This window comes from Limosilactobacillus difficilis, from assembly GCF_947387495.1.
Taxonomy (GTDB): Bacteria; Bacillota; Bacilli; order Lactobacillales; family Lactobacillaceae; genus Limosilactobacillus; species Limosilactobacillus difficilis.
The window spans coordinates 1-47,647 of the sequence record NZ_CANDNU010000010.1 but is presented as its reverse complement, the minus strand read 5'-3'; the positions used below and the strand labels follow the sequence as shown (position 1 = coordinate 47,647).

At 51.0% G+C, this 47,647-nt stretch carries 46 protein-coding genes, 2 tRNA genes, 1 other RNA gene, 2 pseudogenes and 1 other annotated feature; of the genes and pseudogenes, 43 read left to right on the top strand and 8 right to left on the bottom strand.

Annotated elements, in window-relative coordinates; all coding sequences use genetic code 11:
- Nucleotides 1–85 precede the first annotated feature (85 nt).
- The 4 genes from QOR82_RS03425 (at nucleotide 86) to QOR82_RS03410 (ending at nucleotide 2,864) form a co-directional block, all read left to right on the top strand.
- Nucleotides 86–158: transfer RNA gene (locus tag QOR82_RS03425), tRNA-Asn, on the top strand.
- A 50-nt stretch (nucleotides 159–208) separates the two neighbouring features.
- A tRNA-Thr gene (locus tag QOR82_RS03420) sits at nucleotides 209–281 on the top strand.
- A gap of 177 nt (nucleotides 282–458) precedes the next feature.
- Complete coding sequence (gene yjeM / locus QOR82_RS03415) at nucleotides 459–1,967, top strand: glutamate/gamma-aminobutyrate family transporter YjeM (protein ID WP_283583366.1); 1,509 nt, start codon at nucleotides 459–461, stop codon at nucleotides 1,965–1,967.
- A gap of 39 nt (nucleotides 1,968–2,006) precedes the next feature.
- The gene (locus QOR82_RS03410) at nucleotides 2,007–2,864 is read left to right on the top strand and encodes a PPK2 family polyphosphate kinase (protein WP_283583365.1); all 858 of its coding nucleotides are present in this window, start codon (nucleotides 2,007–2,009) and stop codon (nucleotides 2,862–2,864) included.
- Between the two features lie 110 nt (nucleotides 2,865–2,974).
- Here the strand turns inward: QOR82_RS03410 and QOR82_RS03405 are convergent, their stop codons facing one another.
- Entirely contained in the window at nucleotides 2,975–4,390 is a 1,416-nt protein-coding gene (locus QOR82_RS03405) for a DUF2252 domain-containing protein (protein ID WP_283583364.1), read from the bottom strand.
- A gap of 120 nt (nucleotides 4,391–4,510) precedes the next feature.
- Here QOR82_RS03405 and QOR82_RS03400 point away from each other — a divergent pair.
- From QOR82_RS03400 to QOR82_RS03385, 4 genes and pseudogenes are all read left to right on the top strand, one after another.
- A pseudogene (locus tag QOR82_RS03400) lies at nucleotides 4,511–4,729 on the top strand (lipoyl domain-containing protein); the annotation flags it as partial.
- Between the two features lie 222 nt (nucleotides 4,730–4,951).
- Nucleotides 4,952–6,349, top strand: coding sequence for a dihydrolipoyl dehydrogenase (gene lpdA, locus QOR82_RS03395; RefSeq protein WP_283583369.1), 1,398 nt, complete (start codon nucleotides 4,952–4,954; stop codon nucleotides 6,347–6,349).
- 9 nt (nucleotides 6,350–6,358) lie between these two features.
- The gene (locus QOR82_RS03390; protein WP_283583363.1) at nucleotides 6,359–7,378 is read left to right on the top strand and encodes a lipoate--protein ligase; all 1,020 of its coding nucleotides are present in this window, start codon (nucleotides 6,359–6,361) and stop codon (nucleotides 7,376–7,378) included.
- 65 nt (nucleotides 7,379–7,443) lie between these two features.
- Complete coding sequence (locus QOR82_RS03385; RefSeq protein ID WP_283583362.1) at nucleotides 7,444–8,811, top strand: flavocytochrome c; 1,368 nt, start codon at nucleotides 7,444–7,446, stop codon at nucleotides 8,809–8,811.
- A 158-nt stretch (nucleotides 8,812–8,969) separates the two neighbouring features.
- On the opposite strand, the gene epsC is transcribed toward QOR82_RS03385, so the two are convergent.
- From epsC to QOR82_RS03370, 3 genes and pseudogenes are all read right to left on the bottom strand, one after another.
- A complete protein-coding gene (gene epsC / locus QOR82_RS03380) occupies nucleotides 8,970–9,473 on the bottom strand; it encodes a serine O-acetyltransferase EpsC (RefSeq protein WP_283583361.1) in 504 nt (167 codons plus the stop codon).
- A 28-nt stretch (nucleotides 9,474–9,501) separates the two neighbouring features.
- Nucleotides 9,502–10,643 (bottom strand): annotated as a pseudogene (locus QOR82_RS03375) (trans-sulfuration enzyme family protein).
- Nucleotides 10,644–10,677: 34 nt separating this feature from the next.
- Complete coding sequence (locus QOR82_RS03370) at nucleotides 10,678–11,598, bottom strand: PLP-dependent cysteine synthase family protein (RefSeq protein ID WP_283583360.1); 921 nt, start codon at nucleotides 11,596–11,598, stop codon at nucleotides 10,678–10,680.
- Between the two features lie 365 nt (nucleotides 11,599–11,963).
- Between QOR82_RS03370 and cysS the strand changes: the two genes are divergently transcribed.
- The 16 genes from cysS to rplL all read left to right on the top strand — a co-directional run bounded on the left by cysS (nucleotide 11,964) and on the right by rplL (nucleotide 26,772).
- Nucleotides 11,964–13,379 (top strand): cysteine--tRNA ligase, encoded by a 1,416-nt coding sequence (cysS, locus tag QOR82_RS03365; protein ID WP_283583359.1) that lies wholly within the window; start codon nucleotides 11,964–11,966, stop codon nucleotides 13,377–13,379.
- A gap of 1 nt (nucleotide 13,380) precedes the next feature.
- Nucleotides 13,381–13,794, top strand: coding sequence for a Mini-ribonuclease 3 (locus tag QOR82_RS03360; protein WP_283583358.1), 414 nt, complete (start codon nucleotides 13,381–13,383; stop codon nucleotides 13,792–13,794).
- The gene (gene rlmB, locus QOR82_RS03355; protein ID WP_283583357.1) at nucleotides 13,784–14,554 is read left to right on the top strand and encodes a 23S rRNA (guanosine(2251)-2'-O)-methyltransferase RlmB; all 771 of its coding nucleotides are present in this window, start codon (nucleotides 13,784–13,786) and stop codon (nucleotides 14,552–14,554) included. The genes QOR82_RS03360 and rlmB overlap by 11 nt, the downstream gene beginning before the upstream one ends.
- 239 nt (nucleotides 14,555–14,793) lie before the next feature.
- Complete coding sequence (locus QOR82_RS03350) at nucleotides 14,794–15,375, top strand: sigma-70 family RNA polymerase sigma factor (protein ID WP_283583356.1); 582 nt, start codon at nucleotides 14,794–14,796, stop codon at nucleotides 15,373–15,375.
- Between the two features lie 75 nt (nucleotides 15,376–15,450).
- The gene (gene rpmG / locus QOR82_RS03345; protein WP_283583355.1) at nucleotides 15,451–15,600 is read left to right on the top strand and encodes a 50S ribosomal protein L33; all 150 of its coding nucleotides are present in this window, start codon (nucleotides 15,451–15,453) and stop codon (nucleotides 15,598–15,600) included.
- 14 nt (nucleotides 15,601–15,614) lie between these two features.
- Entirely contained in the window at nucleotides 15,615–15,785 is a 171-nt protein-coding gene (gene secE, locus QOR82_RS03340) for a preprotein translocase subunit SecE (RefSeq protein ID WP_283583354.1), read from the top strand.
- A 107-nt stretch (nucleotides 15,786–15,892) separates the two neighbouring features.
- Nucleotides 15,893–16,441 (top strand): transcription termination/antitermination protein NusG, encoded by a 549-nt coding sequence (nusG, locus tag QOR82_RS03335; RefSeq protein WP_283583353.1) that lies wholly within the window; start codon nucleotides 15,893–15,895, stop codon nucleotides 16,439–16,441.
- 149 nt (nucleotides 16,442–16,590) lie between these two features.
- Nucleotides 16,591–17,016 carry a 50S ribosomal protein L11 gene (gene rplK / locus QOR82_RS03330; RefSeq protein ID WP_283583352.1) on the top strand — a complete coding sequence of 142 codons (426 nt, stop codon included), beginning with the start codon at nucleotides 16,591–16,593 and terminating at the stop codon, nucleotides 17,014–17,016.
- Nucleotides 17,017–17,108: 92 nt separating this feature from the next.
- Nucleotides 17,109–17,798 carry a 50S ribosomal protein L1 gene (rplA, locus tag QOR82_RS03325; RefSeq protein ID WP_283583351.1) on the top strand — a complete coding sequence of 230 codons (690 nt, stop codon included), beginning with the start codon at nucleotides 17,109–17,111 and terminating at the stop codon, nucleotides 17,796–17,798.
- A gap of 187 nt (nucleotides 17,799–17,985) precedes the next feature.
- Nucleotides 17,986–18,840 (top strand): MurR/RpiR family transcriptional regulator, encoded by an 855-nt coding sequence (locus QOR82_RS03320; protein WP_283583350.1) that lies wholly within the window; start codon nucleotides 17,986–17,988, stop codon nucleotides 18,838–18,840.
- Nucleotides 18,841–19,080: 240 nt separating this feature from the next.
- On the top strand, nucleotides 19,081–20,037 hold the full coding sequence (locus tag QOR82_RS03315) for an aspartate carbamoyltransferase catalytic subunit (RefSeq protein ID WP_283583349.1): 957 nt from the start codon (nucleotides 19,081–19,083) through the stop codon (nucleotides 20,035–20,037).
- Complete coding sequence (locus QOR82_RS03310; protein WP_283583348.1) at nucleotides 20,037–21,335, top strand: dihydroorotase; 1,299 nt, start codon at nucleotides 20,037–20,039, stop codon at nucleotides 21,333–21,335. The genes QOR82_RS03315 and QOR82_RS03310 overlap by 1 nt, the downstream gene beginning before the upstream one ends.
- Nucleotides 21,336–21,340: 5 nt before the next feature.
- Complete coding sequence (locus tag QOR82_RS03305; protein WP_283583347.1) at nucleotides 21,341–22,429, top strand: carbamoyl phosphate synthase small subunit; 1,089 nt, start codon at nucleotides 21,341–21,343, stop codon at nucleotides 22,427–22,429.
- Nucleotides 22,422–25,628 (top strand): carbamoyl-phosphate synthase large subunit, encoded by a 3,207-nt coding sequence (gene carB / locus QOR82_RS03300; RefSeq protein ID WP_283583346.1) that lies wholly within the window; start codon nucleotides 22,422–22,424, stop codon nucleotides 25,626–25,628. Before QOR82_RS03305 ends, carB begins: the two co-directional genes overlap by 8 nt.
- A gap of 66 nt (nucleotides 25,629–25,694) precedes the next feature.
- Nucleotides 25,695–25,808 (top strand) — a sequence feature (ribosomal protein L10 leader region).
- 31 nt (nucleotides 25,809–25,839) lie between these two features.
- A complete protein-coding gene (rplJ, locus tag QOR82_RS03295; RefSeq protein ID WP_283583345.1) occupies nucleotides 25,840–26,343 on the top strand; it encodes a 50S ribosomal protein L10 in 504 nt (167 codons plus the stop codon).
- 60 nt (nucleotides 26,344–26,403) lie between these two features.
- Complete coding sequence (rplL, locus tag QOR82_RS03290) at nucleotides 26,404–26,772, top strand: 50S ribosomal protein L7/L12 (RefSeq protein ID WP_283583344.1); 369 nt, start codon at nucleotides 26,404–26,406, stop codon at nucleotides 26,770–26,772.
- 54 nt (nucleotides 26,773–26,826) lie between these two features.
- Here the strand turns inward: rplL and QOR82_RS03285 are convergent, their stop codons facing one another.
- The 4 genes from QOR82_RS03285 to nrdH form a co-directional block, all read right to left on the bottom strand.
- Nucleotides 26,827–27,351 (bottom strand): GNAT family N-acetyltransferase, encoded by a 525-nt coding sequence (locus tag QOR82_RS03285; protein ID WP_283583343.1) that lies wholly within the window; start codon nucleotides 27,349–27,351, stop codon nucleotides 26,827–26,829.
- A gap of 66 nt (nucleotides 27,352–27,417) precedes the next feature.
- Nucleotides 27,418–28,407, bottom strand: a complete 990-nt coding sequence (gene nrdF, locus QOR82_RS03280) for a class 1b ribonucleoside-diphosphate reductase subunit beta (RefSeq protein ID WP_283583342.1) — start codon at nucleotides 28,405–28,407, stop codon at nucleotides 27,418–27,420.
- Between the two features lie 65 nt (nucleotides 28,408–28,472).
- Nucleotides 28,473–30,650 (bottom strand): class 1b ribonucleoside-diphosphate reductase subunit alpha, encoded by a 2,178-nt coding sequence (nrdE, locus tag QOR82_RS03275; RefSeq protein WP_283583341.1) that lies wholly within the window; start codon nucleotides 30,648–30,650, stop codon nucleotides 28,473–28,475.
- Between the two features lie 101 nt (nucleotides 30,651–30,751).
- The gene (gene nrdH / locus QOR82_RS03270) at nucleotides 30,752–30,973 is read right to left on the bottom strand and encodes a glutaredoxin-like protein NrdH (protein ID WP_283583340.1); all 222 of its coding nucleotides are present in this window, start codon (nucleotides 30,971–30,973) and stop codon (nucleotides 30,752–30,754) included.
- A gap of 266 nt (nucleotides 30,974–31,239) precedes the next feature.
- Here nrdH and tadA point away from each other — a divergent pair, with 266 nt between their 5' ends.
- The 19 genes from tadA to tsaD all read left to right on the top strand — a co-directional run bounded on the left by tadA (nucleotide 31,240) and on the right by tsaD (nucleotide 47,506).
- Nucleotides 31,240–31,770: a tRNA adenosine(34) deaminase TadA gene (tadA, locus tag QOR82_RS03265; protein WP_283583339.1), complete on the top strand. Its 531-nt coding sequence runs from the start codon at nucleotides 31,240–31,242 to the stop codon at nucleotides 31,768–31,770.
- Between the two features lie 16 nt (nucleotides 31,771–31,786).
- Nucleotides 31,787–31,873, top strand: an RNA gene (gene ffs / locus QOR82_RS03260) — signal recognition particle sRNA small type.
- 155 nt (nucleotides 31,874–32,028) lie between these two features.
- A complete protein-coding gene (gene dnaX / locus QOR82_RS03255; RefSeq protein ID WP_283583338.1) occupies nucleotides 32,029–33,855 on the top strand; it encodes a DNA polymerase III subunit gamma/tau in 1,827 nt (608 codons plus the stop codon).
- Nucleotides 33,856–33,874: 19 nt separating this feature from the next.
- Nucleotides 33,875–34,183: a YbaB/EbfC family nucleoid-associated protein gene (locus tag QOR82_RS03250; RefSeq protein ID WP_283583337.1), complete on the top strand. Its 309-nt coding sequence runs from the start codon at nucleotides 33,875–33,877 to the stop codon at nucleotides 34,181–34,183.
- Between the two features lie 2 nt (nucleotides 34,184–34,185).
- On the top strand, nucleotides 34,186–34,794 hold the full coding sequence (gene recR / locus QOR82_RS03245; RefSeq protein ID WP_283583336.1) for a recombination mediator RecR: 609 nt from the start codon (nucleotides 34,186–34,188) through the stop codon (nucleotides 34,792–34,794).
- 11 nt (nucleotides 34,795–34,805) lie between these two features.
- Nucleotides 34,806–35,057: a YaaL family protein gene (locus tag QOR82_RS03240; protein ID WP_408612909.1), complete on the top strand. Its 252-nt coding sequence runs from the start codon at nucleotides 34,806–34,808 to the stop codon at nucleotides 35,055–35,057.
- Between the two features lie 10 nt (nucleotides 35,058–35,067).
- Nucleotides 35,068–35,709, top strand: coding sequence for a dTMP kinase (tmk, locus tag QOR82_RS03235; protein WP_283583334.1), 642 nt, complete (start codon nucleotides 35,068–35,070; stop codon nucleotides 35,707–35,709).
- 20 nt (nucleotides 35,710–35,729) lie between these two features.
- Complete coding sequence (locus tag QOR82_RS03230) at nucleotides 35,730–36,050, top strand: cyclic-di-AMP receptor (RefSeq protein ID WP_283583333.1); 321 nt, start codon at nucleotides 35,730–35,732, stop codon at nucleotides 36,048–36,050.
- Between the two features lie 14 nt (nucleotides 36,051–36,064).
- Nucleotides 36,065–37,090, top strand: a complete 1,026-nt coding sequence (holB, locus tag QOR82_RS03225) for a DNA polymerase III subunit delta' (protein WP_283583332.1) — start codon at nucleotides 36,065–36,067, stop codon at nucleotides 37,088–37,090.
- Nucleotides 37,083–37,466, top strand: coding sequence for a DNA replication initiation control protein YabA (locus QOR82_RS03220; protein WP_283583331.1), 384 nt, complete (start codon nucleotides 37,083–37,085; stop codon nucleotides 37,464–37,466). The genes holB and QOR82_RS03220 overlap by 8 nt, the downstream gene beginning before the upstream one ends.
- A gap of 5 nt (nucleotides 37,467–37,471) precedes the next feature.
- A complete protein-coding gene (rsmI, locus tag QOR82_RS03215; protein ID WP_408612910.1) occupies nucleotides 37,472–38,359 on the top strand; it encodes a 16S rRNA (cytidine(1402)-2'-O)-methyltransferase in 888 nt (295 codons plus the stop codon).
- A gap of 3 nt (nucleotides 38,360–38,362) precedes the next feature.
- Nucleotides 38,363–39,130 carry an acyl-[acyl-carrier-protein] thioesterase gene (locus QOR82_RS03210; RefSeq protein WP_283583330.1) on the top strand — a complete coding sequence of 256 codons (768 nt, stop codon included), beginning with the start codon at nucleotides 38,363–38,365 and terminating at the stop codon, nucleotides 39,128–39,130.
- A 160-nt stretch (nucleotides 39,131–39,290) separates the two neighbouring features.
- Nucleotides 39,291–40,790 carry an exopolyphosphatase gene (locus QOR82_RS03205; protein ID WP_408612908.1) on the top strand — a complete coding sequence of 500 codons (1,500 nt, stop codon included), beginning with the start codon at nucleotides 39,291–39,293 and terminating at the stop codon, nucleotides 40,788–40,790.
- A gap of 2 nt (nucleotides 40,791–40,792) precedes the next feature.
- A complete protein-coding gene (locus QOR82_RS03200; protein WP_283583329.1) occupies nucleotides 40,793–43,054 on the top strand; it encodes an RNA degradosome polyphosphate kinase in 2,262 nt (753 codons plus the stop codon).
- On the top strand, nucleotides 43,047–44,009 hold the full coding sequence (locus QOR82_RS03195) for a Ppx/GppA family phosphatase (protein ID WP_283583328.1): 963 nt from the start codon (nucleotides 43,047–43,049) through the stop codon (nucleotides 44,007–44,009). Before QOR82_RS03200 ends, QOR82_RS03195 begins: the two co-directional genes overlap by 8 nt.
- Before the next feature lie 56 nt (nucleotides 44,010–44,065).
- Nucleotides 44,066–45,061 carry a UDP-glucose 4-epimerase GalE gene (gene galE / locus QOR82_RS03190; RefSeq protein WP_283583327.1) on the top strand — a complete coding sequence of 332 codons (996 nt, stop codon included), beginning with the start codon at nucleotides 44,066–44,068 and terminating at the stop codon, nucleotides 45,059–45,061.
- A 153-nt stretch (nucleotides 45,062–45,214) separates the two neighbouring features.
- Nucleotides 45,215–45,943 carry a tRNA (adenosine(37)-N6)-threonylcarbamoyltransferase complex dimerization subunit type 1 TsaB gene (gene tsaB / locus QOR82_RS03185; protein ID WP_283583326.1) on the top strand — a complete coding sequence of 243 codons (729 nt, stop codon included), beginning with the start codon at nucleotides 45,215–45,217 and terminating at the stop codon, nucleotides 45,941–45,943.
- A gap of 19 nt (nucleotides 45,944–45,962) precedes the next feature.
- Entirely contained in the window at nucleotides 45,963–46,487 is a 525-nt protein-coding gene (gene rimI, locus QOR82_RS03180; protein ID WP_283583325.1) for a ribosomal protein S18-alanine N-acetyltransferase, read from the top strand.
- Nucleotides 46,484–47,506: a tRNA (adenosine(37)-N6)-threonylcarbamoyltransferase complex transferase subunit TsaD gene (gene tsaD, locus QOR82_RS03175; RefSeq protein WP_283583324.1), complete on the top strand. Its 1,023-nt coding sequence runs from the start codon at nucleotides 46,484–46,486 to the stop codon at nucleotides 47,504–47,506. The genes rimI and tsaD overlap by 4 nt, the downstream gene beginning before the upstream one ends.
- The last annotated feature ends 141 nt before the right edge of the window (nucleotides 47,507–47,647 follow it).

Below are 47,647 nucleotides of genomic sequence, written 5' to 3'. Positions count from 1 at the left end.
CGAACACAGCAGTTAAGCTTCAGCGCGCCAAAAGTAGTTGGGGGATCGCTCCCTGCGAGGATAGGGCACTGCCGCGCTTTATTATTCCGGCATAGCTCAGTCGGTAGAGCACCTGACTGTTAATCAGGTTGTCGTCAGTTCGAGTCTGACTGCCGGAGTTATTAAGGGGCAGGTATTGGCGTTCGCTAGTATCTGTCCTGTTCTTTTTGCCGACATAGCTCAGTTGGTAGAGCAGCGCCTTCGTAAGGCGAAGGTCGGAGGTTCGAATCCTCTTGTCGGCACTATCAATTAGCTTTGCGAAACCACTAAGGGAAGTTCATGAATTTCTTTTAGTGGTTTTTCTTATGCAGGCATAAATTATATTTATAAGATTTAATGGAAACATTCGGTTCAATCTGCTTAAAGAGTGTATAATATTCAGTATATCAACTATATTTATACAGAAAGAAGCGCTTACATTGAACGACGAATCAAAGCCCAAAGTGGACACGAAGATTGGTTTAGGCAGTCTTGTGCTGATGATCTTCTCAGCCATCTTTGGCTTTAGTAACTCTTTAAATGCCTATTATCAGATGGGCTACGCAAGTATTATTTGGTATGCCTTGACGGCAATCTTGTTCTTCCTGCCCTCAGCAATGATGTTTGCTGAATACGGATCAACTTTTAAAGCGGCCAAGGGAGGGATTTTTTCCTGGCTCCGCGGTTCCGTGGGTGAAAAGACAGCCTTTATTGGCACCTTCATTTGGCTCGCTGCCTGGGTTGTCTGGCTTGTTTCATCAACTCAATTCTTCTTTGTCTCTGTCTCGACAATGATCTTTGGATCGGATAAGACCCAGGGGCTACATATCTTGGGACTAAGTGCTAATCAATCATTAGGATTGCTTGAAATTTTATTTTTATTAATTGTAACGATGATTGCGACGCATGGTGTTGGTAAAATTGCTCGGGTAGCTTCAGTTGGTGGAATAATTGTCTTTGGCATTTGTGCTCTCTTTATCCTTTTCAGTATTATTTTGTTGATTATGGATCACGGTCAATTGGCTCAGCCGTTGACCGGTGCCAGCCTAATTCATTCACCAAATAAAGCCTTTGTATCACCGATTGCGGTGGTATCCTTCATTGTCTATGCTTTATTTGCTTATGGTGGTTTGGAAACGATGGCTGGGATTACGGACTCCCTGAAACAGCCAGAAAAGACCTTTCCGCGGGGGATTATCATCTCAATGGCTATCATGACAATCTTATATGTTCTGTTGATTTTCCTTTGTGGTTTTGCTGCAAACTGGTACGACGTTCTGGGCGGTAAGAATGTTAACATTGCCAACTGTGAATATGTTCTGATTAATAACCTTGGGGTTAAGATGGGGGAACACTTTGGTGCTTCCCACGCAACTTCAATTATGATCGGTCAATGGTTTGCTCGTTTCAGCGGGATGACCGATGTCTTTTCAGGTTTAGGGGCCGCCTTTGTCATGGTCTATTCACCGATCAAATCTTTTGTTGAAGGTTGTGATCCACGGCTGTTGCCAAAGCGGATGACTAAGCTCAACAAGGCAGGGATGCCATCATTTGCGATGTGGATCCAATGCATTATCGTTTGCGTTATCGTTATCTTCATTTCCTTTGGTGGGGACGCGGCTAACCGGTTCTACACGATTTTGATGGATATGATGAACGTTTCGTCGTCGGCACCATATCTCTTCTTGATTGGGGCTTTCCCATTCTTCAAGATGAAACAAAATTTGGACCGGCCCTTTGTCTTTTATCACAGCCAACGGATATCTTGGATTGCTTCAATTGTTGTCTGGCTTGTGATTGCAATCGGAATTCTCTTCACTTGCATTCAACCATGTCTGACTGGCGATTACATGACCGCTTTTTGGACTGCTTTTGGGCCAGTCTTCTTTGGCATCGTTGCCTGGATTTTCTACACGATTGCCGAACACAACCACGTTTTGGATGATTAAGAATTGCGAAGGGAAATATAAATAAATACCAAACAATACATGATCGCCGGCAAGGATTTGGATTTGCGTCAAACGGCAACGGCCCCGGATCAAGACCTCGGTGATGATAATCAACTTAAAAAACAATTGCGGGCGAACATCAAGCCCTTGAAGAATCTCCAAAAGAAACTCTTTGCTAACCATAGCTACGGCGTTCTGCTGGTCTTTCAGGGAATGGATGCGGCCGGCAAAGACAGCTTAGTAGCTCATGTCTTTGCGGGCATTAACCCGGCTGGCTTTCAGGTAGCCAGCTTTAAGCACCCGTCACATCGTGAACTTGCCCATGACTACCTCTGGCGGGTCAATCTCAATTTGCCACGGCGGGGCGTCATCGGTATCTTCAACCGGTCTTATTATGAAGATCTGCTGGTGCCGCAGGTGCATCCAGAGATCCTGCCCGGCGAGAATTTGCCGAACGTGAACCAACTCAGCGACGTCAATGATGAGTTCTTTAAGGAACGCTTCCATGACGTGGTCCATTATGAACACTACCTCAACCACTGTGGTTACCTCGTCCTCAAGTTCTTCCTTCATATGTCAAAGGATGAACAGAAAAAGCGCTTCTTAGCCCGAATTGAGCGACCGGAAAAGAACTGGAAGTTTTCTCCGGATGATATTAAAGAACGGCAGTACTGGGACCAGTATCAGCAGGCATACGAAAAAATGATTCGCCACACGGCTAGCAAAGCCGATCCTTGGTACATCATTCCCGGAGATGACAAATGGTACGAGCGGCTAGTCGTTTCTAACATCCTTATTGAGAAGCTCAATGCTCTGAATTTGTCTTATCCGAAGATGAACGCTGAGCAGACGGCGCGTTTGAACGAAGCGATGAAGCGCTTGGATAAAGAAAAATAAAAACACCAACAGGATTGGAAAGGTCTCACGGTTGTTAGACAGAGTTCTAACGATTGTGAGACCTTTTTTGTTTTTTACCCCAATTCTGTTGATGTCATCTTTTATTCAGTTTAGTTGATTTCGAGTTGCTTAGTGTCTGGATTTAAGGCGTCCTTGAAGCGCTGGAAGTCGCGATTGACCTGTTTGGCGTAGTTAAATGCCCATTCAGTTAAAGCTTGGTCTAGCTTTTTTTGCCCCTTGAGGTAGCCATAAATGATCGGCGCCGTGGGACTTTGGAAGTGGGCTTTGGCTAGGAGCAGGCTGCAGGTTTCAGTGTAGAGTTGGAAACCGTCAAGGTCCAGTTTGGCGGTATTGATTGACTCCTTCATGTCCCGGAACTGCCGCAAGTAGTAGGAGCGGTTGCCAAAACGGGTGCTGCCTAGGAAGGGGTCGGATGCTGACTGCAAAACTTTTTGGGCGGTGACGATTCGTTCGCCCGCATTACGACTGCGGCGGACAGCTTCGACGATTGGCAGGGACAACAAGTTGTAACGCAGCGGCAACGATTCCTTGATTTGAAGGACCAGGTGGGAGCCGTCAACGCCGGTCAGTAGGATCAAGTAGCAACGGGTGCCGAAACTGCCGACACCAACGCTGTAACGGATAATATCAGAAATGGTGAAGTTGGCCAGTAAGACCCTGACATCGGACCGGACCTGGGAGCGGTAACTGTAGTAGCCATTGACAATTTCCTGATAGAGACGGGGACTGACGTGGCGTGCGCGCGGCGGGTTATCATTGAAGACTCGTTGGCCCTGACTGTTAAGATGTGTCATCTTTTTGGTAATCGTTTCGGAGTTGGAACTGGAACTCTTGACCAAAATTTTATTAAGGATCTTATTAAAACTGGTGCCACTGACATTGCCGTCGGCTGACTCTTTCAGTTCTTGGATCATGTCGTGTATTTCAAAGGAGGCGTAGAAGTTGCTGGCCAGACTCTGGTGATAATCGTATTTAACGCTGCGCCGGTAAACTTTGACGACTTTTTTTAAGATGTGGCGGAGATCATTGTCGCTAAAGCCATTGACCCGTCCGGCCAGGATGATACTGACCATTAAACGTTTGAGGTCGCTTTCCCAATTCCCGATTCGCGCTTCGTCAAAATCATTCAGGTCAAACAGTAATTTTCGTTCCGGTGAGGCATAGAAGCCGTAGTTATTAACGTGGGCATCACCGCAAATGATGGTGCTGATTCCGCTCTGGTTCTGCTGACGCAGGTCGGCCTCCATCAGTTCGGCGGTCCCACGGAAAAAGGTAAAGTCGTTGACCCCCATTCGCTGGTGACGCATTGGCAGCAATTCAGGAATCATGTTGGCTTCGGTCGACTTGATCATCTCGATGGCGTCACGGTGAACTGGGATGTAGGTTCCCAATAATTCCGGTTGCACCTTTTGGCGCTGCATTTTTCCCAGCTTCTTGAGTTCATGCTTGGAATGATGGACGTTGATCCGATCCAAGTTGAAGAAATCTAGTGGTAGTCTGTTCATATGAAAATACCTTTCTTAATTAATCAGCTTAATTGTATGGGAAGTGGCTAGAAAGTTCAAATGGCGGTGGTATCCGAGCGTTATAATGAGAATTAACAGTTATATGGTAAAGGGGCTAGTATGATGGATGATGAAAAACAGATGCGCCTGCCGTCAGTGAACGGCAATGATCCTGTTACCCTGGGGCAATGGCATTTTGCCGAGGGCGATCACGTTAAGAAGGGACAGGACCTGGTTCAGGTTGAAGCGGGTAAAGCCGTTGAAGAACTGTCTGCGCCCGTGACGGGCATTATCAACCAGATTAAGTTGACGAGTGGGCAAACGGCTCGTCCAGGACAGGTTTTAGCTGTATTCAAGCAAACAGCAAGTGACCAGGATGATGAAAACGATCATGCCTCAGCAGGTGGTGACGCTTCGTCAACGGGCCAGACTACCTTTGGGACAGATGAATCAATCGATGACTTGCTCGGTGCCGACGAACCAGTTAGCGCTGCGGCTGAACAGACAACGTCGGCAAGTGATTTGTCAAAACGAGAAGAGGCGGCGCCAAAGCCAGACTCGATTGTAGATGGGCAGCACCTGGATACGGTGGTGATCGGTGCTGGACCTGGCGGCTATGTGGCAGCAATCCGTGCAGCAGAACTGGGTCAGGATGTGACGGTAGTGGAGAACCGTTTTCTCGGGGGAGTCTGCTTAAATGTGGGCTGCATTCCCTCGAAGGCCTTGATCCAGGCTGGTCATAACTTGCAAACAGTCTTTCATTCTCGTGCGATGGGCATTCATGCGGATGATGTCACTTTAGATATGGGACAAGTGCATCAATTCAAGAATCAGACCGTCAAGCGGATGACAGACGGGGTCGCAAGCCTCTTTAAAAAACACCACATCCACGTTCTGTGGGGCAGGGCGACCATCACGGCCCCTGGCCAGATTAGGGTTAGCCACGAGGGCGAGCAAACAGATTATTCCTACCGCAATTTGATCATCGCGACGGGAAGCCGCCCCGTGACAATCAAGAATCTGCCGATCGGCGGCCGAGTTCTGGACTCAACAGGGGCGCTGGATCTGGAAGAGGTTCCCAAGAGTATGTTGATCGTTGGCGGTGGCCATATCGGTTGTGAATTAGCTAGTGCCTATGCTAATTTTGGTTCCCAGGTGACAATTATGGTAGCCCGGAGTCGAATTATGGCAAATTGGGAAGCGGACATGGCGGCAATGGCCATGGATGATTTTGCGGCTAAAAACGTACAAATCTTAACTAAGACGCGGGTCACGCAGCTATCAGCCAAAGACGACAGCATTGAGGTGGGCTACGAAAAGGATGGTCAGCTCCATTCAACCCGGGTCGACTACGTGGTGGTGGCCAAGGGACGACGACCGAACACCGATCAGCTTGGCCTAGAGCAAGCAGGTGTTGTGCTGGATTCGCGGGGACTGATCGAGGTGAACGCCCAGTGTCGGACGAACGTTCCCCACATCTACGCGATCGGGGATGTCGTGAGTGGACCGGCCCTTGCGCACAAGGCGAGTTACCAAGGAAAAATCGTGGCGGCCGCGATTGCCGGACGTGATGTTTCAACAAGCAAGCGGGCGATGCCGGCAGTTTGTTATGTCAACACACCGCTAGCAACAACTGGCTTGACAGCTGAGCAGGCGCGTCAGGCAGGGCGCACGGACGTTCACAGTGTGAAATTTCCGTTACTGGCTAATGGCCGGGCCGTGACAATGAATTCGACCCAGGGCTTTGTCCGTCTGGTTTACCAGGGACGAGCAAAGTGGCTGATCGGCGCCCAGATTGCCGGAGTAGCCGCGGAAGACCTGATTGGTGAGCTGTCCCTGGCAATTGATAGTGGGCGGACGGTGGCTGACCTTGCCAACACGATTGCCCCCCACCCGAGTCTCGGGGAGGCGGTGCTGGACTGCGCTGATTTGGCCCTGGGTTTGCCGATCAATATATAGGAGTCGTAAATGGATTACTATGTGATGCAAAGCGACGACATTCGGGATAACTTAGCAACGGAACAGCACCTGATGAATTCATCTCGGATCCACTTGCCGATGATGCTGTTTTATATCGAGCGGCCTTGTCTGATTGTCGGTCGCAACCAAAACACCTTTGAAGAAATCAATCAGCAATATTGCCAACGCCATGACATCACGGTGACACGGCGTTTGTCGGGTGGCGGCGCGATGTATCAGGATCGGGGCAACTTGTGTTTTAGCATCATTCAACCAGCGGATCGGGCCCGCTTTGGCCAGTTCAAATATTTGCTGACACCCGTCCTCGCCGCCCTTCACGAAATGGGCGCAAAAGAAGCTGTCGTCACGGGGCGCAACGATATGGAGATAGCGGGACGCAAATTTTCCGGCAACGCTATGTACACCCGCAACGGTCGTACTTTTGTCCATGGCACTTTGATGTATAACGTCGACATGACAGCGGTCGGGTCCGCCTTGCGGGTACCTCGCGACAAGATCGAATCGAAGGGGATTCACTCAGTCCGTTCGCGGGTTACCAACCTTGCTCCTTACTTAGCACCCCCGTTTCAGCATTTAACGACCGAACAGTTTCGCGATGAGCTGATCAAGCGGATTTTTGGGGTGACGGACTTAAACGAGATTACGGCGCGGGCTTACCAACTGACCACCAGTGATCGGCTTGCTATCGCTAAGCTCCGGCAACGCTACTATGATAACTGGGATTGGGTTTATGGACAGTCGCCAGCTTTCACGATTCATAAGCGCCGTCACTTTACTGGTGGGACGATTGACGCCCGTTTTTTGGTCGAAGACGCCAAGATTCGTTCCGTTAAAATTTATGGGGATTTTTTCGGGACGGCTGACGTCGCCGGAGTGGAAGAGGCACTCAAGGGCCAGGCCTATCAGCCAGCGGCAATCAAACAGGTTCTGAAAGCACTGGACCTGGGCAGCTATTTTATTGGGATTCCCGCTGCGGCGGTTATCGAATTACTGGCGCAGCAGCATTGATCTTAATGATATAATGACGCTAGCAATCAACAGGAATGTGCGGATAACCGCAGAAAGGAAGGGCAATGACAGAGCTTGCAGCAAAATATGACGTGCTGGTCATCGGTGCGGGAGGTGCCGGGATGACGGCAGCGCTCCAGGCCGAAGAACTCGGCGCGCAGGTCGCCGTCTTAGAGAAAGAGGACCAGGTCGGGGGCAATACCAGCCGGGCTTCGTCGGGGATGAACGCGGCAGAAACAATGGTTCAACTCGACCACGGGGTCATCGATTCGATGGCAAATTTCTACTGGGAAACGATGAAGGGTGGCGGCCGCTTAAATGATCCCCAGTTACTGAACTTCTTCGTTCACCACGCCAACTTGGCGATTGACTGGTTGACGCAGCACGGAATGCCGTTGACGGGGCTCACCATTACTGGCGGAATGAGTCGCCAACGGACCCACCGACCGTCCTCCACAGCTCCGGTTGGCGGCTATTTGGTCAAGGGATTGCGCCAACAGCTGGCTGAACACGGCATTCCGGTCTTCACTAAGACGAAAGTCACGGCCTTGAGCAGCAAACTTGTCGCCGGACGTCACTTTGTTGACGGGGTCACGGTCCAGACTGCGGCGGGTGAACGGCAGATTCAAGCGTCGGTGGTGGTCCTAGCAACGGGCGGATTTGGCGCCAATGCGGCCCTGATCAGCCGTTTGCGTCCTGACTTAGCTGGGTACGCTACGACGAACCAGGAAGGCGCCCAGGGCGACGGTTTAAAGCTCGGTGAGATGGTCGGGGCAGCTAGCCGCGATCTGTCGTGGATTCAAGTGCACCCGACCGTACAACAGGATGGGCCACATGCCTACTTGATTGCCGAAGCGGTCCGTGGCGAAGGAGCGATCTTGGTGAATGCAGCTGGTCGGCGTTTTGTTAACGAACTGACGACCCGGCGTGTCGTCAGCAATGCCATTACTGCTTTGCCAGAACACAGTGCTTATCTGATTTTTGATGCGGGGGTTCGCTCCCGAGCCCGGGCTATCGATTTTTATGATCAGGTGGGATTGGTTGAGACGGCGGCAAAGCCGGGCGACCTTGCTAAAAAAATTGGTTTACCAGCCGCCCGTGTTGAAAAAACGGTCGACCACTGGAATCAGCAGGTTGCGGCGGATCGCGATCAAGACTTTGGGCGGCAATCGTTAGCCCACGCCCTGACCCAGGCTCCCTACTACGCGATTCACGTTGCACCGGCCGTTCACTACACGATGGGTGGTTTGCACATCGATCCGCAGACGCGGGTGCTGGATGCCAATGGGAACGTCATTGCCGGCTTACTGGCGGCGGGCGAAGTCACCGGTGGCTTGCATGGCAATAACCGGATTGGCGGCAATTCGATTGCGGAAACGGTGGTGTTCGGGCGACAGGCCGGAATTCAGGCGGTAAAAGATTTGAGAAAATAAAGGGGAGCGGAACAGAGGTCGATTACGACTTCGTTTGCACCTTCTAGTAAGCACAAAAGGCCTCAAACGTTCGGTTTTTCCGAATGCTTGAGGCCTTTTGGATATCATATTGCAGGATTTTAACCTATTTTAAGCTCTTTATTTATTGGGGGATGTACTTATATCAAATGTCCCGGATTACCCACGACGGTCCGCCCTGCCGGAACGTCCCGAAGGACAATGGCACCGGCCCCCACTTTAGCATGATCGCCAATGTGGATATTGCCAAGGAGCTGGGCGTGTGCGCCGATGAAGACATGACTGCCCACACGGGGATGGCGTACTTGGCCTGGTTGACTGCCTGGCCGGCGATTTCCCAGGGTGACACCATGAAGAATGGTAACGTAATCGCCGATAACCGCGGTCTGTCCGATTACCGTTCCGTAGCCGTGATCGATAAAAACATGGTGGCCAATTTGGGCACCGGGGTGGATCTCAACTTTGGTAAAGAACTTGCCGCAATTAGCTACGATGGCGGCACCAAAGCGCCAGTGATGCTGGTAGAGCCAGTGGCTGACCCGGTACCAGCCGAGAGCGTGAAAGCCGGCGTAGGTAAAAATGACTTCCCAAGGACTGCTAGCCGCGGGATCAACTTGCTGAATGTATTTTGCTGCCTTATACATTTTGACCACTGCTTTCAAGTTTGTGCCGCTATTTTAACTTTGCCAGCGACTGTTTGAGGTCGGCGATGAGGTCCGCAGGATCTTCCAGACCGACAGACAGACGGATCAACTCATCCTTGATTCCGTCTTTGAGCGGATTTCTCGAGGGATCGAGCCATGGGTCATAACAGCAGGCACTTCGATTAGGCTTTCGATCCCACCGAGACTCTCGGCTAAACCGATTAACTGTAGCTGATCGACGAACTGCTTGGCAGATAGGCCGGGTTGCAATTCGAAGGAAATCATCGCCCCATAATGCTTCATCTGACGTGCAGCGATTTCATGACCTGGAAAATCAGTGAGCCCCGGGTAATAAGCTTTAGCGACTTCGGGGGTCTTCGTCAGGAAGTCAACGATAGCCGCCGTATTTTCGAGGTGCACTCGCATCCGGGCAGCCAGAGTTTTGATTCCCCGCTGGAGCAGCCAGCTATCGTCGGGACCTAGCTGACTGCCAATCGAATTTTGCAGAAAAGCGAACTGGTCAGCTAGGTCCTGACTGTTGACGACGGCAAGGCCGGCTACCAGGTCTGAGTGGCCGCCCAGATACTTGGTAGCGGAGTGCAGGACGATGTCAGCGCCGAGTTTCAATGGCTGCTGGTTGTAGGGAGAGGCAAAGGTGTTATCAACAATTGTCAAGAGCTGGTGTTCCTTGGCAATTTTGGCGATCGCTTTGATGTCCGTAATTTGCAACAGGGGGTTAGTCGGCGTTTCAAAGTAGATAGCCCGGGTGTTTTCCTGGATGGCGGCAGCAACTGCGGCGAGGTCGGAAGTATCAACGGTCGTGAATTCGAGGCCAAAACGCTTCAGCACCTTGTTGATGAGACGGAAAGTGCCGCCGTAAACGTCCTTGCCCACGACGATGTGGTCGCCGGCTGAGAAAAGGGTGAAGGCGGCGTGAATCGCGGCTGACCCTGAAGCAAAGGCAAAGCCAGCGACGCCTCCTTCTAATTCGGCAATTAATTGTTCCAAGGCTTGCCGGGTTGGGTTGCCCGTCCGGGAATATTCCCACTTGGGATGAGCGCCGAGCTCCTTTTGCCGGAAAGTCGAGGCCCGGTAGATTGGCATGGAAACGGCGCCGGTTGCTGGGTCTTCGCTGATGCCGCCGTGGATAAGTTGAGTGTTAAATTTCATAATGAGTGCCTCCTATTGATGATTGTTATTTAATTTAATCTTTATCGTAGATGCCTTCACCGAGGTAGCGGTCGCTGCCATCGGGGAAGATGGTGACGATGGTTGAATGTTTCGGCAGGATTCGGGCGACGTTGAGACTGGCTTGCAGAGCAGCCCCGCTGGAACTGCCGATCAAGAGACCGAGCTCGGCAGCTGCTCGTCGAACCTGTCGAAAGGCGTCGTGATCCGCAATGGTTTGGACTTGGTTGATCTTGAGCCCCTTAAAAAATGGTGGAATCATTTCAACGCCGATTCCCTCGGTCCTGTGCTGGTGGGCCGGTCCGCCGTTTAGAATCGAGCCCTCGGGTTCCACAGCGATGGCCTGTAGATCGGGATAAGCAGCCCGCAATGCGCGAGCGGTGCCGGCAAAAGTGCCACCCGTACCTGCTCCAGCAACGAAGGCGGTTAATTCCTGACCGGCTAAGTCGGCGATGATCTCGGGGCCGAGAGTCCGCTCGTAAGTTAAGGGATTCACGGGATTGGTAAACTGCATGGGAACGTAAGCAGCAGGGGTTTGCTTGGCCAGTGCTTTGGCTTTGACAGCAGCACCTTTCATCCCGGCATCTGACGGTGTGTTGATGATGGTAGCTCCCAACGCCTTCATGATCGCCTGCTTTTCGGGGCTGAATTTATCTGGCACGACGAAGGTGACGGGCAGGTGATATTTTTGGGCAGCCAGGGCGATACCAATGCCGGTGTTGCCAGCGGTTGGCTCGATGATGTGGGTATGATTGGCAATGATTCGGCCCTGGCGAATTCCTTCCTCAATTATTTCTAAACCGAGCCGGTCCTTAACGCTGCCGCCTGGATTTTGCATTTCGAGCTTGGCCAGGATTCGGCTGCTATTGGGGACGTCGATTGGAAGGTCGAGAAGTGGTGTGTGGCCAATTAATTGATCGATTGAGTGGTAAATCATAACTTGCTTCCTTTCGGTGATTCGTGGGGGACAATAATTTAGGGAAAACAAAAAGACGCAGCTTTCGCAATGACGAAATCTGCGTCTTAGTTGATCCACTGTTGTTGACGTGGGGTAAGTTGATCTTATTTTGCCCGCTGGGGGCACGCCAAAATGATGGGTCGCCTAAGACGCGATCCACAACAACAGTAGTTATTCATTTTGACGTTGTTGTTAGTCATTTGACTGCCTCCTTGTTAATTTACAAGTATGATAAACACGGGTGATGGTGTCTGTCAAGAATAAGTTTGGCAACACTTTGCTCACCCAGAGGCTTTCTAGCTGTGGTAAGATGAAGTCATTAAAGAACAAAGGAGCTGTCGACCATGCTAAAGATTTACAATACCCTCACGCGCCAAGAGGAAGAATTTCACCCACTTACTCCGGGAAAGGTAACGATGTATGTCTGTGGCCCGACAGTCTACAACTACATTCATATTGGCAATGCCCGCAGCGCGATTGCCTTCGACACGGTGCGACGTTATCTTGAGTATCTAGGCTATGACGTGCGCTACGTTTCCAACTTTACCGACGTCGATGACAAGATGATTCGGGAGGCTCATGAAGAGGGGACGACGGTGCCAGCCCTTGCTGATAAGTACATCAAAGCCTTTATGGAGGATACGAAGGCACTAAACATTGAACCGGCTACCATGCATCCCCGGGCTACCCAGAACATTCCGCAGATTATTGAATTTGTGCAGACGCTCATCTCCAAAGGCTATGCCTACGTCGTGGATGGCGATGTTTACTACCGAGCGCGCAAGTTTCAGCATTACGGGCAGCTCTCTGGCCAGTCACTAGACGATCTTGAAACCGGGGCCAGTGAACATGTCAGTGCCGACGAAGTTCAAAAAAAGGCGGATCCCCTCGATTTTGCTCTCTGGAAAGCAGCTAAACCGGGTGAAATTTCGTGGGATTCGCCGTGGGGAAAGGGGCGTCCCGGCTGGCACATTGAATGCTCTGTGATGAGCACTCGCTACCTTGGCAAGACGATTGATATTCATGGCGGCGGCCAAGACCTTGAATTCCCGCACCATGAAAACGAAATTGCCCAGTCTGAAGCCGCAACTGGCCAGAAATTTGTCCGCTACTGGATGCACAATGGGTTCGTCACGGTCGGCAAGGACAACGAAAAGATGAGCAAATCCCTGCATAATTTCATCACTGTGCACGAGATTATCCAACACGTCGATCCCCAGGTGCTGCGCTTCTGCATGTCGACGACCCAGTACCGGCGGCCAATTCAGTATAGTGACGAGACTCTGGCAGATGCGACAAATAACCTGCGGCATATTAAGACAGCACTGCAAAATCTGGCTTATCGGCAGAGTGATGCGGTTGAAGGAACTAACGATGAAGTGGCCGCCAAAGTGAAGGACTTTGACCAGCAGTTCCGCGAGGCGATGGACGATGACTTCAACGTCCAAAACGGGATTGCGGTCGTCTACGAATTGGTGAAGTACGCCAACGTTTACGCCCAGGGGAAGACCGTTGCGCGGGGCAGTTTAAGTGCCCTCAGCAAACAGATTCGGCAACTGATGAGCATTTTTGGCGTCGATTTGACGGAAAATGCTGCTACGCCGATTGACGACGAGCGGATCAAAAAAATGATTGATGAGCGCAACCAGGCCCGGGCGGCACGCAATTTTAAGCGCAGCGATGAGATTCGCGACGAACTGAAGAAACAAGGGATCATCCTGGAGGATACTCCCCAGGGGACCCGTTACAGAAAGGCATAAGATGACAGAATTTGATTACCAGCAACTAAATGGCATTGCCCTGGCTTACCTAGGGGATGCTGTCTACGAGCCCTTTATCCGCCAGCATTTGCTGGAGAAGGGCTTGACCCGTCCCAACAAATTGCAGCGAGCGGCGACGCACTTTGTGTCAGCGAAGGCGCAGGCGGCGCTGATTTCGCTAATGGAAGAGGACCAAGTGCTGAACGAGACGGAGTGGGCCTACTTCAAACGGGGCCGCAATGCGAAAAGTTATACGCACGCCAAACATACGAGCGTACTTACTTACCGGGTTTCGACTGGGTTTGAAGCCCTGTTTGGGTATCTGCAGCTGGCGGGAGAAACTGCCCGTCTCAAAGAATTAGCGCAGTGGTGCATCGATCAAGTGGAAGCGGGGCGCACAGAGCATGAAGACTAATAAGCACGACTCTTCGAAAAGCGACTTTATAATCGGTCGCCATCCGGCCGTTGCGGCGCTGAAAGCGAAGGACCAAGAGATTAACAAGGTCTTTATCCAGGCGGGGTTGCGGTCCGATGCGATTGGTAAAATTATTCAACTGGCCAAGCGCCGACACCTCGTCATTTCAAGCGTTCCGAAGACAAAGCTGGACCAAATGAGTGATCACCAAAACCACCAGGGAGTGATTCTGGCAGTAGCGGCGTACCATTATGCGACGATTGACGACCTGTTCCAACGGGCAGCGGAACGTGATGAAGCTCCGTTTTTCTTGATTTTGGATCAGTTAGCTGATCCTCATAACCTTGGTTCGATTTTGCGGACAGCGGATGCGGCTGGGGTTCACGGGGTGATCATTCCCAAACGCCGGGCAGTGGGACTGACAGAAGTGGTTGCCAAAACGGCGGCTGGGGCGCTCGAACACGTGCCGGTTGCCCGGGTCACTAACCTTGTCCAGACTGCCCAAGAACTCAAGGAGCGGGGCGTCTGGCTCTTTGGTACGGATATGAAGGGTCAGGATTATCGCCAGTGGGATGCGAAGGGGCCCGTAGCCATTGTGATCGGTAACGAAGGCAAGGGAATTTCGCCATTACTGAAAAAGAGTTGTGATGAAATGTTAACAATCCCGATGATTGGTCATGTGCAGAGTTTAAACGCCAGTGTGGCAGCGAGCTTGCTGATCTACCAGGGATTTAACTCGCGCCATCCTCTAGAACAATAACGATGACGATTAACCGTGGCGATGACCACGGTTTTTTAATTACCGCTCTTGGAAAGTTTTTTCAAAAACACTTGATTGTAATAGCGTGTTTTGCTAATCTATGAACTGTGAGATTGTTAATTATTGATGCCAACAAAAGATAGATACGCAATTTGCTGGCATTATCATTGAAATTTGTTTGCGTTTTTTTGTAAATAAATTTGGTGAGTGCTGCAAGGCTATTGGGGGAGACTTGTAACATGCAACTTGAAAATTTTATTCGCGCTAATCAGGAAGAAATGACGCTTATTACCGGTGCTAAATTTGGGAGTAGTGATAATCTAGAGCAATTATTCGCTAATTATTTACCCTTGATCAAGAAAATCTGGCGGATCCACTTCATTCCCGGACTGGAATTTGAGGACTGGTCGCAGGAAGCAATGCTGACGTTGATCCGCTCCATCGCCAGTTACCGGGCTGATACACAGGTGCGCTTCTGTTGGTTTTATAAACGAGCCCTGCGCAATCGTCTCCGCGATTTATACCGTCTCCAGGCCGCTGGCAAACGCATTCCGGCAGCACAGATTGGAGAGCTCAGTAAGATTCACGAGGAGACCTTGCCGGACATTAACATTCATGCTGCGGTTCATGATCAGGTGGAGTGCATAAGCCTGTATCGAGAATTACAGGATCAGTGTTCCGTTTTTGAAAATCAAGTTTTTGCGCGACAAACGCAGGGTTTTCGCATTAACGAAATTGCCCAGGAGCTTCATTGCTCGCCCAAGAAGGTCATGGGTGGTTTGGAGCGGGCGCATCGGAAACTGGTTCGCCTAGCCCAATGACCCTGACCTTGAAGTTGACAACTTGCATTTGCTTAATAATTCATGTACAGTTACTAGGTATGTGGAGGTGGTTGCGTGACGAAGAGAAAAGTCGCACTGGAGTGCTCAAAATGCGGGGCCCGCAACTACACGACGACCGTCAATCCTAACCGTGATCATCGGTTGGAGTTGCGCAAATATTGCAAACATTGCGGTGAGTACACTATTCACCGTGAAACACGGTGAGCGGGGGTAGTCTGATGAAGTTTATCAAGAGTGTTTTTCATGAAATGCATTTGGTCATCTGGCCGACAGCAAAGGAAAACCGGCGTGATACGGGAATCGTGATTACGCTGACGTTATTTTTCGTCGTTTTCTTTGCCATTGCTGATTGGTTAATTCATTCTTTGATGTTGTGGTTTGTCAAGTAGGACTGGTAGGCAACCGCCAATTTTGTTATAATCTTAATGGCTAAAAACTTCGTGGAACACGGGGTTTTTTATTTTAGACAAAAGTAGGTTGAACAAGGAGAATAATCGTGGAAACAAATGAAAAGCGCTGGTACGTTTTGCACACGTACTCCGGTTATGAAAACCGGGTAAAGAGCAACCTTGAATCACGGGTTCAGTCGATGAACATGCAGGATTACATTTTCCGGGTAGTTGTTCCGGAAGACACTGTTCGGACGGTGAAGGATGGCAACGCCAAGGAAACGGTTGAAAAGACCTTCCCTGGTTACGTCTTGGTTGAAATGATCATGACTGACCGGGCCTGGTACATTGCCCGGAACACGCCAGGGGTTACCGGCTTCCTCGGCTCTCACGGTGGTGGTTCTAAACCAACCCCCCTGCTGCCAGAAGAAGCAGACCGGATCCTGAAGCGGATGGGTGATGATGTCCCACAGACCGATATCAACGTCAACGTGGGGGATGAAGTTAAGATCATTGCCGGGGCTTTTGCCGACCTGAACGGTAAGGTTACCGCTGTCGATCACGAAAAGATGAAATTAAAAGTGGACATTGAGATGTTTGGCCGCCAGACCTCAACTGAACTGGGCTTTGACCAGATTGACACTGTCGAAGACTAAGTATTTAATCAACCACTAATCAGCGTCTGATGCTTGCCATCGGACGTTTTTTATGTTAATTTATCCTAGTATGCGTTTGTCATACTGTGGGAGGGGCAAATTTTGATACCCCATCATTACCACAACACGGACTAAGGAGGTTTTGTCTCGTGGCAAAGAAAGTAGCGAACGTTGTCAAGTTACAAATCCCTGCTGGTGCTGCTACACCTGCACCGCCGGTTGGGCCTGCATTAGGTCAAGCAGGGATTAACATTATGGGCTTCACGAAGGAATTTAACGCCCGGACTGCTGATCAAAAGGGGATGTTGATCCCAGTTGTGATCACGGTTTACGAGGATCGTTCATTTACCTTCGTTACCAAGACGCCGCCTGCTTCAGTACTGCTGAAGAAAGCCGCTGGTGTTGAACACGGTTCCGGTGAACCTAACACGAAGAAGGTTGCTAAGGTAACCAAGGATCAGGTTAAGGAAATCGCCGAAACTAAGATGCAAGATCTAAACGCTGCGGACGTTGAAGCCGCAATGCGCATGATTGAAGGTACTGCTCGTAGCATGGGCTTCGAAGTCGAAGGCTAAGCGCGGCTCTACCGGGCAGGAGGGCAAAAGCTCCTCTGTCTCACGTGGGAGGTAAACTCCGTTAGACCACATTTGCAAGGAGGAAACAACAGATGGCTAAAAAACGCGGTAAGAAATACCAAGAAGCGCTGAAAAAGGTTGACAGCAAGGAATACGCTGTTAACGACGCTGTTCAATTAGTTAAAGATATTGATTTTGCTAACTTTGACTCAAGTGTCGAAGTTGCATTTAACCTGAACGTCGACACCAAGCAAGCTGACCAACAGCTGCGTGGTGCCCTGGTTCTGCCAAACGGTACTGGTAAGGACGTTACGGTTATTGTCTTCGCTAAGGGTGAAAAGGCACAACAGGCTAAGGATGCCGGTGCTGACTTCGTTGGCGATGACGACTTAGCACAGAAGATCCAGGACGGCTGGATGGACTTTGACGTTGCCATTGCAACGCCAGACATGATGCCGACTGTTGGTCGTCTGGGCCGGATCCTTGGGCCAAAGGGCTTGATGCCAAACCCGAAGACGGGCACGGTAACGATGGACGTTGCCCAAGCGGTTTCTGACGCCAAGGCTGGTCAGGTTACTTACCGGACCGACCGTGACGGTAACGTTGCTGTTCCATTCGGCAAGGTTTCATTTGACACTGACAAGCTGGTTGAAAACTTGAAGGCAATCGAAACGGTTGTTGCAAAGGCTCGTCCAGCATCAGTTCGTGGTACTTACATCAAGCACGCTTCAATCGCCTCAACTTTTGGGCCGAGTGTTACGCTTGATCTGAGCAGCTTCTAAGCTTAATCATGATTAAGGGGATGGCTCATGGCTTTGTCAATACAAAGCTGGGGCTATTCCTGACAAGCAATGGGCCTCTAGCGTTCGCTTTTGACGAACGTTAGGGGCTATTGTTGTATCATTCCTTATATTTTAACGATGTTGTGATATTATGTCGCAGTCTCATTTTTGCAAGAGGACTTTTACCATGGAAGACTTACGAGGAAGAATCAGGCGGGCGGCCCGGCAGATGCGGGGGAGCAATCAGCGCCTGGCTGTGTATATGCGTGATCACTACACTGAACTACAGATGATGCCGATCAATAAACTTGCCAAACGTGCCGGAGTATCCCAATCGACGGTTTTCCGTTTTTCTCAATCCCTAGGATATTCTGGCTATCCCGAATTGAAGATGCAGCTATCCCTGCAACTGCACCAACATCAAAAGTCCAGCAAGAAATTTGAAATTGAACCGGGGGAAGATCCTAAGGCAATTAACACTAAACTCGCCAGCCGCTACAAGGTGGTCGTTGACGAGACCAGTCGAATGCTTGATGAGAAATTAGTGGCCAAGACTGTCGATGCCCTGGCCTGGGCGGATCAGATCGTGATTTACGGGGCGGGAGCCTCCGCCGTTGCGGCAGAATCATTAGCCATTAAGCTGACCCGGATCGGTTGCCTGGCAGTCGCAACTCACGACTTGCACGTGGCGATGATGCGGGTGGTGACTGCCAAACCGAAGACGCTCTTTATTGTCATCTCGAATTGGGGCCAAACCCGCTCAGTCTTGGATTTGTTGCAAGAACTCAAGAAACGGGAAATGGTCAGGGTGGTCTTAACAGCCCGGGCAAATTCAAAGGCTGCCCGTCTTGCTAGTTGGACCCTGTTAACCCAGGACGTTGGGGAAGCTCATTCCCGTGCTGCGGCCACTACTTCGTTGGTGAGCCAGCTCTATACAATTGATCTTCTGATGTTTGATTACGTGGCCCAGCATTACGAAGAGACAATCCGGGTTATCGGGCAGACGACCACCGCAATGAAACGTTTTCAAACCAAAAAATAATAATTTCGCTAATCCCTTTAATAAAAGGATTTCGTCCCTTGCCGGGGCTTGACAATTGGCCCTTAGGCAGGTAAATTTAAGACAATGAACCTTTAACGTTGGTCCCGTGAGGCTAGCAAGGGGATTTCGGTGAAATACGATGGCTGGAGACGATCTAAACCATCCTGCAAACACCTCGCTCCTTCACGGATCAGCGGGGTGTTTTTTTGTGGCTTGGATAGACCCGAAGGAGGAAATATCATGGATGACCGTCACTATGCTGCCTTTAAAAACTTTGTCAGCGTGGAGAATTTAACGCCCGACGAGGTGCAAGCCCTGATTGACCGGGCCGAGTATTTTAAACGTGGGGGCGCGGTGCCAAAGTTGACCAGCCCTGTTTACGTTGCTAATCTCTTCTTTGAAAATTCAACACGGACGCATAACAGTTTTGGGATGGCGGAACGCAGACTCGGTTTGACTGAGCTGCCCGTCGACACGGCGCACAGTTCGATGAGCAAGGGCGAAACCCTTTATGATACCCTGCTGATGCTCAATGCGATTGGAGTTAAGCTGGCAGTGATGCGTCATTCTGAGAATGCCTACTATGAACCACTGATCCACACCAAACCGTCCCAGCACCTCAATATGGGAATTGTCAATGCTGGTGACGGCAGCGGGCAGCACCCTTCCCAATGCCTTCTCGATATGATGACCGTACATGAACACTTTGGCCACTTCAAGGGGCTGAAGGTTGCCATCGTCGGTGACATCAACTACTCTCGGGTAGCGAAAAGCAACATGGAAATGTTTAATAAACTCGGGGCTGAAGTCTATTTCTCGGGTCCTGAATACTGGTACGACCACAAGTTTGACAAGTATGGCAAATATATGCCGATCGATGACCTGGTCGACAAGGTCGATGTCTTAAACCTCTTGCGGGTCCAGCACGAACGCCACGCCGGCGACCCGAACGAGGCGGGCTTTAGCGAAGAATCCTACTTTAAGAAGTATGGGATCAACCACGACCGTTATGACCGGATGAAGGAAAATGCCGTGATCATTCACCCAGGTCCGATCAACCACAACGTTGAATTGGCGGGTGATCTCGTCGAAGCTTCGAAATCCCTGTACGTCACCCAGGTGGTTAACGGGGTTTACATGCGGATGGCCATGCTGGAAAGTGTCCTGCGCGGCCGGCACTTGGGAGGACTGGAATAATGGCAGACAAAGCACAAACGATCCTGATTCACGGGGGAACGGTTGATATCAATGACCGGCTAGTCAAATGCGATCTACTGATAAAAGATGGTAAGATTGCTTCTCTTGGCCATCACCTGGCGGAGCCGGCAGAGGTTGACCAGGACTTCGATGCCAGTGGTTATCTGGTGACCCCTGGTTTGATTGACGTCCACGTTCACTACCGGGAACCGGGCCAGACCTATAAGGAGACGATTCATACCGGGACCCTGGCCGCCGCCCACGGGGGCTTTACGACGGTCGGCGCGATGGCCAATGTGGACCCGACTCCTGATAATCCAGAATTGATGAAGAAACAGTTGGCGCGCAATGCCGAGGAAGGCGTCGTGCACATCAAGCAGTATTCACCAGTTTCGGTCGGGCGGGCAGGCCAGGAAACCGTCAATTTCCATGATCAGCTGGCGGCTGGTGCTTTTGCCTTTTCCGATGACGGCAGCGGCATCCAGCGTTCCGATGTGATGTACCATGCTCTCCAGCAAGCGAAGGCTAACAATACGGTGGTTGCGGCGCACGTCGAAGAGAATGCCCTGCTTTTTGGCGGCGTCATTAATGCCGGTAAGAAGGCTGACGAACTGGGGCTACCCGGCAAAATTAACGCCAGTGAAAGTGCCCAGTTAGCTCGCGACTTAATGCTTTGTGAGGCGACGGGTGGGCACTATCACATGTGCCATGTGTCCACACGGCAGAGTGTTGAACTCATTCGGCAAGCCAAGGCTCACGGATTGAACGTCACTGCTGAAGCAGCGCCACACCACTTACTGCTGGCTGATAAGGACATTGTGGGTTGTGACTCCTACTACAAGATGAATCCGCCGCTCCGTAATGAAGCAGACCGTCAAGCGCTGATTGAGGGTTTGTTGGACGGGACCATCGACATGATTGCAACTGACCATGCTCCTCACGCCGCTAAAGAAAAGCCACACGATGATTTAGTTCACGCGACTAATGGCATTACCGGGAGCGAGACGTGTTTTAACAAGCTGTATACCGAATTCGTGGAGAAGGGGGTCTTCAGTCTGACCCAGCTCCTGCATTGGTTGACGGTCGCTCCGGCGAAGGCTTTTCATCTTCAGCATGCCGGCTACTTAATGCCCAGTGAACCAGCGGACGTCGCGGTCTTTGACCTGCAGACGCCGCGCAAGTTGGAAGAAGCCGATTACCGTTCAAAGGGTAAGAACACGCCTTTTACTGGCGACACGGTTGATTGCACCACGATGTTAACCTTGGTTGATGGCAAGGTTGTTTACCAGAGGAGGTAGACTCGATGAAACGATACTTAATCTTGGAAGATGGGACGGTTTTTGCCGGCGAAGCGTTCGGCGCTGACAAGGAATGCGACGGCGAAGTTGTCTTTTCGACGGGGATGACCGGTTACCAGGAAGCGATCACGGACCAGTCGTACGCTAATCAAATTTTGGTCTTTACCAACCCGCTGATTGGGAACTACGGTGTAACCCTCGAAGACTACGAATCAATGCAACCGCACATCCGGGGCGTGATCTGCCGGGAAGTGGCCCACCACCCGTGCAACTGGCGGATGCAGGACACCTTGCCTAACTTTTTGCAACAAAATGGCATTCCGGGACTGAAGGGCATCGATACCCGGCAGTTGGTTCGTAAACTGCGGCAGCACGGAACTTTGCGGGGACGTCTCGCGGATAGTTCCGACCAGGCTGAGCAGATTGCGGCTTCACTGCGGAAGAAGAACCTGACGAAGGACATTATTTCCCAAGTTTCGACGAAGACGCCGTTCCCGAACCCGGGCACTAAGCGCAACATTGTCTTAATTGATTTTGGCTTCAAGAACAGTATTCTTCAGGAATTGGCCCGTCGCGACTGCAACGTCATCGTGATGCCGTATGATACTACCGCTGAGCAGATTTTAAATCTCAAACCAGACGGGGTATTGCTCAGCAATGGCCCGGGCGATCCGAAGGACATGGCGGCGGCCTTCCCGATGGTCCGGGAAGTTGAAAAACACCTGCCGCTCTTCGGGATCTGCATGGGCCACCAGGTTTTTGCCCTTGCTAACGGGGCCGATACTTACAAGATGAAGTTCGGTCACCGGGGCTTTAACCACCCGGTTCGTGATATTGCCACGGGGCGGATCGACTTCACTTCGCAAAACCACGGCTACGCGGTGGACCCGAAGTCGATCGATCCGGACAAGCTGATGGTGACCCGGGTAGAAATCAACGACGGAACGGTTGAAGGCCTTCAGCACCGTCACTACCCCGCCTTTTCGGTTCAGTTTCACCCGGATGCTGCGCCGGGGCCGCACGATGCAGTTTCGATCTTTGATGATTTCATGACGATTGTCGACCAACGCAGAAAGGAAGAGAGCAATGCCTAAGAGAACTGATATTCATAAAATTATGGTGATTGGGTCTGGCCCAATTATCATCGGTCAAGCGGCGGAATTTGATTATTCTGGAACCCAGGCTTGTTTGGCATTGCGCGAAGAGGGCTATGAAACGGTCCTGGTGAACTCCAACCCGGCGACAATCATGACTGACACGGAAATTGCCGATAAGGTCTACATCGAACCGCTGACGACCGAAAGCGTTTCCCGGATTATTCGACAAGAATACCCAGATGCCATTCTGCCGACCCTGGGTGGGCAGATCGGCTTAAACTTGGCCGTTTCCCTGTCCAAGACCGGGATTTTGGACGAACTGGGGATTGAACTCCTCGGTACTAAGCTTGACTCCATTGACGAAGCCGAAGATCGGGAAAAGTTCAAGGAATTGATGCTGAAATTGGGTGAACCGGTCCCGCCTTCGAAGACCGTCAGCACGGTCGATGACGCGGTTGCCTTTGCCGAAAAGATCGGTTATCCCGTTATCGTTCGGCCAGCCTTTACCATGGGTGGCACCGGTGGTGGGATGTGCAACAACCGGGCCGAACTGGAACGGATCGCTGCGAATGGTCTGGATCTCTCTCCGGAAACTCAGTGCTTAATTGAAAAATCAATCGCCGGCTACAAGGAAATTGAATTTGAAGTTATGCGGGATGCCAGTGACAACGCGATGATCGTCTGCTGCATGGAGAACTTCGATCCGGTCGGGATCCACACTGGTGACTCGATTGTCTTCAGTCCGTCCCAAACCTTGAGTGACCGCGAATACCAGATGTTGCGGGATTGCGCTCTTAAACTGATTCGGGCTCTGAAAATCGAAGGGGGCTGCAACGTTCAATTAGCCCTTGACCCGAACAGTTACCATTATGATGTCATCGAAGTTAATCCGCGGGTTTCGCGGTCTTCAGCCCTGGCTTCTAAAGCAACGGGCTACCCGATTGCCCGGATGGCTGCCAAGATTGCGGTCGGCTTGAACTTGGACGAAATTAAAAATCCGGTCACCGGGACGACCTACGCCGAATTTGAACCAGCCCTTGATTACGTTGTCTGCAAGATTCCGCGCTGGCCATTTGATAAGTTCACCCACGCTAACCGCCGCCTGGGTAGTCAAATGAAGGCGACGGGGGAAGTCATGGCGATTGGGCGGAGTGCTGAAGAAGCTCTCCAAAAGGCCGTGCGCTCGCTGGAAATCGACGACAAAGATCTCTTTAGTCCGAAGGCACATGCTGCCAGCGATGAGGACTTGGAAGCCAAACTGGTTCATCCGCAAGACGACCGTCTCTTCTACCTTGCCGAAGCCTTTCGGCGGGGTTATAGCCTGGATAACGTGCACGAGCTGACCAAGATCACACCTTACTTCCTCGACATCGTTCAACACCTCGTGAAGATGGAAGGACAGCTTGAAAATGCTCCCCAAAATCTTGCTTTGTTGAAGACTGCTAAGCGTTACGGTTTCAGTGACTACACAATTGCGCGCCTGTGGAAGACTACGGCGGATTCGGTCCGTCACTTACGCAAGGAGCATGGCATCGTGCCGGTCTACAAGACGGTCGACACCTGTGCCGCGGAATTTGATTCCCAGACGCCATACATGTACAGTTCTTACGATGCGGAGAACGAAAGCACGCAACTCTCCGATAAGTCAGTATTGGTTATCGGTTCTGGCCCGATTCGGATTGGCCAGGGGGTCGAATTTGACTACGCAACGGTCCACAGTGTCCGGGCCATTCAGCGGATGGGCTACAAGGCGATCGTCATCAATTCCAACCCTGAGACAGTTTCAACGGACTTCACTATTTCTGATAAGCTCTACTTTGAACCGCTGACTCTCGAAGACGTCCTCAATGTAGTTGACCAGGAGCACCCACTCGGCGTGATCGTTCAGTTCGGGGGGCAGACCGCGATTAACCTTGCGGCCGGTCTCAAGGAACACGGGGTCAAGATCCTTGGCACGACGGTTCACGACCTCAACCTGGCCGAAGACCGGGAAGAATTTGATGAGATCATCAAACGCCTTGATCTGCGCCAGCCAGTTGGCTTGACCGCATCTGACCACCAAGGAGTCATCGATGCGGCCCACAAGATCGGCTTCCCAGTTCTGGTTCGGCCGAGCTACGTTCTCGGTGGGAAGGCGATGGAAATCGTCTACAACGACGCGGAACTGGAGGACTATCTCAAGCAGAACACGAATGTCGATGCCGGTGGACACCCGATCCTGATCGATTCCTACTTGGACGGGACCGAATGCGAAGTCGATGCGATCTGTGACGGCAAGCGGGTGCTGCTGCCGGGAATCATGGAACACATTGAACACGCCGGAGTCCACTCTGGCGACTCTATGGCGGTTTACCCGTCGCAAACCTTCGATGACCAGATCAAGCAACAAATCGTTGACGCCACCAAGAAGCTGGCGATTGCCCTCCGGTGTGTCGGCATCATGAACATTCAGTTTATCGTTTCCAAGGGTCAAGTTTACGTCCTCGAAGTCAACCCGCGGGCCAGCCGGACGGTGCCGTTCCTGAGTAAAATTACCGGGATCGAAATGGCACAAGTGGCGACCCGGGTTATCCTTGGTGAATCGCTCGAGGAGCAAGGCTATCCAGATGGCCTGGCACCTGAACCGAAGCAGGTGTACGTCAAGGCTCCGGTCTTTAGCTTCAACAAGCTGTCCGATGTGGACTCCTACCTAGGACCAGAAATGAAGTCGACGGGTGAAGTGATGGGCTCCGACCGGACCTTCCCGAAGGCCTTGATCAAGGCCTTTGCTGGTGCCCGGATGCAAGTGCCGGATAACGGGACCGTCCTGCTGACGATTGAAGATAACGACAAGGAGAAGATCTTGCCGCTGGCTCAGCGCTTTGCTAACATCGGCTACCGGCTGATGGCAACGGCAGGGACCGCTGCCTTCCTCAAGCAGCACCAGCTCCATGTCACCACCGTCACCAAGGTACACGAAGACGAGGGGCAGGCTGATAACATCCTGCAAACCATTAAGGACGGGAAGGTCGACCTGGTCATCAATACGATGGGCCATGATATCGCCCAGACGTCGGACGGCTTTATCATCCGCCAGATTGCTATTTCCCACAACGTGCCGCTGCTGACGGCGCTTGATACCGTTCGGGCGTTGCTGACGGCGTTGGAAAATCGTTCCTTCAGCACTCTGCCGGTCGATACCGGTCGGCATAGCTAAACAGAATTAAGAAATCCCTTTTGACCAATTGCAATCGGCAGAGACATATGTTATTCTATGGGAGTTGATTTAAATATGACTCTGCCTAAGACTCAGGTGGCGCAAGCCTCAATTTACCTGCCGAGGAAGAATGAAATTCCTTCTCTATGTCTGCGGTCATAGGGATTTTTTTAATCCTAATCTTCAATTTCGCATTCAGGAGGTGAAATCGATGAGTGAAGCAGCTATTGCTAAAAAGGCCGAAATCGTTAAGCAAACGACTGACGAATTGAACGCCGCTGAATCAGCCATCGTTGTTGACTACCGTGGTCTGACGGTTGCCGAAGTTACTGACCTGCGTAAGCAGCTCCGTGATGCCGACGTTTCAATGAAGGTTATCAAGAACAAGATTCTGGAACGTGCTGTGGAAGGCACTGACTACGAAGACCTGAAGAGTGTTTTTGTTGGCCCAACTGCCGTGGCTTTCTCTAACGAAGACCCAATTGCCCCAGCTAAGATCTTGAAGAAGTTCGCTGACGAACACGACCAACTCTCCATCAAGGGTGGTTTCATTGAAAAGAGTGTTAAGACTCTGGACGAAATCAATGAATTCGCTACGATGCCGAGTCGTGAAGAACTGCTGGCTACCCTGGTATCTTGCCTGCAAGATCCAGTTCGCAAGGTCGCACGTGCTGTCAAGGCCGTTGCCGACAAGGGCGACGATGCAGCCGCATAAGGTTATTCTTCATCTTACCTATCGAATTCAAAAAAGACAATTTATTGGAGGATTATAAACATGGCTTTTGATAAGGATGCTATCATTGCTTCTCTGAAGGAAGCATCAATCTCAGACCTTAACGACCTGGTTAAGGCTATCGAAGACGAATTTGACGTTTCAGCTGCTGCTCCAGTTGCTGCTGCTGGTGCTGCTGCTGGTGGCGCTGCTGCTGCTAAGGACTCATACACTGTTGAACTGACTGAACCAGGTCAGTCCAAGGTTAAGGTCATCAAGGCTGTTAAGGACGTTACTGGTGCCAGCCTGATGGACGCTAAGAAGCTTGTCGACGGTGCTCCTTCCGAAATCAAGAAGGACGCTAGCGAAGACGAAGCTAACGACATCAAGTCCAAGCTGGAAGATGCCGGTGCTACTGTTACCCTTAAGTAATTGTAGTTTCGCCAAAAATAAAAACTGTCAGCAATTTTTGCTGGCAGTTTTTTTTTACAGTTTTTTGGCGAGCAGAAAATCGATTTGTGGATCTGAGCCGACCTGAAAGACGTGCTGACCGACCCGTTTAAAACCGTCGCGCGCGTAAAATTTTTGGGCGACTTTGTTATGCTCATAAACACCCAGCCACATATAATCCTTGGCTTCGCGGCGGGCAATCTTTTCAGCGTATTTGATTAAGATCAGGCCGAGACCCTGGTGTTGGAACTGCTGACGAAGGTAGATGCGTTCCACTTCCAGGGCGTTGTCCTTGATGGCTTCTGTCTGGGCGTCGCCAACGTTGACTTTGAGATAACCAGCGACTTGGTCACTGACCACCAGAAAAAAGAAGCGACTGTTAGGATTGTCAATTTCAGAGCGCATCTTAGCAGTCTCGTAATCTTCCTTCAAGAAGCGGGCCATGTCGTCGGGAGCGGTGTAGGGGTCAAAGGTCTTTTTAAAGGTTTCACGCGAGATCTCTTGTAAAGCGGGAATGTCATCAACCGTTATCGGTCGAATGCGGTAAGCAGGTTTATTCATGATTAGCCTCCAGATAAAGAAAGCAGCTCGGAATCATTATAAAGACGGAGGCGAGCTGCTTTTTTGTTATTTGTTTTCTTTCTTATTCGGATCCATCACGTGGTAGTCAGAAGCACTCATCGCTTCGACCGCGCCCTTGCGATAGCCGTTGCCAACCTGACTGAAGAAGTCGTGATTGGACGTGGTAGTAGAAATTCCGTTCATCACGATTGGGTTGACATCAGAACTGGTATCTGGGAAAAGTGGTTCTTGGCCGAGGTTCATCAGCGCCTTGTTAGCATTATAGCGGATGAAGGTCAGAACGTCGTCAGTCCAGCCAACATCATTGTAGAGCATGTTGGTGTACTTTTCCTCGTTGTCGTACAGTTCGTACAGGAAGTTGTACATCCAATCTTTCATATCTTGTTGCTGCTTTTCGGTTAAGTCGTGCATCCCTACCTGGAATTTGTAGCCGATGTAAGTGCCGTGAACGGATTCGTCCCGGAGAATCAACTTGATGATTTCGGCGGTGTTGTTTAGCTTATTGTGGCCCAGGTAGTACAGGGGGGTGTAAAAGCCGGAATAGAAGAGGAAGGTTTCCAAGAAGACGTTGGCAATTTTTTTCTTCAGTGGGTCCACCGACGGATCGGTGTACAAATTCGCAATTCGAACGGCCTTCTTTTGCAAGTAATCTTCCGTGTCAGACCAGTGGAAAATTTCCCGGATTTCGTCCGGTGTGTTGAGGGTGGAAAAAATTGTTGAGTAACTCTTGGCGTGAACCGATTCCATGAACTGAATATTGTTTAAAACAGCCGTTTCGTGCTGGGTTTTGACGTCCTGCTTGAGAGCAGTCATCCCCACTTCAGATTGAACAGTATCCAGCAGGGTCAAACCACCAAAGACGTGGCCTACCAACCAGCGGTGGTCATCGTCTAAGGAACGCCAGTCATCCAGGTCATTAGAAACCGGAATTCGGGTATCGAGCCAGAATTGTTCGGTCAATTTTTCCCAAGTTGCTTTGTCGATCATATCCGAAACTTCATTCCAGTTGATCGCTTTATAGCTCTTCAATGCCATCGTAATTTTGTCTCCCTAATTGTTGATTTAATTCGCTTTTAACTTCTCTATTATGCCGCCAGCAATTAAATTACGCAACTTTCACATTGGTTAGCGCCGATTTCTGTGTTGTCATCGGTAAAGGTCCGAACGTAATAGATCGATTTGATGCCCCGTTGGAAGGCATAATGGCGCAAAATGTTTAAGTCCCGGGTTGTCATCTTGTCGGTGCGGCCCTTCTTCCATTCGTACATCCCTTCGGGAATTGTGGAACGCATGAAAATGGTTAAACTCATCGACTGGTCAACATGCTGTTGAGCGGCAGCATAGGTATCGATCACCTTGCGCATGTCGATGTCATAAGCTGATTGGTAGTAAGGCATCGTTTCATTGCTCAGGTACGGTGCCGGGTAGTAGATCTTGCCGATCATCTTTTCTTGTCGTTCTTCGATCCGGTTAACGATCGGGGTTAGGCTGGCCGTCGAGTCGTTGATGTAGGAAGTGGAACCGTTTGGTGCCACCGCGATCCGGTAGCGATTGTAGAGACCGTCCTTTTGCACGGCTGCTTTGAGCCGGCGCCAGTCATCCCGGCTCGGAATGTTAATGTGAGCGTCACTAAAGAGCTTTTGGACCCGGGCGGACTTTGGCGTCCAGTCACGGTTGAGGTATTTAGTAAAGTAGGAACCGTCAGCGTATTTGCTCTTTTCAAAGCCGGCAAAAGTGGTTCCCTTGTCACGAGCAATTTCGTTGGAAGCGACCAGGGTCCAGTAATTGAGGAGCAGGAAGTAGGTACCGGTGAACTCGATTGCGTCCGGGCTGCCGTACTGAATCTTGTTCTTGGCGAGAAAACTGTGTAGCCCCATGGCCCCTAAACCGACGGCATGTGATGCTTTGTTACCAGCTTGAATGGATGGAACGACGTCGATGTTTTCGATATCGCTGATGTGGGTGAGGGCCCGCATCATGGCCTTGATGGAACGGCCAAAGTGGGGGCCCGCCATCAAGTTGGCGATGTTGGTCGAACCAAGGTTGCAGCTGACGTCGGTGCCTAAGGTCTCATAAGATTGGTCGTTGGCAACGACGGACGGAACTTGGACCTGGGCAATTTCGGAACAGAGATTGCTCATCACGATTTTGCCGTCGATCGGGTTGGCACGGTTTTCCGTGTCGATATTGACAATGTAAGGATAACCCGATTCCTGCTGCAGCTTGCTGATTTCGTCCTCGAGTTCGCGGGCGTCGATCTTCTTCTTGCGGATGTCCTGGTTGGCAACCATCTTATCGTATTCCTTTGTAATGTCGACGTATGAGAAAGGAACCCCATAGACTCGTTCGACGTCGTAAGGACTGAAGAGATACATTGGCAGGCCCTTTTCGGTTAACTCATAGAACTTGTCCGGTACGGTGATTCCTAAGGAAAGGGTCTTGACCCGCACTTTTTCATCCGCGTTTTCTTTTTTGGCACCGAGGAAATCGATAATGTCGGGGTGGAAGACACTCAGGTAGACCACGCCGGCTCCTTGGCGTTGCCCCAGCTGGTTGGAGTAAGAGAAACTGTCTTCGAGCAGTTTCATAACTGGAACGACGCCACTTGCCATGCCTTCGATCTTTTTGATCGGGTCACCAGCCGCCCGGAGGTTGGTGAGGTTGATCCCCACGCCGCCGCCGATTTTGGACAACTGGAGGGCGGAGTTGATCGTTCGACCGATCGTGTTCATATTGTCGGTCGTTTGGATTTCAAAACAGGAGACGAATTCACCCCGCCGCTTGCGGCCAACGTTTAGAAAACTCGGTGTTGCCGGTTGGTAGCGTTGGTGAATGATTTCGTCTGCGAGGTTCATCGCCAGGTCTTCATCGCCATTGGCATAAAAGAGGGCGTTCATGGCAACCCGGTCGATGTAATTTTCCAAGTAGTACTCCCCGTCGTTGGTCTTCATTGCATACTGGGCGTAAAACTTATAAGCGGCCATAAAGGAGTGGAAGTGGAAGTGCTGGTCCTTTAAGTAGTCGTAAAGTTTTTCAATGAAGGCGGAGGAGTATTGCTTCATAAAACCGGCTTCGATGTAGTCATTTTTGATCAGCCAGTCGTAGCGTTCTTTTAATGAAGCGAAGTGCTTCGTGTTGGGCTTAACATTGGTCTCAATAAAATTGGCCAGAGCTTCGGCATCCTTGTCGAGTTGAATTTTGCCGTCCTTGGGGATATTGAGCTCGTTATTGAGATCATAATATTTAGTTTTGGTAATATCGATATCAGATAATGCCATGATAAACTCGCTTTCCTAATTAATATTGCTGTGGCGCATAAAAAAAGACCGAGAGATCATCAGTCTTGCATTGTCAACTATCCGGCCTGTTGGGGTGAAAATTAAGCTAACTGTTTGAGCTTGTCAGGACGGAAGCCAGAAAAAGCGTCACCGTTCGGGGTCTTTACGACCGGTGCAGCGAGGAAGCCTTCCGCTTTCAACTGGTTGGCAAACTGGGGTTGCTCGTCAATATTGTGTTCTACGAAGTCCACGTTGTGTTGTTTCAGGAATTTCTTAGTCATCTTGCACTGGATGCAATTATTTTTGGAAAAGACTTCAACCATTCTAGGAATCTCCTTTGCGTTTCGTTGATGTTTTCTAGTATACCTGGTCAAAGGTAAATTGCAAGCTGATTCACCACAAGATATGGACATAAAAATAGTTCTAAACACAAGATCTAGTGGTGAAGAAGGAAAGAGCTATCATGGCGTCCGGGCGAGGAGCAACTGGATTTTTGCATGATTGTTTGGTCATGTGAACTGGCAGGGGATGAAAGGACAGCCGAATTCGGTTACAATGTGGACAAGAAAAGCAACAGAGAGGTTGACAAATGGACAAACAGGTCGAATTTTTTATGAAGGAAGCCCTCTTTGAGGCGCGAAGTGCTGGACAAATCGACGAAGTGCCAATTGGGGCCGTAGTCGTCAAAAATGGGCGAATCATCGGCCGGGGTCACAACTTGCGGGAGCACCTGCAGGAGGTGACGATGCACGCGGAAATGATTGCCATCACTGAAGCCTGCCAGTATCTCCACAGTTGGCGTCTAGAAGATTGCGACCTCTACGTCACACTGGAGCCCTGCATGATGTGTAGCGGGGCGATTCTCAACGCCCGGATTAAGAATCTTTACTACGGGGCACCGGATCCTAAGGCTGGAGCAGTGGATAGCTTGTACCACCTGTTAGGGGATTCCCGGCTTAATCACCAGGTGGATGTTCACGCTGGCATTTGCGCCACCGAAAGCAGTCAACTCTTGCGCACCTTTTTCCGCCGGGTGCGGCGCCAGAGAAAGGCAGCTCGGCGGCGTTGGCGCCGGCAAAATCCTAAATTGACTGGTCAAACTGGGGAAAGTAGTGTATGATGTTAAGTGCCGTAAGGCCTTAGGACAAAGGCGCACTTACGAACCGTGTCAGGTCCGGAAGGAAGCAGCACTAAGTTTGATGAGTCTTGTGTCCTAAGTTAATGAGATTATGACGGCCGTTCGGATTTTCGGACGGTTTTTGAATTTGGGCAAGGAAACGTGTTCTTTTAAGGACGTGATGAATTGTCCTTTTTTGTTTTGCCTCTTTTCAAAAACTTGTATAATATAGAAGATTATCTTAGAGAAAGGAAGAGCGTGATGAGCTACCAGGCACTTTATCGAGTTTGGCGTCCCCAACGATTTGATGAGATTGTGGGTCAGCAGGTGATCACCCGGACCCTCAAGAACGCGATCATTACGAAGCAGATCAGTCACGCCTATCTCTTCACTGGTCCGCGGGGAACGGGGAAGACCTCGGCTGCTAAAATATTTGCCAAGGCCGTTAACTGTCACCATGCTAAGGACGGTGAGCCTTGCAACCAGTGTGAGACTTGCAAGGCGATCACGGCAGGCCGGCTCAACGACGTCATTGAAATCGATGCCGCTTCGAACAACGGGGTGGAAGAAATCCGTGACATTCGTGATAAAGTCAAGTACGCCCCGACGCAAGCGGATTATAAGGTCTACATCATCGACGAAGTGCATATGCTTTCTACGGGGGCTTTCAACGCTCTGCTCAAGACGCTGGAAGAACCGCCAGCCAACGTGATTTTTATCTTGGCGACGACGGAACCACACAAGATTCCACTGACGATTATTTCGCGGGTTCAGCGTTTTGATTTCCGGCGCATTAGTGCACAGGACGCCTTTGACCGTATGAAGTACATTCTAGATCAGAAAAAGGTCACTTATGAGGAAAAAGCTTTGTGGGTGATTGCTAACGCGGCCGAAGGAGGGATGCGGGATGCACTCAGCATCCTCGACCAGGTCTTGTCATTTTCTGATAATCACGTCAAGCTCGACGATGCGCTATTGGTAACGGGGAGTGTTGCCAAGAAACTGTTGAAGGATTACTTTCTCCAGGTGACTAAGCCTGATAGTGCAGCGGCCTTGAAGGGCTTGAGCGGCTTACTGGCATCGGGCAAGGACGGACAGCGTTTTATCGAGGATTTGATTTCCTTTATCCGGGACGTCTTGCTCTATCAAGAATCACCATCCCTGGTTCATGTCGAAAGCACGGGCTTGAGCGATGAGGATTTTCAACAGCTCAGCGCTGCAGCCTCAGCTCCTGTTTTGTATGACATGATTGATGTTTTAAATGAGACCCAGGATGAAATGCGCTTTACGACGCACCCCGACGTTTATCTTGAGGTGCTGACGGTCAAGCTCTGCCAGGTCAGTAAGGATTTGGCTCATTCGGCTTCAGAGCTGGGGCCTGCAAAAGCGAAGATTGACCAGCTTAATAGTCAGGTAGCTCAACTGCAGCAAGAAGTGGCCCAACTGCAAAAGCGGGGATCAACGAGTCCGATCGTCAGTTCGCAACCGGCGAGCCCCCACATTCGAAAGCGGTCAGCGGGTCATCCCGGAACGTCCCGGGTGAACCTGCACCAAGTGTACCAGGTGCTCGAGACGGCCACCCGCACCGACCTCGACGAGGTGAAATCCCTGTGGAGTGATCTCTTGTCGATGCTATCGAACATGGAACGGGGACTGGTTGAATTGGCGACACCTGCTGCTGCCGGCCCCGACAGTGTTGTGCTGTCGTTTAAGCAGCCGTTTTTACTCCAACGAGCCAATGGGGGCAACTTGAGCGAAGTGATTCAGCAGGATCTCCAGCAACTCTGCGGTAAAGACCGACGGGTGACCTTTGTCCCAGCTGATAAATGGCCACAAATCCGTGCTGACTTCCTGAAGGAGCACGGTTATTCTATTAAGAAACCGGACCAAAGGGTTCAGCCGACTGCAAAAGCACCGGCTCCGTCGAGGGAGCCACAAAGCGGCCAAGATTCAACTGGTACCAATGCGGAGCCAAAACAAGCTGCCGCTCCGGCGCCAACGAGTCCGGCCGATCAGCCGACTGATCCGGTGGTAAGCAAGGCCGAGGAGCTCTTTGGCAGTGACATTGTAAAAGTCGAAAACAATTAAAGAAAGTCAGGTAAAGATAATGATGAACGGAATGAACATGCAACAGATGATGCAACAAGCCCGTAAACTGCAAAAGCGGATGGCCAAAGAACAAAAGGAACTGGCCGCCGAAAGTTTTACTGGCAAATCACCAGATGATATGGTGGTGGCTACCTTTAGCGGGGATAAGAAGCTGACGGACCTGCAGATCAAGCCCGAAGCCGTGGATCCTGACGACGTCGACATGCTTTCTGACTTGGTGGTTGCCGCTGTCAACGATGGGCTAAAGAAGGTTGATAATGCGACCCAGTCCAAGATGGGCAAGTACACCAAAGGACTTGGCATTTAACGATGAGCAGTCTTCAATATCCCGAACCGATTGCTAAGTTAATTGCCAGCTACATGAAGCTGCCCGGGATCGGTGAAAAGACTGCTACCCGCCTGGCTTTCTACACTATCGGGATGGCCAAGCAGGATGTCGATGAATTTGCTCAGTCGCTGCAAGCGGTCAAGACTGATCTCCATTACTGCAGTATTTGCGGAAATATTACGGCAGATGATCCTTGTGATATCTGTAAAGATCCTAACCGGGACCAGTCGCAGATCGTAGTAGTCGAGCACTCGCGTGACATCATGGCAATGGAGCGGATGAATGATTACCATGGCTTGTACCATGTCCTGCACGGGACCATTTCGCCTGCTGACGGCACGGGACCGATGGACATCAACATCCCGTCGTTGTTAAAACGGCTTAAGACCAACCAGCACGTGAAGGAAGTCATTGTCGCCACGAATGCCTCAGTTGATGGCGAAACAACGGCACAGTACCTGGCAAAGCTGATCAAGCCCGCCGGAATTAAGGTGACGCGTTTGGCACATGGTTTATCAGCCGGCGCAGATATCGACTACACCGATTCCTTGACTTTGATGAAAGCGATCCAGGGGCGGACGGAACTTTAGGAGGCTTGAAGTTGGCGCTTTTCAAGACAGATCCACAGCAGGTCAAAAAGTACGGTGATTATCGTTTAATGAATTTGATTTACGACGTTAAGGCGAGTTGGAACCACGCCATTGAAACCGAGCAGGCGGTTTACGAGGGGCAAACCGACAGCGAGCTTTATTACCGGACCAAACTACAAGAAAAGAAGTATCTCTACCTTTACGAAAAGGCCCGGCATCGTAGAGCCCATGGTCAGCTTAATCCCGGCGTGATTCAGCAATAAGAGGTGGAAGATGAAAGGACATTTTATTTCGTTTGAAGGCCCGGATGGGGCGGGAAAGACCAGTGTTCTCAAGGCCTTGGTTGATAAATTTCAGCCCCGCCTGGGCCAACGCTTACTCGTGACGCGCGAACCTGGCGGTGATCCCTTATCTGAGCAACTGCGCAAGCTCCTCTTTGATGACCGCAATCGGGGGATGGATGACCGGACGGAAGCGTTGCTGTTTGCCGCTGCCCGGCGCCAGCACGTGGTTTCCGTGTTAGAACCAGCTCTTGCGGCTGGCAAAGTTGTTTTTAGCGACCGTTACGTGGATAGCTCCGTTGCCTATCAGGGTGGTGGCCGCCAACTCGGTGAACAAGCTGTCTGGGATATCAACGCCTTTGCGACTCAGGGCGTGATGCCAGAGTTGACGATCTACTTGGACGTTCCCTCGGAAGTAGGGATCCAGCGAATTCTTCAGAAACGCCAGAATCAAGTTAACCGGTTAGATCGGGAAGCCCTGTCCTTTCACCACCGAGTCCGGAAAGCCTATTTACGGCTCCTAGCTCAGGATCCATCCCGGATTCAAAAGATCGATGCTACTCAGCCATTTGACAAGGTCATTGCTGACGCGGGTGACGTGTTGCGGCAATTTGATCCTGCCATTTTTGGCTAATCCTAAGGAGGTCTCATTCAATGAAATTAATCTTTGCGATTGTTCAACCAAAAGACGCCAAGCGCGTTCGAAATGCCTGCATTGACGCCCATTTCGGGGTCACCCAGATGAATTCGGTCGGGGGCTTTTTGCGGGAAGGCAACACGACTTTTATGATCGTTTCCAAGGATGAACGGGTTGATGAGGCCTTAAAGGTGATCAAGGATCATGCCCAGGCCCGTCGCCAGTACCTTACACCCGGCAATGGGCTGGATAATGGCGCCTCATCTTATCCAGTGGATGTTCAGGTGGGTGGGGCGATTTGCTTCGTCGTGCCGGTTGAACGCTACATGGAATTTTAGACGGGAGCGAGCTGATGGTCGAAAAGGTAATTCAGCGAGCTGAAGATCTCCAACCGGCGATTATCACTCGCTTTCAGCGGGTTTTTGCGGCGCATGAATTAGCCCATGCCTATCTCTTGGTGGGCCCCAGTGGTTCCGGGAAGCGGTCGATTGCTGAATGGTTGGCGATGCGCCTTTTTTGCCAGCATCCGCACGATAACGCTCCGGACGGCACCTGCCCTGAGTGCGAACGGATTTTAAACCATAACCATCCCGACGTAATTGAGGCGACCCCGGCTGGCCGACAATTGAAAGTTGATCAGCTACGGCGGCTCAAGGCAGAGTTTACCAAGAGTGGGATGGAGGGTTTTCGCAAAGTCTTTATCCTCAATGATGCGGACAAGATGACGGTCAATGCAGCTAACAGCCTCCTCAAATTCATTGAGGAGCCCGGTCCAGGTATCTACATCCTGATGCTGACGACGAATAAAGCGGCGATTCTACCGACGATTCAGTCACGGACCCAGGTGGTCGAACTGCAACCTTTGTCCCCGGAAAAATTGACGGCAGAATTCGATGTCGCCGGTATCGACAAGCAATTGCAACCGATTGTGCGGGGACTGACCGATTCGGTGCGTCGGGCCAAGGAGCTGGTAGAAGATGATTGGCTGACCCACGCGGTGCAGACGACTGTCGACTGGTATAAGCAGCTTGTGGCCGGCTCACTATTGAGTTTTGTAATGATCCAGACCGACTGGTTGAAGCTGGCCACGGATCGGCTGCATCAACAAGTTCTGCTCGATTTACAGATGATGATCTGGTGTGACACCTTGATCCTTGCTAATGGCGTTGGTCAGGAACAGCTTCATTTTCAGCTTGCCCTCCCAACGATTCGGCAGACAATTCAAAAATATGCCAGAGGCCGGTTACTGGCGGCGGCTGAGTTGACTTTGCAAACCCGGCGGCTTTTAGATGGCAACGTCTCATTTCAAAATGTCAGTGAACAACTGACCATTCGTTTACACAATGTTTTACAAGGACGGGGGAATCAAAATGGTTGAACGTATTAATAAGAGTGACCTCTACGACCACTTTGCCCGGTTAAGTCAGCAAACTCAGGACCTGGTCGCTAACATGAAGCGTCTTCAGGAAGAAGTCAACGCGGTTCTTGAAGAAAATGCGGAATTATCGATTGAAAATGAGCATCTGCAGCAGCTGGTGAGCCAACAGGCAGCTAAGGAGGCCGCGACGACTGGCGGTGAATCGGGAAAGCTTACCCCGTCACGGGAGAACCTAAAGAAGCTGTACCAGCGGGGCTTCCATGTTTGCAACGAATATTTTGGCAAGCGGCTCGACGAAGGGGAATCGTGCACCTTCTGTCTTGACACCATTTATGGCGATCACTCTCTCGGGGCGCCCAAGGGAGGCGATCGGTGATGGCCATTCAAGCGACGCGCAGTTTTGCAAATCCAACAACGGGGACCCTCTACCTGGTGCCTACACCGATCGGCAACCTCGATGATATGACGATGCGGGCCGTCAAAGTCCTGAAAAAGGTTGATTTAATTGCGGCCGAGGATACGCGCCACACTCAGATGTTGCTCAACCATTTCGCGATTAAGACCCATGCGATTAGTTTTCACGAGCACAACACGGAGGCCCGGCTGCCGGAACTGTTAGCTAAGTTGCAAGCGGGACTTGATATCGCCCAGTGCAGCGACGCGGGGATGCCGTCAATTTCGGATCCTGGTAAGGAGCTGGTAGCTGCTTGCACCCAGCAGGGAATCCCCGTCGTGCCTTTGCCTGGTGCTAATGCTGGTTTAACGGCATTGATTGCTTCAGGACTGGCTCCCCAGCCGTTCACTTTTTATGGCTTTTTGGACCGCAAACCCCAGCAGCAGCTAGCTGAGCTTCAGCTGCTGACTAAGCGCCCAGAGACCCTGATCTTTTATGAGGCGCCCCACCGTTTGAAGCGAACGCTGGGGTCGATGGTTAAAGCCTTTGGCCCTGATCGGCCGGCGGTGCTGGCACGAGAATTGACGAAGCGCTATGAGGAATTTTTACGGGGCTCGCTGGCTGAACTGCAGGAATGGGCTCAGACAACGACAATCCGAGGCGAATTCGTCGTCTTAGTCAGCGGCAATCCGAATCCGCAGGCTCCAGCACCGGGCCCGGCCGTGACTGATCTGCCACTGGTGGAACAGGTCCAGCTCCTGATTGAAAACGACGGTTTAGCCCCGAATGCGGCGATCAAAAAGGTGGCACGGGCAAACCATGCTAACCGTCAGCAATTGTACCGGGAATTTCACCATTTGGACGGAGAGGAGTAAACGATGGAAAATCCGCAGGAATATACGATGAAACATCGGCTGGCCTATTACGAATGTGACCAGAGTTCCCATCCGAGCCTCAGTATGCTGGTGGCGATGGGGGTCTTAGCCTCCGAACGGCATGCTGATGTTCTGAACTGCGGGCGACAGGCGGGATTAAAGTATAACGGTGCTTGGATTATCCTCAGTTATGAGGGCCAGCTCAGCCAACGCCAACCCGTCTTTGGCGATGAAGTGGTTTTGGGAACGAGCTTGGTCGGCGTCAACCGGTTCTTTGCTCAGCGTGAGTTTTGGTTGGCGGACGCAACGGGATTTCGTTTTGCGACAATGACCGGGCAGTTGGGCTTTGTTGACCTCAGCCGGCGGCGGATCCAAGCCATTCCGGATGAGCTAGTGGTCCCCTTCCACGCTCCAAAGCTGAAGCGGCTGACCCGTCCCCGGAACCAGGATCCCTTGTCGGCAGATGTAGCGGATGGTCAGTCCCACTACCAGGTGCGTTACTTTGATATCGACGGCAACCGGCACGTCAACAACGTGCGTTATTTTGATTGGATGCTAGATTCCATGGGGGCTGATTTTCTGAACGCCCACCAACTGCGGCGGTTCAATATTAGTTATAAAAACGAAGTTCGCTATCCATCCCGAGTAACAAGCCGCTATCAGATGACAACTGACGAGCGGGGGACGGTCAAGTCGATCAACCAGATCTTTTCCCATGATCAACTGAGTGCCGATGCCGAGTTTGCATGGCAAAAACGAACAGATAAATAAACAATTAAGGAGTTGCGAGAACTGCTAACGTGCGGAAACTTGAAACTCCTTTTTTCTTTGCGCAAAATTCACAAAGATTTTGAAAAAGGTGGTATTCTGAAAGTGTATTGACATTGGATAGGAGCACAGAAGAAGCGAGAATCGATAGGAGTGTTGCGTCGTGAAAAACAAAACATTTGGCTTGATTTATTTGGAGCCGGATGAGCTGATTCTGCAGGTCTTTGAACGGCCTTCCATGAAATTGATTACGGAGGTTCGTTCAGGGACGATGCAGGTGGGAGCTCACCCGGTTGCTAATTACGCCCATAACCTAGTGGCGATCGTGAATAGTTTGACCGGTTTTCAGCGCGTCCTGGCCGATTACGGGGTAGAGCAGACTAAGTTTTACGGTAACCGCGAAGACCTGAGTCCGGTCGCTGCTCGCTACGTTGCTGACCAGATTGAAGTACGGACGGGGCTAAAAATCCACTGGTTGAATACCAGTCAGCTGATCGCCGACACCTTAAGCCGATTGATGACCAAGCTGCCGCACTTCGATGAATTGAGTAAGAAGAGCCTGTACGTTCTCAGCATGGGCTTGAACACGTCGACCTTAGCTTACTTCCGACACGGCAAATTTCAGATGTCTTGGGATATCGACCTCGGCGGGGCCCGGTTAAGTCAGCTGGTTACTACCTTGCGGCAGACGACAACCAACCCGAGCGAAATTATCCTCGATTATATCTCTAGCAAGTTGGAGTACTTGGTGCCTGAACTGCGCCACGTTAAGAAGTCCCGGTTGTTAATTCAAAATGTTTCTACGTTGGCCCAGAGCTTCGTACCGGCTGGTGAACAGCTGGGGGAAGTGCCACGGGAAGAATTTGAGCAACGTTACCAGAGTCTGATTACGGCCACGGACCAGTACATCATTAGTCACTATGACGTCAACGAACAGAGTGTTAACTGGGTCTTGCCCAACTACCTCGTGGCCGAGCGGGTGATCCACTTGCTAAATGCCAAGCACGTTTATGCCACCAACATTTCGGTTTTGGACGGGGTAACGACAGCTGCTAGTGGTGGTCAGCAGTTAATTTCCCAGATGATCCGCACGTCAGCGGACAACCTGGCTCAGCGTTACGGCGCGGATTCTAAACACAACGCGTTTGTAGCCGCCTTGGCTGTCAAACTCTTTGATGCCTTGCAGCCGATTCACCGCCTTTCTCAGAACGATCGCTTACTTCTGGAGATCGCCAGCAAGGTGGATGATATCGGTAATTTCATCAATCCCCAGGCCCATTACCGGCACTCAGCCTATATTCTTGAGGCCAATCCGTTGATCGGTCTGTCTGACAAGGATAATCATATTGTTGCAGAAGTTGCCCGCTACCACAGTATGGAGAGCCCCCACATCAATCAGCGCAGTAACACGTCCCTTGACCTTGAAAGCCAGATCACTGTCGGCAAGCTCGCTGCTATTTTGCGGATGGCGGATTCGTTAGATGATTCGCGGCAACAGAAAATTAAACAGGTCCGGCTGCGCCTGCATGATGATGAATTGCAGATTTTGGCGAAGGCCGATGACGACCTAGTTGTTGAGCAGTGGGCCTTCCAGAAGAAGTCGCAGCTGTTTAAAGCTATCTATGGTTTGAAGCCGGTTTTGATCACGAAGGAGGAAGACTAGCGATGTCAAATTATAAGAAGTTTTATCATCCACAAAACTACGTCAACCGTGAACTGAGCTGGATTGATTTTAACGGCCGGGTTCTAGAGGAAGCGGTGGAAACAAGCAATCCCTTACTTGAACGGGCCAATTTTTTGGGGATCACACAGAGCAACGTCGATGAATTTTTCATGGTCCGGGTCGCTTCACTGCATAAACTGATGGCGGCCAACGTGACGACGACTGATGCTTCGGGGATGACACCAGAAGAGCAGCTGATGGCGGTCAACGAAAAAGAACACCGGATGGTTGAAGAACGCTACCACGTTTACAATGATGTTATCATCCCGGCGTTGGCCAAACAGAGGATTAACATTGCCCGCTTTAACCAGCTGAGCGAAGAACAGCGCAACTTCCTCCACCGTTATTTCCGGGAGGAATTGCTGCCGGTCTTGACACCGATGGCTGACGACAGTTCCCGTCCTTTCCCATTCATCAGTAACAATTCGTTAAACATTGCGATCAAGCTGGAACGCGACCGCAGTGAAGATGATGAAGAGACGCAGCAAAAGATCTTGGAAGGGGACCAGGAAGTTGAACGGCGGCCTCAGGAACCCCATGATGACCGCAACGAAGGCCATGACAAATTCGCCACGGTCCGGGTGCCGAAAATTTATAAGCGGCTCGTCAAACTACCGCACGAAAATACCTTTGTCCTGCTAGACGAAGTGATCAAGCAATTCTTGAATGAGCTTTTCCCGGGTTACCGGATTCTTGCAACGGGGACTTACCGGGTTAGCCGGGATATGGACCTTGACGTGGCCGAAGAAGATGCTTCTGACTTGCTGCGGGCAGTTCAACACCAACTGCGGGCTCGTGAGCACGGTTCCGTCATGCGGATGGAGGTTGAAGCAAAGACGGATTCTTGGTTGGTGAACCACCTGATTGATAACTTAGGGGTCAGTGATATGTCGCTCTACCGGGTGAACGGTCCCGTTGACCTTACTTTCTTGAAGAAGCTGTCGGGGATGGTTGAAGGGCATGATGACCTTCGTTACAAGCCATTTAAGTCCTACCTCGATCCGTCCTTCTCAATGGATCACGATATTTTCCAAACGATTCGGCAAAAAGACCACCTCGTTCAACACCCTTACGACAACTTCCAAGCCGTTGTGAACTTTATCCACCAAGCGGCTGTCGATCCTCAGGTGTTGGCGATTAAGATGACCCTCTACCGGGTTTCTGGCAATTCACCAATCATTAAGTATCTGGGACAGGCGGCCCAGGCGGGTAAGCAGGTGACGGTACTGGTTGAAGTGAAGGCCCGCTTTGACGAGCAAAACAACGTCCGCTGGGCGCGTCGTCTTGAGCGGATGGGCTGCCACGTGGTTTACGGTCTGGTCGGCCTGAAGACTCACTGTAAACTAGCCTTGGTTATCCGACGTGACGAAGACGGAATTCGTCGCTACATGCACCTGGGAACCGGGAACTACAACGATGTGACGGCACACTTCTACACGGATATGGGGCTCTTTACCTGCGATTACGAGATCGGCGTCGACATGACCAACCTCTTCAACATGCTATCTGGTTTTGCCCGGCCACGGTACTTCCACAAATTACACATCTCACCACACGGCATCCGCAACTTCATCAATCTGAAGATCGACGAGCAGATTGCGGTGGCGAAGGGCGGCAGTCCAGCACTGATTCGGATGAAGATGAACTCGCTGTCCGATAAACAGATTATCGCCCACCTTTATGAAGCGGCGGCAGCAGGTGTCAAAATTCAACTGTTAGTGCGTGGGATCACCTGCTTGCGGAACGATTTACCGGAGCTGCAAGGCAACATCGAGGTTCATAGTATCGTCGGCCGTTTCCTCGAGCATTCGCGGATCTATTACTTCAAGAGCAACGGCCATGATGAGATTTACCTGGCTAGCGCTGATATGATGACACGAAACCTAAATCGGCGGGTCGAGGAACTCTTCCCCGTTTTGGAAAACGACACCAAGAAGCGGGCCATCGACATTTTTGATGCGATGTGGCGCGACAACGTTAACACCCGTGTTCTGCACGGCACCGAATACGAAATGATCGATCGTGACGGTCAGCCGGCCTTTGATTCGCAACAGTACTTCGTTGATGAAGCAGTGGCTCAGCAATCGGCTGAAAAGCGGCAACGCAAGAACCGCCGGCATATGTCAACGGTCTTGGAAACACTGACCCGCCATGTTTCGAAATTGCACCTCAGTGATCCAGAAAAGGGGGACCAACATGACTAATTTGGCGGTCATCGACCTCGGCAGTAATTCGGTTCGCCTGCGCATCACCCAGTTGGCAAATAGCGGTCAGTACAAGGTTCTCGCCTACGAGAAAGAATACGTTCGCTTGAGCGCCAACATGGGATCAGAAAAGCTTTTGAAACCGGAACCGATTGCCCGAACTATCAAAGCGCTGAAGCGTTTTAAGAAGATTTGCCAAAAATTTAGTGATGTGCAGCTGATTTCTGTTGCGACGGCGGCAGTTCGGCAGGCTACCAACCAGGACGAATTTTTGGCCCAGGTTGTCCGCGAAACCGGTTTGCAGATTAATGTGATTTCCGGTGAGCGTGAGGCCTACCTTGATTACGTGGGAGTGAGTCGGACCCTGCCGATTCGCAACGGTCTGATCCTCGACACCGGCGGCGCAAGCATGGAACTGATCTTGGTTGACGATGGTTACGCAGAAGAAGCGGTCAGTTTGCCGGTCGGTTCAGTGCTGCTCTCCCAGCGGTATCAGCTTGGTGACCAGATTACAGCGGCAAATCTCTATGACGCAGTTGTCCAGGTGGATGAGCTCCTGGCTAGCCAGCGGTGGCTGAACCGTGCTCGTCATAGCCGCATCGTTGCCCTCGGTGGTTCCAACCGGGCCCTTGCCAAAGCCTACCGCTGGCAGCATTTTGCAGATTCAGCAACGGTTCCCTCGGTTCACGGCTTGACGATGACCCGGACTGACGCTTACACGATGATGCACCAGTTGATTTCTTCGACGCGGGAAGAGCGGGCTGCCATGCACGGAATTGCATCTGCCCGGGCTGATGTGATCGTCGGTGGTTTATTGCCTTTGATGACTTTGTTGCGGCAACTGAATTTGAAACAATTGATGTTCAGCAATAATGGTTTGCGAGAAGGGCTCATGTTCAAATACATGGATCATAAGTTGAGCACGGAGAGCATTCAACACCTGCAGAAGGCTTGACTTTGTGGTAGAATTTGGCCTGTAATGGATTAAAGATGGTTTAAAGGAGAGTAATTATGTCAATTTTAGTGGCTGGCGGCGCTGGCTATATTGGTTCCCACATGGTCGCCGACTTAGTAGAAAAGGGTTATGAAGTTGTGGTGGCCGATAATTTGTCGACTGGCCACCGTGCGGCCATCAACCCGAAGGCGAAGTTTTACCAGGGCGACATTCGCGACCGACAATTCCTGGATAAAATTTTTAATCAGGAAGAGATCGAAGCGGTAGTTCACTTTGCAGCTTTTTCCCTGGTTGCTGAATCGATGAAGAAGCCATTGAAGTACTTTGACAACAACACTGGTGGCATGATTACTTTGCTGGAAGCGATGCATGACCACGGAATCAAGTACATTGTCTTCTCTTCGACGGCGGCAACTTATGGGATTCCGGAACACATGCCGATCAAGGAAAGCGATCCCCAGGTTCCGATCAACCCTTATGGCGAGAGCAAGTTGGCCATGGAAAAGATCATGAAGTGGTGCGATCAGGCTTACGGCATTCATTTTGTTGCCCTGCGTTACTTTAATGTTGCGGGAGCCAAGCCGGACGGAACCATTGGGGAAGATCACCATCCAGAAACGCACTTGGTACCGATCATCCTGCAGGTGGCCGAGGGCAAGCGCCAGGAATTGAGCATTTTTGGTGATGATTACAATACCCCAGACGGTACCAATGTACGGGATTACGTACACCCAATGGACTTAGCCGATGCCCACATTCTGGCCATCAAGTATTTGCAGGCCGGTAACCCGTCCAACGCCTTTAATTTGGGCTCCTCGACCGGCTTTTCTAACAAACAGATGCTGGAAGCCGCTCGTGAAGTGACTGGCAAGGAGATTCCTGCTAAGATCGCACCGCGACGGCCGGGTGATCCAGACGCCCTGGTAGCCGCTAGTGATAAGGCCCGCCAGGTTCTTGGTTGGCAGCCGCAGTACGATGATGTTAAAAAGATCATTGCGACAGCCTGGAAGTGGCATTCGACCCATCCCAACGGCTATGATAATCAGCAATAACCGCTAATAAATAAGGGACTGAGAAAATCAATTGGTTTTCACCAGTCCCTCATTTGTTTTGCGATCAACTACCGAACATTTCACCCGGTTTTGCGTTATGATTGTTTGGGGTTAACATTAAAGCATTCGTAAAGAAGAAAGGAAGGCCTTTCCATGAAAATTTTGGCGATTGATACTTCCAATCACCCGATGACGGTCGCTTTGTTGGAAGATCAGCAATTGCTGGCAGCCACGACCTTGAACATGGTCCGTAACCACAGTATTTACCTGATGCCGACGATTGACCAGCTAATGAGCCGGTTGAAATGGCGGCCTGGCGACCTTGAGCGGATTGTGGTCGCCCAGGGTCCGGGTTCCTATACGGGGGTACGGATTGCGGTGACAACGGCGAAAGTATTGGCTGCCACCCTAGGAATCGACCTGGTCGGGATTTCCAGTCTGGCAGTGCTCGCTGCCAACGTGCCAGCGACGACGAAAGCATTGATTGCCCCCTTCTTTGATGCTCGGCGTGGCAACATTTATGGCGGGGTCTACCAATGGGAGAATTCGCAGCTGGTCAACCGGCAAGCTGATGAACACTTGGCGATGACGGACTTTGTTCAGCGCCTCGGTCAGTGCAAAGAGCCGGTGATCCTGGTAGGACAATTGACCAAGCGGATCAACCAGCATTTTGATGGTCACTTGCCGGCCAATGTGACGCTCTTGACAAACGGTTATGCGATTCCTGACCCCTTCAAGCTTGGTCTGCTCGGTGAAGATCACGAGACTGTTAAGGATTTGGATGCGTTCGTGCCCCACTACCTTCTGTTGACGGAGGCAGAAGTGGAATGGAAGAAACAGCACCCGAACGCTCCGCACCAGAATTATGTTCGCGAGGTTTAGGCGTTACCTGGCGGCATCGTTGGATTTGCCCCAGCGCCGCATTACTTACTCACCGACTTACCAGCGTTGCGGTCACCATTTGTATTATTTTACGGTAGCTCGGGAGGCAGATATTTCGGCGATGGTCCAGATCGAACGGGATAATTACGGCCGCGCACCATGGAACAATCTGGCTTTTGAAGCTGAGCTGACGAAAGCAAACCGGCTCTACTTGGTCGCCAAGGATGATGACCTGGTGGTCGCCTACGCAGGTTGTTCCTTCAACTGGCAACGCAGTGATGCCCACATTACCAACATTGCGGTCAGTCCGTCTTATCAGCAGCAGGGGATTGGGACGACTTTGCTGACGACGCAGATGGCGGTGGCTCGGTGCTATCAGATTCGAACGATGAGCCTGGAAGTCCGGGTTAAAAATGAGAACGCTAAGAGACTTTACCATCGGCTGGGTTTCCGGGACGGCCGGGTGAAATATCGTTATTATGATGATGATCATGGCGATGCGCTCGACATGGTCGCACAGTTAAAGGGAGGGAGTAGCTTTTGACGAAGCGAACTTTAATTCTGGCCTTTGAGTCCAGTTGTGATGAAACCAGTGTAGCGGTTGTTGAGAACGGAACCAAGGTTCTGTCAAATGTGGTGGCCACACAGATTGCGAGCCACCAGCGTTTTGGTGGCGTCGTACCGGAAGTAGCGAGCCGCCACCATATCGAACAGATCACGAAGTGCACTCGCGAAGCTCTGGAACGGGCCGCAGTGAACTATAGTCAACTGGCGGCTGTTGCTGTGACCTATGGGCCAGGTCTTGTCGGTTCGCTATTGGTAGGAGTAACGGCGGCCAAAGCAATTGCCTGGGCGCACCACCTGCCACTCGTTCCGGTTAACCACATGGCTGGGCACCTCTACGCAGCTCGTCTGGTCGGTGAGTTTATTTATCCTCAATTGGCCCTCCTGGTGTCTGGCGGGCATACGGAATTAGTTTACATGCCGGTCGAACATGAGTATGAAATTATTGGGGAAACGCGTGATGATGCGGCTGGTGAAGCCTATGACAAGATTGGCCGGGTGATGGGAGTTAATTATCCGGCTGGCAAAACGGTTGATGAATGGGCAGCTAAAGGTTCTGATACCTTCCATTTTCCACGGGCAATGGAAAAAGAAGCTAACTATGACTTTAGCTTTAGTGGTCTGAAGAGTGCCTTTATCAACGTTGTGCACAACGCCCACCAACGGGGAGAAGAGCTAAACAAGCTTGATCTGGCTGCTAGTTTTCAACAGTCAGTTGTAGACGTTCTGGCTGAGAAAACTGAACGGGCTCTCGACCGCTACCCGGCTAAACAGTTTATTTTAGCCGGCGGGGTAGCTGCTAACCACGGTTTGCGCAATCGCTTGAGTCATGATCTCAGTAAGAAGTTCCCTGATTTGAGCGTTTTGCAGGCCCCACTGAAATATTGTGGTGACAATGCGGCAATGATTGGGGCGGCAGCCTACGTCAACTATCGCTATGGCGACCGGGCCGGCCTGGACCTAAATGCAGATCCGAGTTTGATGTTCAAACACTTATAAAAAAGACGGGATTTGATGCGTACCCCCAAAGTTGGAAATCGACTTTGGGGGTATTTTTTTATGATGAGAATTTACAATTCAAGTGCAACATAAATTAAAAAAATAACCCATAACGGGTAGAATTAGTTTAATAACCAAATC

Bases quoted from the DNA above. Each gene is read 5' to 3' on its own strand.
- QOR82_RS03410 (WP_283583365.1), top strand. From the start codon at position 2,007: ATGATCGCCGGCAAGGATTTGGATTTGCGTCAAACGGCAACGGCCCCG.
- QOR82_RS03405 (WP_283583364.1), bottom strand. From the start codon at position 4,390: ATGAACAGACTACCACTAGATTTCTTCAACTTGGATCGGATCAACGTC.
- QOR82_RS03390 (WP_283583363.1), top strand. From the start codon at position 6,359: ATGGATTACTATGTGATGCAAAGCGACGACATTCGGGATAACTTAGCA.
- QOR82_RS03385 (WP_283583362.1), top strand. From the start codon at position 7,444: ATGACAGAGCTTGCAGCAAAATATGACGTGCTGGTCATCGGTGCGGGA.
- epsC (WP_283583361.1), bottom strand. From the start codon at position 9,473: ATGTATAAGGCAGCAAAATACATTCAGCAAGTTGATCCCGCGGCTAGC.
- QOR82_RS03370 (WP_283583360.1), bottom strand. From the start codon at position 11,598: ATGATTTACCACTCAATCGATCAATTAATTGGCCACACACCACTTCTC.
- cysS (WP_283583359.1), top strand. From the start codon at position 11,964: ATGCTAAAGATTTACAATACCCTCACGCGCCAAGAGGAAGAATTTCAC.
- QOR82_RS03360 (WP_283583358.1), top strand. From the start codon at position 13,381: ATGACAGAATTTGATTACCAGCAACTAAATGGCATTGCCCTGGCTTAC.
- rlmB (WP_283583357.1), top strand. From the start codon at position 13,784: ATGAAGACTAATAAGCACGACTCTTCGAAAAGCGACTTTATAATCGGT.
- QOR82_RS03350 (WP_283583356.1), top strand. From the start codon at position 14,794: ATGCAACTTGAAAATTTTATTCGCGCTAATCAGGAAGAAATGACGCTT.
- secE (WP_283583354.1), top strand. From the start codon at position 15,615: ATGAAGTTTATCAAGAGTGTTTTTCATGAAATGCATTTGGTCATCTGG.
- rplA (WP_283583351.1), top strand. From the start codon at position 17,109: ATGGCTAAAAAACGCGGTAAGAAATACCAAGAAGCGCTGAAAAAGGTT.
- QOR82_RS03320 (WP_283583350.1), top strand. From the start codon at position 17,986: ATGGAAGACTTACGAGGAAGAATCAGGCGGGCGGCCCGGCAGATGCGG.
- QOR82_RS03315 (WP_283583349.1), top strand. From the start codon at position 19,081: ATGGATGACCGTCACTATGCTGCCTTTAAAAACTTTGTCAGCGTGGAG.
- QOR82_RS03310 (WP_283583348.1), top strand. From the start codon at position 20,037: ATGGCAGACAAAGCACAAACGATCCTGATTCACGGGGGAACGGTTGAT.
- QOR82_RS03305 (WP_283583347.1), top strand. From the start codon at position 21,341: ATGAAACGATACTTAATCTTGGAAGATGGGACGGTTTTTGCCGGCGAA.
- carB (WP_283583346.1), top strand. From the start codon at position 22,422: ATGCCTAAGAGAACTGATATTCATAAAATTATGGTGATTGGGTCTGGC.
- rplJ (WP_283583345.1), top strand. From the start codon at position 25,840: ATGAGTGAAGCAGCTATTGCTAAAAAGGCCGAAATCGTTAAGCAAACG.
- rplL (WP_283583344.1), top strand. From the start codon at position 26,404: ATGGCTTTTGATAAGGATGCTATCATTGCTTCTCTGAAGGAAGCATCA.
- QOR82_RS03285 (WP_283583343.1), bottom strand. From the start codon at position 27,351: ATGAATAAACCTGCTTACCGCATTCGACCGATAACGGTTGATGACATT.
- nrdF (WP_283583342.1), bottom strand. From the start codon at position 28,407: ATGGCATTGAAGAGCTATAAAGCGATCAACTGGAATGAAGTTTCGGAT.
- nrdE (WP_283583341.1), bottom strand. From the start codon at position 30,650: ATGGCATTATCTGATATCGATATTACCAAAACTAAATATTATGATCTC.
- nrdH (WP_283583340.1), bottom strand. From the start codon at position 30,973: ATGGTTGAAGTCTTTTCCAAAAATAATTGCATCCAGTGCAAGATGACT.
- tadA (WP_283583339.1), top strand. From the start codon at position 31,240: ATGGACAAACAGGTCGAATTTTTTATGAAGGAAGCCCTCTTTGAGGCG.
- dnaX (WP_283583338.1), top strand. From the start codon at position 32,029: ATGAGCTACCAGGCACTTTATCGAGTTTGGCGTCCCCAACGATTTGAT.
- QOR82_RS03250 (WP_283583337.1), top strand. From the start codon at position 33,875: ATGATGAACGGAATGAACATGCAACAGATGATGCAACAAGCCCGTAAA.
- recR (WP_283583336.1), top strand. From the start codon at position 34,186: ATGAGCAGTCTTCAATATCCCGAACCGATTGCTAAGTTAATTGCCAGC.
- tmk (WP_283583334.1), top strand. From the start codon at position 35,068: ATGAAAGGACATTTTATTTCGTTTGAAGGCCCGGATGGGGCGGGAAAG.
- QOR82_RS03230 (WP_283583333.1), top strand. From the start codon at position 35,730: ATGAAATTAATCTTTGCGATTGTTCAACCAAAAGACGCCAAGCGCGTT.
- holB (WP_283583332.1), top strand. From the start codon at position 36,065: ATGGTCGAAAAGGTAATTCAGCGAGCTGAAGATCTCCAACCGGCGATT.
- QOR82_RS03220 (WP_283583331.1), top strand. From the start codon at position 37,083: ATGGTTGAACGTATTAATAAGAGTGACCTCTACGACCACTTTGCCCGG.
- QOR82_RS03210 (WP_283583330.1), top strand. From the start codon at position 38,363: ATGGAAAATCCGCAGGAATATACGATGAAACATCGGCTGGCCTATTAC.
- QOR82_RS03200 (WP_283583329.1), top strand. From the start codon at position 40,793: ATGTCAAATTATAAGAAGTTTTATCATCCACAAAACTACGTCAACCGT.
- QOR82_RS03195 (WP_283583328.1), top strand. From the start codon at position 43,047: ATGACTAATTTGGCGGTCATCGACCTCGGCAGTAATTCGGTTCGCCTG.
- galE (WP_283583327.1), top strand. From the start codon at position 44,066: ATGTCAATTTTAGTGGCTGGCGGCGCTGGCTATATTGGTTCCCACATG.
- tsaB (WP_283583326.1), top strand. From the start codon at position 45,215: ATGAAAATTTTGGCGATTGATACTTCCAATCACCCGATGACGGTCGCT.